A 55793-nucleotide genomic window follows, 5' to 3' on the forward strand; every position below is an offset into this window, starting at 1 on the left:
CGGCGGACACCCCGGCCGGTGAGTACGAGGTGCCGTTCAGCTTCGGTGGTGAGCGGAGCACGCTGACGGTACGGGCCTTCCCACGTACGGCGGGCGCGCGGGGTCGACGGGATTCCGGATCGCCTCCACGGGCGAGGACTTCACCGGAGTGCGGATCGCGCCGGATGGTCAGGACACGTTGGGCAAGGGCCAAGAAGAGAATGCTTTCTGCAAGGGAGAGGCGGGTCAGCGGCCCCGGGGGGAACGGGGCGCCGGGAAGCCGGCGGGGAGACGCGGGGAAGGGCTTGCGAGCGGGGCGCCGAGATGCTGACCTGCCCTCTCCATGAGGCGGCGCGCCACGGCCAGATGCCGGTGCGCCTCGTCGGACAGGTGCGCCGCGATGCTGGGGTCGAGCCGCTCGGTGGTGGGCCGCGTAGCGGTCAGCATGTTGGCTTTGAAGGGGCTGACGTGGTGCTCTCGGGGGGAGAGCAGTCCGAGGTCTGCTTCGATACGCCGGCATTCCGCGGCCAGGACGTGATGCACTTGCCTGGGCACGACTGCCGGGTTGCCGTCCTCGCGGATCAGGTTGGCGAGCAGGTCGAGGCGGTGGGGCTCGTCTCGAACGGCGATCCACCGGCCGGATTCCCGGTCGCCGGGCGGCGCGATTCCGGCGACGCGCGCGAGCCGGTAGCCGACCTCGGACCATTCGGCGGGAGTGAGCTCCCGGTCCTTGGGGTGCAGGCGGACGCTCACATGGAAGATGACGCGGGGGTCGCCCCGGTAGGTGGCTGGGAACGGATGCTGCCTGTGCGGGTCGTCGATGTGCTGGGCCCACTCGGCCGAGGTCCAGATCCGGTCCTCGTCGGTGAAGTAGTCGAGGTAGTGCCAGTGGGCGACGATCGTGCCCTCGGTGGTCAGCCCCTCCTGGCCGCTGACGGGCCGGCCCAGCGCTTCGGCGAGCCCGTCCACGCAGGACGTGCTCGGCTCGTGCACCGTGGGGATCATCGGATGCCGGCCCGGCCGTCGGCGACGTGGACGAGCTGGTTCAGCTCGGTGATCGAGTACCAGCCCACATCGACGGGCTCGCTGCCGGGGAACTTCGGTACCAGGTAGTCCTGCAGGGCCCGCTGGTAGATCAGGCAGTCGGGGCAGTGCGCGGAGAGGTGGACGAGGTAGCGGGGGTGTCCGGTGATGAAGCTGCGGGCGCCTCCCTCCGGGTTCCGCAGGCGCCACCCGTCCTCGTTCGTCGGGGTGTGCCAGGACGGGGTGACCACCGTCATCGCGTCGCCCCACAGAATGCCGTCGTCCACACCCTTGATGACCACGATCCGGTCGCCGGGGGCGAAGTGTTCGTGGGTGCTGTCCCGCTCGGGGGTGATGGCATCGGCGGGTATAAACGCGGCGCGGCTGGTGTCGGGCACGGCAGAAGTCCTTCCACGAAGGTGCCGCAGGAGCGGCTGGTGAACTTCTTCAATGGTCTGGAGAATCCCCGGTTTGGCTGACCGGGGATCGTCGGCTATATATGGCCCCGCCCCGGCTACCGGAACGGGTTTTCCGTCCCTCGGTCATCGGCCGTGGCCGCGTCCAGCAGCTCTGGAAGGTCCGTTCCCTCGGCATCGCGCTGGTCGATCCACCAGCCGGCCCGGGTGACCGTACGGATCCTCTCCTCCAGAGCGGACCAGTCCGCCTCGTCCCAGGAGCCTTCGGCGACGAGGGCGGTGTATGCGGTGGTCACCAGCTGATAGCGGGAACGCTCGCCCCAGGCCAGAGCCCGCTCCGGGCCCTCCAGCGACGGCATGTCGAACTGCTCCGCCCAGGCGAGCGCAGCCTGCTGCTCCTCGGCGCGCTTGGCGGCGAGCCATTCCTCCTTGGCGGCGGTGTCGGAGTCGCGGGCGGCCTTCCAGCAGTCGGTGCAGTCCCGCTCGCCGAGCCAGCGGGCGAATCCGGCCCGCTTGTCGGCGGGACGGTCCGACAGGTCCCGGGTGATTTCGTGTCCACAGCTGTGGACGATCTTCCATTCGGTTCGTACGGCCATGCGTGAATCTCCTTCGAGGGCTGCTGAGTTGGGGTTGTGTGTCTGGCGGGGGCGCCGGTGGCGGCCGAGGCGACGGCCGGGGCCGAGCTTTCGGCGGGCGAGGGTGAGGATGGTCAGCGAGGTGGCGGCTCCGGCGGCGGGGAGCCCGGCCAGTACGTAGGGGTGCTCGGCGAGCGCTCCGGCGAGAGCGGTCCCGGCGGCCTGGCCGGTGCCGACGGACAGGATCAGCCAGGCGTACGCCTCGGTGGTGCGGGAGGCGGGGGCTAGGGAGTCCACGGTGTGGAAGCCGTTGGTGATGATCAGGGTGAGGAACAGTCCCGGGACGACCGCGAGGGCGATGGCGGCCCGGGGTTCGGGTTGGGCCAGGAGTGGAACCCATCCGAAGAGGAACAGGGCGCTGGTGGTGATGAGTTGGGTGGTGGTTGTGCCGGGCCATGTCCTGCGGGCGTAAATCAGGCCGCCGAGGAAGCTGCCGGTGGAGAATGCGGCGGGCAGTACGCCGGAGAGCATGGCCAGTCCGTGGGCGGTGGCCATGCCGGCGGCCCAGACGGTCATCGCGCCGAGTGCGAAGCCCGTTCCCGCCAGGGCGGTGCACAGCAGGACTAGGCCGGCCCCGATCAAGCGGCCGCTTCCCGCCGCCCCGTCTGCGGTGGCGGGACGCCATGTCCGTGACGGGGCGGCGGTCAGGACGATCACCGTGCCCAGGAGCCCGAGTGCGGCGGTCGCGGTCAAGGCGGTGTCGGGACCGTGCTTGGTGGAAAGCCAGGAGGCGAGCAACGGGCCCGCGATATAGAGGAGTCCCTGCGATCCGGTGTCCAGGGCCTGGACGACTCGGCGCTGCCCGAGATCGGGCACGACGGTCGGCCACAGGGCCCTCAAGCCGGATTCCAGCGGCGCCGTGACCAGGCCCGCGAACCCCACCACCGCGGTCACCACCGCTGGATGCCCGCCTGCGCCGATCCAGGGGAGCGCGGCCAGGCAGCCGGAGTTCAGCAGCACCGCCGGGGCGGAGACGCGGGTCTGGCCGTAGCGGTCCATCAGCCTGCCTTTGACCGGCTGGGACAGCCCGGACGCCAGCCCGTACAGCGCGGCGAGCAGGCCGGCGAAGGCCAGCGACCCACCACCTCCGGTGATCCACAAAACCAGCGAGACGGGGACCATGCCGTTGGGCAGGCGTCCGGTCAGGGTGCCGCCGAGCAGGCGGACAACGTGCCGGCTGCCTAGGACGGCGCCGTACGTGGCGGGCGGTGGGGTGGTGGTCGGGTGATCGGCCAGGGTCAACAGGGCAGGGCTTTCCGTCAGAAGGCGGGCGAGGGGTGGGCGCCGGGCTGGCCGCTAGCGGCGGTGCGCGGAGGTAGTGCTCGCCGCAGGTGCTGTCGCCACGGGCGTGGTGGTGATGGCTGGTGGGCGGGGTGTGGGCAGATGCCGGGGAGCGGGGGTGCGGTGCGGTGGCAGGACGGCCACGGCTTCCTCCAGCTGCTCTCCGACGTGCGTGAGGTCCTGGAGCAGGTGGCCGGTCTGTGTCGAGAGCACCCGCAGGCGGACGGCGATCTCGTGACCGGCCCGGGTGTCCAGCGCGGCGGCCCAGGTGGCGCAGGTGTCGAGGAACTCCGTGAGCTGGGCGATGTGTCCGGCAGGGGCGTGGGGCGGCCGGTCGGTGACGTAGGAGATCGCCTCGGCGACGGAGGCGCTGTGCTGCGCGTCGATGACGTCACGCGTCAGCTGGGCGAGAGGGAGCCCGGGGAGCGCCAGCGGTGCCGGCGCGTGCCCTTCGGGGAAGAGCACCCCGGGCGGGACCGCCGGCGGAAGATCCCGGATGGCCGCGTCGTCGGTGTCGTAGCAGCCCAGTACCTGCATGTGCGGGCTGTCGATGTCCCCGGCGAGGATCAGGACGACCTCTTCGTCCTCGTCCGGGTACGGGAGCAGGGCGAGGGTGAGCTGGCGGCCTGTGGCGTCATACCGCGATTCCTGGGGCTGGAGCAGATCACGGCTGCGGGCCGCACGGGCCCGGGCGGTCCACCACTCCTGCTCCTCTCTCGTGAGCCGGGGGCCGGGGCGCGGGGGATGGGCCGGCTGGAGGGCCAGGTCCCGCAGGAGTACGTCGTGCTCGCCCCAGGTCCGCAGGTAGGGCCACAGCCGTGCGTCGCGGGCTGCGGAGTCGTGGCCCGTGGGGTGGTCTTCCAGGATGCGTACGGCTACGTCCGCGGCGTGGGCGAGGTCGGAGACCAGAAGATGCCAGCCGGCGTGGTGGCGAGCGGGAGGCATGGCCTCGATGCCGGCACTCGCGTGGGCGAGCAACGTGGGCACGTGGGGCAGGAGATTGCCGAAGAGTTCGGCGAGCTCCCGGTTGCGGTCCGCCTCGACGGCCTGGGCAGCCTGCTCGTCGAGCATGTCGCCGTGGCGGTTGTGGAGGCGCTCCAGGGCAAGCTCGCAGCTGAGCGTGGTGACCGAGAACCGGGTGCCCCAGCCGGTCAGAGCGTTGATCGCTTCTTGCAGTGGTGGGGTTGGGGAGTGAGGGATGAAGGCTCCAGGGTGGCGGCTACCTGCGGTTGCGTGAGGCGGCGATCTGCAGGGGCGGGGAGGGGAGAGCGGCTGCCGTGCGGACCGGGGGGAGGGCTGTCCGGGGCCAAGAGGCTCGGCTGACGGAGCGGGCGAGGTCGACCAGGTCCTGGCCTTCGAGCAGCCACACCGCCAGCGGATCGGGATCCGAGGTCTTCTGCGGCTCCGTGGCGGCTTCCTGCGGCGGGGCTGGCTGGCCGAATACGGCATCCATGTCTTCCAGGAACGCCTGCTCATGTGGGTTGAGTTGGGCGTTGCTGGCGCGCACGGTGCTGATGATGTGCGGCGCGGCGTCGGCGAAGCGGGCGAAGGCGTCGGCCAGGTCATGCTGGGGCGGATCTGTGACCGTGCCGGGCTCGTACGCCTCGTGGGCCCAATCCAGATCGTCCCTGAGGGTGATCAACTGCAGCCGCCAGAAGGCATGGTGGTATTCGACGAGGAGGGAGGAGCTGACCTGGTGGGCGGCGTGAGCGTCCCTCACGGTGATGCTGGATGGCCCGGCAACCTCCGGGGTCAGGTTCATGTCCTCCGGGATGAGCGCGCCGACGCGGTACTGATCGCGGCCGGGGACCGGTACGACGGCCAGCTCGACGCCGCTCTCGCCGCGAAGGATCGCCGCGGCCAGCAGCCGCTCGGTCTTGACCGTGTGCGCGAGGGGGTCGGCGCGGGGTGTCCACAGGTCGTACAAGAGGTCCTCTTGCACTATCGGGACCGGGTAGTTCTCGACCCGCACGCTCCACTGGCCGGGCAGGTTCTCACCAAGCTCGCGGGCGAAGTCTCCGATGTAGCGGCTGCCGTTGGTGGCGACCAGGGTCTCGTGCGCCAGAGCGGTGCCGCCGAGGGCGGCGAGCGACTGGCGGGCGCGGGCTATGTCGGTCAGGGGCGTTACGTAGTTGCCGTCGCTGTTCTTCTCGAATCCTGCGAGTTGGAGCGCGGTCCGGGCCCAGCGCCAGTTCTCGCCGGACACGAGGCCGACGATGCCGTCGTGGCGGCTGGTGAACAGGGTGATCTCGGACGAGGTCAGCGGGGACCTCCCTCGGCGCCGGCGGTGAGCGCCGGAGCGGGCCCGGACCGGTCGCGCAGGGTGTCGTGCGCGGCGGCCAGCAGGTCGACGCCGAGCTGGAAGAGCGTGCGGTCGGCGATGTCGAGGAGGTCGCTCGTGCGGTCGTAACGGGTGGCGAGCTGGGCGTGGCCCTGTTCCCGGCAGCGGCTGCCGGCGGCGCGAAGCAGGTTCCGCAGCGCGATCAGTCCGGCGTCCTCGCCACCGGCGGCCAGTTCGGTCAGAGCGTGGACCTCGGCGGGTGTGGTGGCCTGGGACATGGCCTCGGTGCAGGCGTGCAGCGGGGCGGCGGGATCGCGCGAGACGGGCAGGCCGCGTAGGAAGGCGGCGGCCTCCTGGCCGGCCCGGCGGCGCAGTTCGCTGCTGCCGGGCCCGTCGTAGGTGGTGGTGAGCATGGGCGGGTTGGATCCTTCTCGCGTTAGCGGGTGCGGCTCGGCTGTGCGGATGCTGCCGGTGTGGAGGTGACAGGCGTGGTCTGCGGCGGCTTGGAGCCCCAGGCCCGTGTGGTGGCGTACTGGGGCGAAGGGGTGGCGGCGGCCTGCGGGACTCCGATGCGGTACCACTCGCGCGGGTCCCGGACCGGCCCGGTCTGTGCCGTCTTGGTGTTCGCGGGATCGAGGGAGTAGTCGGCGTGGACGTGGTATCCGCTGCTGCGCAGGCTCTCGACGGCCTGGCGGGTGCGGCGAGGCCCGTCGTGGGTGGGGGCCGTCAGCAGGTAGACGCTGTGCAGGCCGTGAAGGGGCTGGAAGCCGAGGCGGGTCAGGTACCACTGGCTGATGTGGTGGGGGATTCCTTGGGCGGAGGCGACGTACCCGTACTTGGGGTGCGTGCCGACGACGAACTGGTCGGGCAGAAAGACTCCTTGTGGATCAGCGGCGCGTTGTGCGCGATGGGGAGGCGGGGGTGGAGACGCTCGTGGTGGCCGGGGTGGTGGACAGCTTCGGCGCGGTTCGGGGCACCCGGCCCGGGCCAGGGCCTGTCGGCGCCCACATCGCAGGGTTGTCGCTGAAGGGGTAGAGGGGGTCGGTCGCCCACCCGACAACAGGACCGCGGTGCTGTTCGCTCAGGCTGATGACCTCGATGCCGTGCGGGTGCAGCACGTACCCCCACTCCAGATCGTCTGTGGCTTCGGGGTTGACGGTCATCCGCTGCGGGGGCGAGCCGTCCAGGGTCCAGAGGTTCTCGGGCTGAGTGCTCGGCCAGGTCTCGCCGCCGGTGAGCGCGAGGAACAGCTCCGGGGGAGCGTGGTCGAGGAGGTCGGTACCCAGCTCGTCCCAGCCGATGGCCACGTCGTCGACCAGGTGCCGGGACATGGCTTCCAGGTCACGGTTGAACCTGTACTGGTAGGCGGTGAGCAGGAAGGGGAGATGGTGGCTGGGCAGCCCGTCCAGATGGACATAGATGCCGTCGTACCCGCCGGCCGCGGTGGGTCGGGCGATGAAGGAGCGGGTGGTCATGCGGAAGCCGCAGGGTGGTGGAGATGGGCCACGGGAAGCCCGAGCGCCTGCAGTGCATGCACGGCCTGGTGCACGAGGTGCTCCTGCTGTTCGACGGGCAGGGCGGTCGGCGCGGTGTACGCATCCAGTCGGGAGCAATACGTGAACCCCCTTGACCACAGGACGCGTTGCACCGGGTCGGTGAGGGGCAGGGACATCGGTCCGGCGGCATGCAGTCCTACGTGGATGCTGACGGGGTGGTACACGGGGAACCTTCCTGAAAGACGGGGGCGGGGTGGTCAGCGGCTGCGGGTGCCGCGCCCGGCCGCCGGAGGGGCGGGGACTTCGGCCACGTGCACGCCGTGGGCTGCCGGTGGTGACTGTGCGCGGGCGAGCCGTGCGAGGAGTGCGTCGACCGCGGAGAGCAGTGGCTCGACGTCGGCGAAGTCGTCGGGGCCAGGGGACACCGTGGTGTCGTAGAGGACCGACATCGAGGTCGGGCTCTCGGCCGGAGTTTGGTGGGTGGCCAGCCAGCCGTTCTGCCTTCCGACGAGGACGACGGAGTCGTGTCCGGGCAGCCAGGCGTAGACGATCCAGTCGTCCAGCCCGTACTGGACATCGCAGCTCAGGCCGCGTTCGCGCAGCGGCGTGGTCACGTGGCCGAACCGGGCCCAGGCTCGCTGCCAGCTGGGGTCGAAGACGTTGCGGTGATCTGGCAGGGGCGCCAGTGCACGCTCCTTTGGTCGACCTGCCGAAGGCTCCTGACGCGCGATCATCGGGTCCGGCCGGGCGGGAGCGCGGTGGTCGGGGGTGTCACGGTGTGTGTATTGGCCGCGAGGGCGCCGCGGGTGGTGATCATCCGGTTGATCTCGGTTGCCTTGCCGCGCAGTTGCTGGACGGCCATGCCCAGGTCGGTGCCGACGAGATCGAGGTACGCCTGGATGACAACCCGGACGTCGTCGGGCGGTGGGGTCCGCTCAGTGGAGGAGTGCCGGATGCTCGCGTGGAGGAAGCCGAGACGGTCCACTACGTGGCTCAGGTGGGCCAGGGCTGTACCGATAGGTATTGCGCACTGGGCGAGGGACGCGGTGCCGAAACGCTCGTACTCGGTGTAGTGGGTGAGCTTCTGGGTCTCGTAGCGGCTGCTGGTGGCAAGCTCCTCGCAGACTTCGGTCAGGATCACGCCGAGGTCGCCGACCATGGTGTGGATGTCCGGGGTGATGTCGGCGCCGCGGCGCAGCTCTTCAGCCTTCGGAAGGTCGTTGGAGATCTTGTCCACAGTTCGTGCGAGCTGGAGGAAGTAGTCGGGATTCGTGATGTCAGGAATAGACTGTTCACGGCCTTTCAATGCATTCGGGCGTCGGTATCGAACAAGGCCTGCTCGGCGGGGTGGAGCAGATGCTGGACGATGAAGGACCGGCCTGCGACCTTCCACAGGCCGCGCCCGCGGCTGAGGTGGGAGATGGCTTCGGTCTCCACGGAGGTCAGGCCGAGCAGGGTGGCGGCTGCGTGGACCTGGTCGGTTTCCTGCCGGTAGATGATGCGGGTGGAGCAGTCCGCGAGGAGGCCTTCGGCCAGGGCGCGGCCCTGGGATCCGGCGTCACCGGCGGTCAGGAGGTCGGAGAGCCGGTGGATGACCATGAGGTTCGCGATGCCGAGTCCGCGGGAGAGCTTCCACTGGGACTGCATGCGCTGCAGTAGCGCGGGGTGGCGCATCAGGCGCCACGCCTCGTCGTAGACGATCCACCGTCGGCCGCCGCGCGGGTCGGTGAGGGCGGACTCCATCCACGCGGAGGCGCAGGTCATGGCGAGGACGAGTGCGGTGTCGTCTCCGGATCCGCCGAGGCGGGACAGATCGATGGACAGCATCGGGGTGGCCGGGTCGAAGGCGACTGTGGAGGGGGCGTCGAACATGCCGGCCAGGTCACCGTGGACCAGGCGGCGCATGGCGTGGGCGAGGTCGCGGGCCGCGTCTCCGAGGTGGCCGGAGACGGTGCCGGCTGCTTGGTCGAGGAGGGCGGGCTGGGCCAGGGTGTGGGCGATGTCGCCCAGGAGCGGGGTGCGGCCAGCTGCGGCGGCGGCCTTGACGACGCCGTCGAGGGTGATGTCGAGCGCGGTGTGCTCCATCGGCATGAGGTCGCGGCCCAGGACGGTGCGGGCGAGAGAGCCGAGCAGGAGCAGGCGGCGCTTTCGGACTTCACCCGCCCAGTCGGCCTCCGTCACGGACGGGGGGCGCGGGGCGGCGTCCATGGGGTTGAGGCGGCCGGGCAGGCCGGGGCCGAGCGCGATCGAGGTGCCGCCGAGGGCCTGCGCGACGGGCGTCCACTCACCCTTGGGGTCGCAGGGGACGTACACGCGGTATCCGAAGGCGACCGACCGCAGCGCGAAGCTCTTCGCGAGGGCGCTCTTGCCCTGGCCGATCACGCCGGCAAGCAGGATGTTCGGGTTGGTGAACCCGTCGACCTTGCCGTACAGGGTGAACGGGTCGAAGACGAAGGCGGCTTCGGCGTGGACGTCCCGCCCGATGTAGATGCCGTCGGCTCCGAGACCGCCTTCGGCGAGGAACGGGTAGGCGCCGGCGGCGACGGCGGTGGTCATGCGGTGGGCGGGCAGCCGGAGCTTGTTGCCCCGGGCGCTGGCGGCGCCGGGCCGTCCGGCGGCGGAGTAGAGGGGGAGGGGCATCTCCGTCTCGGCGGGCTCGTGTTCGCCGGAGGGGGAGGTGGATTCGGCGCGGGCTTTGGCCTGGGCTTCGGCGAGCTGGCGGCGGGCTGCCTTGCGGGCATGGCGGTCGGTGCCGTGGGGGGTGAACAGGGGGCTGGCGGAGGCGCGGCGGGCGCGGCGTCCGGGGCGGTGCTGGGACATGGGGGCGGATCGTTTCTGCGGGGGCTGCCCTCAGGCGGTGCGTGCCGGGCGGGGGCCGTGGTCGGCGGGGGTGGTCTTGCGGCGGATGGCGTGGCCGGAGGCGAGCTGGCGCTGGCAGATGGTGAGGACCGGTGGTCCCTCGGGCAGCCGGTCGGGGCGGCAGCCCGCATCGGTGCTGGACTCGGTGGCCGGGAGGGTGTGGAAGGCCTCGTGGAGGCTGGTCGCGGCCTGCCACAGCCGCAGGTGGGCGGCGGCTATGTGCCTTCCGGCTGCCGGATACGGGGGCCGGGTGGTCTCGGCAAGCTGGTCCATCAGGAGGTGGAGGCCGGTCAGGTGGCTGTGCAGGACGTCCAGGTGCACGCGGTCGGCGTGGCCAAGGGTTCGTGCTGACTGGCGGGTGTGGTGGCGGATGCCGGCGGTCGCGGCCCGCAGGTAGGGGTGGGCGTCGCCGGGCGGGATCGTGGTGTTGGTCAAGTGGTGGGTCCTTGCTGCCGCGGCGGTGCGGCGGGTGGTCGGCTACAGGGCGGTGCGGGCCAGGGGGAGCGCGGCGAGGGTGAGGGCTTCGGGCTGCTGGTAGATCAGGCGGCGAAGGTCGACCTGGGCGGAGACGGCGGCGGTTTCGATCTGCGCGCACGCGGCGTCGAGTTGGGCGTCGGTCTCGGCGGAGACGGTCAGGAGTCCGGTGAGGGCGACGTCGGCATGCCCGGCGATCAGCTGGCGCTCGCGTTCCTTGACGTCTCCGTACTCGACGGAGTCGGCCTCGGAGTCGACCTGTCCGCGGCGCTGGCGCTCGGCGGCGTCGGCGATGATCGTGGCCTTGGTGCGCTGCACGTCGCGCAGCGCGGACTCGAGTCCCTGGGGCACGTAGATAAGGGAGAAGGAGCGACGCACGCCGGCGGTGAACATCAGCCCGTGCAGGAAGCCCGACGTGGTCTCGGTACGCGGCCAGTTCTCCACCCAGTAGGTGGCGTGACGGGCGCTGTCGGTGATGACGCGGTCGTACTCCTCGACCTGGACAACGGGACCTGCGGCGGCCGGTTCGGCCTCGGCCCTGCCGTGCTCGGACCACTGCTGCAGCCCGGCCAGGGCCTTGGGGTCGTACGCGGTGCGGACCACGGCAGCTATCTCGCGGGCGGTGAGCCAGCCGGTGACCATCAGGCCGGCGCCGCGCGCGGCCTGGGCGACGGACGCGGTGGTCTGCCCCAGCACGATGAAGGCACCGGGCAGTCCACCGCCGGCCTGGGAGATGAGCCGCTTCGCGGCCTTCAGGTCCAGGGAGATCGCCAGGTAGCTCTCGTGCGGGGCGGCGGCGGGCCCTGCGGAGGAGACGAGTTCGGAGTACACCTGCCCGGCGACCGGGGCCTGGGGGTGGCCGTGGGTGGTCCAGTGCCGGGTCAGGGTGTCGCCGCTGTCGGGGACGGTGCGTTCCAGGACCTGCACGGTGGCGATGTGGCCGCTGCGGGCGATGCCGGCCAGTGCCCGGCCCCACGAGGTGACGTTGCTGTTCTGGGTGGCGGGGTCGAGGAGGGCGAAGGCCCGGCTGGAGACGCGGGCGATGGCGGTCAGGGTCTGGGCGTGGGGGTCGTGGACGGCGGCGGCCTGCGATCCGGAGGGGGTGACCACGCGCAGCGAGGCGACGGTGCCGGGCAGGTGGAGCACACCGTCGGTGCGGGGCCTGGATACTACTCGGGCCAGCCACAGGCTCTGGCCGGTGCGCCGGCGCTGGGCGTAGCGCAGGACGATCGGCGCCCAGTCGATCAGGGAGCGACCGTGGCGCCGGATGACGACGAGAGCTGCGACCGCGGCCCACACGGGGGTCAGGGCCAGGGCGCCGACGAGGCCAGTGGAGACCACGGTGGCCAGGAGCAGGGCGAGGGCCGTGGAGGTGAGGACGAGCTGGGGCAGGGACAGGCCGAGCAGGATGCCGCGCCGCGACCTGTGGGGGAATTTGATCGTGAGGGGGAGGACAAGGTCAGACAAGGCGGAGTCCGCTTTCGGGGCACGGGGTTGGGACCCGGGCGGGACACGGCATGGTGGTGCGGCGTGTCCCGCCCGGGTGGCGGGGACGGGTCAGCTCAGGAGCCGGTGGGCGAGGGACCGCTCGCGAAGGGACTGTTCGCGGCGGCAGGGCCCTGCGCGGGCGCGCCCTGTGGCGGGCCTTCCTGGGTGCTGCGGGGAACGGGACCCGTACCGCCCGAACCGGAGGGGCCGGACGGACCGGACGGGGAGGATCCGTTGCTTCCGCCGAGCTGGCCGCTGGTGTCCTGGCTCACGCTGGTCGGCGGGGGCTGAACCGCCTTGGTCAGCGCGTCGGTTGCCGCACCGCCGCCGGAGGACGGCATCGGGGCGCTGTTCTGCTCACCTCCGGATCCGCCGCTGGGGTTGGCGGCGATGTCACCGGGGAACCCGGCGGGGCCCTGCGGTGCTGCACCGGCTCCGGCCGCGGCACCGGCTCCGCCCGTGGCGGCCATCGCGGCGGCCTTGCGGGCTGCCTGCTCGGTGTGCTGCTTGGCCATCTGCGCACCGGTGCCACCGGCCCGGTGGATCGACTCGCCGTCGGTGCCCTCCGCCGCCCAGTGAACGAACTTGAACGTGGCGTACGGGCAGAGCAGGACCATCATCATGATCACGACTCCGGCGAGGCAGTCGGCGAGGGCGCCCAGTCCGTCCTTGGCCTGGGTCTGGCCCAGGGCGGAGATGCCCAGGAGGAACACGATCGTCATCAGCAGCTTCGAGACGACCAGAGTGGCCGTGGCTTCGATCCAGCCCCGACGCCAGCGCCGCGCGGCTTCCCAACCGCCGCCGGCCCCGGCGAAGACCGCGAGGGTGACGAGGACGAGGATGCCGACCTTGCGGACCATCATCACGCACCAGTAGAGGATGGCCCCGATGCCGGCTCCGAGGCCGACTATGCCGGGGATCATCCAGCCCAGCGGCACCATGGAGGCGACGGAGCTGGCCTTGACCATGCGGCGCACCGACTCTTCGATCGAGGTGCCCGCTGCCGCGAACAATCCGTCACTCAAGGCATCGACGACTTCGATGGCGACGGTGGTGCCGGCGATGGCGACGAAGCAGAAGATCACGCCGCCGGCGGTGCCGGTGAAGGCCTGGGTCAGGGCCTGGCCGTCGCGCCGGATCGCGGCCCGGATGAGCTGGGCGCAGAAGGTGGCGACCAGGATGGTCAGGCCGATGGGCAGCAGCAGCTCGTAGTTGGCGACGAACCAGCCGGCGCGCAGGTCAACCTTGGTGGTCGTGTTGACGGCTTCGGCGGCGAGGTCGGCGGATGCGGCGGCGAATTGGCCAGCCGACTTGGCGATCCAGTTGCCGATGCCCTCGGTGATGGCCTTGCCCGGGTCGTTGACGAAGTCGATGGCGTCGGCGGCCGAGCACAGCTTGCTGGCGATGGGGATGGAACAGAAGTCCACTGGAGGGGTACCTCCTTGTCTTCAGTGGCGTGTTACGGGGCGACGCTCGGGGCGAGGGAGACCAGGGCGCAGTCGGAGCTGGGGCGGCACTGGACGGCGAGGGTGACGGCGCGGTCCTCGGCGCCGCCCCCGCCGCCCTTCCAAGCGATGGTCTGCTTGCCGGTGACGGTGACCGCGTAGATGTACGCCTCGGTGATCGCGGAGGGATTCTCGGCGAGGGCCTGCTTGAACGCCGAGGGGAAGTGGGTTTCTCCCACGGCGGCGGTGGCGTACTGGGCGTTGTCTGCCATGCGCGACCACAGCACCGGGTCCGGGACCTGCCCGGAGATCGCCGTCCAGTCGGTGTACTTCGTCTCGCGGGTCATCCACGCGTTCATGCCGGCGAGGTGCTGGTCATGGCTGGTGGTGCGGGTGTCGTACGACCAGAGCATCACCGCCGCCGCCTTGGCGTAGGCGAGCGGGTCGGTGAGCTTGGGCGGCGCCGGGACCGAGCCCGTACCGACCGAAGGCTTCGGGGCCGTCGGGGCTGGCGAGCTCGCTCCCGGGGCTGCGGGGGATGCGTCGGTCTTGGTCTGGCCGCCGCGGGAGGTGAACCAGGCGGTCAGTCCGGCGGCTCCGAGGAGCGCGGTGATGACCATGGCGGCGACGAGGATCCGTCGCCCGGTCGTCCAGTGCGTGGTGGCCCGGTGCAGGGGCGAGAGGGAACGTTTCGGCACTACTTGACCTGCGTTCCGAGTGCGGAGAAGAACGCGACGATGCCGTTGGCGGCGCCCAGGCCCAGGGCGGCGCCCGCGGCTACGACGGCGCCCTTCTTGCCGTTGGCCTCGGCCTGGTGGCCGCCGCTGTGGTGGCCCCAGGCCCACACGCCGAGGGAGACGGCGAGGGCGCCGACGACGGCGATGATGCCGAACATGTTGATCGAGTTGACGACCTTCTTCAGGACGTCGAGCCCGGGGAGGCCGCCATCCGTTGGAGTGATTCCGGGGTCGTAGGCGAGGTAGAGGACGCGGTCTGCGAGTGAAATGGGTATGGCGAAGCTCCTTGCGGGCGCAGGCCTAAGAGGCCCTGCGGCTGTGCGGGGATGGGAGAGGGGCGCTCGGGGCGCGAAGAGGGCCCGATGCGGGCCCGCATCGGCGGGCGGCGGCCTAGCTGTTGAGCGCGGGGATGCGGCGGACGGCGAGGATCTGCCAGTCGCCGACCTTCTCGATCCGCACCGGTTTCGTTGTGCGCGGTGCGTTGATCACCAGGCCGGCGCCGATGTACATGCCGACGTGCTCGGGGACGGCGGCGGTGCCGCGGGTGAAGAGCAGGTCACCGGGCTTCAGGGTGTTCGCCGGCACGGCGTCACCCTCCTTGACCTGCGTGTACGTGGTGCGGGTGAGCTGGATTCCGGCTTTGGCGTAGGCCTGCTGCATGAGGCTGGAGCAGTCGCAGCGGCCCATGGGGTCGGGGCCGCGCGGAGCGGTGCAGGTGCCGCCCCACTGGTAGAGGGTGCCGAGCTGGTGCATCGCCCAGTCGATCGCGGTACGGGCCTTCGGCGAGGCATCAGCGGGGATCTTGTATCCGGCGGGGACGGTCCCTTCGGGGATGGACCCCCAGCCGGCTCCGTCCTCGCCCGGCTTGCAGCCGCCGGCGCCGCCCGGAGCGGTTCCGGGTTCCTGGCCGGGCTGGCCCGCACCGCCGTTCGGCAGCGTCTTGACGATGGCCTGCTGAAGGGCCCGGGCAAGCGGCTCCCACTGCGCGTACGCGTCCGGGAATCCGGAGAGCTGCACGGCCTGGGCGGCCTGGGTGATGGTCATCTGCTGCCACCCCTTGACCTCCAGCAGCCCCTTGTAGAACTTCGTGGAGGCGTAGACCGGGTCGCGGATTTGCTCGGGGGTGCCCCAGCCCTGGCTGGGCCGCTGCTGGAACAGCCCGAGGCTGTCGCGGTCGCCGGAGTTGAGGTTGCGGAGCCGGGATTCCTGGATGGCGGTGGCGAGCGCGACGACCTGCCCGCGCTCGGGCACCTTCAGGGCGATGCCGCTGGCCACGATCGTTCTCGCGTGGGGGATCTGCTCGGCGGGCAGTTCCAGGCCCTCGACGCGGATCGAGCTGTCGCCGCCCTGGCCGCCGAGGATCGCCGCGACCTGCTTGGCGACCGCGGAGGCATCGACGCTGCTGCCGCCGGGAGTGCAGGCGGCGCTTCTGGAGGCGGCGCCGCTTCCGGCCGCGGCCATGGCGGCGGTGGTGGCGAGGACGAGGGGGGAGAGGCAGAGGACGCCGATGGCGGCGGCTACGGCCTTCAACCCGGAGTACCTCCGCGCTCGCCGGTCAGGGCCGGCGGCCGGGTTTCAGGCAGGGGAGGGCGCAGGAATGGCATAGCGGTGTCCTTGAAGTGTGTGAAGCCCCGGCCGCGCGGTGCCGTGGAGATGTGAGAAGGAGCGCGGTAGGCCGGGGTGATGGGTGAGCTGTGCCTCGGGGCGTCGCTGCGAGTTGCCGCTCGCGTTGACGTCCGGGCGGTCAGGTGTGCCGGGACAAGGGGGTGCCTCCGTGTGGGCGTGACGGGGGAATACGGCCATCGGCGGTGTGTGCACCGGGCAGTTCCAAAACAGTAAGTGCGGATCCCCGGTTGACCAAGAAAAAGATGATCATGGCTCTATTTCAAGGGTTTTCGCGGCGACCGTGGTCAACCGGGGATCGTGCCCTACAGTTTTGGAACTCCCCCCCGCACGACCGCCCTATGGCCCTATGGCACACCTGTGTCCACATCCGGGCTGGCGGTTTTGTTGCGGCGAGCCGGAGTTCACCCTCGCCTTCCCGAACCGATATTGGGGTACCTCTTTGCCTTTCTCCCTGCACCAGGGCGACGCCCTCAGCGTCCTGTCCACCCTCCCGGACAACTGCGTCGACTCCGTCATCACCGACCCGCCGTACAACTCAGGCGGGCGGACGGCGAAGGAGCGCACGAGCCGCACGGCCCGGCAGAAGTACACCTCTGCGGACGCCGGCCATGCCCTGCCGGACTTCACCGGCGAGAACATGGACCAGAGGTCCTATGGCTTCTGGCTGACGCAGATCATGACCGAAGCCCAGCGGGCAACCCGCCCCGGCGGCACGGCCCTGCTGTTCACCGACTGGCGCCAGCTGCCCATCACCACTGACGCGATCCAGGCCGCCGGCTGGACGTGGCGCGGGGTACTGGCCTGGCATAAGCCCGCCGCCCGCCCGCAAAAGGGACGATTTACCCAAAATTGTGAGTTTATCGTCTGGGGGTCCAACGGCGACATGGACGGCTCCCGCAACGAGGTCTACCTCCCGGGCTTGTACTCCGGCTCGCAGCCGACGGGCCGGAAGCGGCAGCACATCACGCAGAAGCCCGTCTCGGTGATGCGCGAGCTCGTCAAGATCAGCCCGCCGGGCGGCACCGTCCTGGACTTCTGCGCCGGATCCGGCTCGACCGGTGTCGCAGCCCTGCTGGAGGGCCGGGAGTTCATCGGCGTCGAGAAGACCAAGCACTACGCCGAGATCGCCTCCGACCGGCTCACCGAAGCCCTCCAGCAGACCTATTCCCAGGACGACTTCGTCCTTTCCGCCTGACCCTCACGGGCTCGCTGCGGGGGCAGGAGGCGATATCTCGTCTTTCTGTCCCCGCAGCGCGGGGGCTTTGTAGCACGTGATCCCCGGTCAGCCAAACCGGGGAATGTGTGGATGGTTGAACTCCAGCCCCTCTTTCGAATTCCGACGTGCCGCATGCGGCTGCGAGGAGAGACCTTTCGTGCTCGAACCCATAGACGGCCCCGACGGCCAGCCGATGGATCCGATCCGCGTTCCCGAAGCCGACCTGGAGAGCATCGAGGCCAGCGTCCGCAAGCTCCTGGACCAGTCGGCCCAGCAGGCCAGGCAGCTCGACAGCCTGGCCGCCGCACCCGACCCGATGCCCTTCGCCGGCTTCTCCATGCCGGGCCTTCCCGGCATGCCCGCCCCCGCGCTGCCGCCCGACCCGAAGCCGATCCTGGAACTGGACGGCGAGGAACGGGAGAACGAACTCGACTCGCTGACCGACTGGGTGGAGGACTTCCTCATGCCGGTCTACGGCGCGGAGATCACCACCGCCGCGCCGTGGTGCGAACAATGGCAGGAACACCTCGACGTCGTGGCCTGGCTGCACGCCCTGTGGATGGCCTACCAGCAGCACAAGGACCCCGAGGCCGGGCCCAGCGGCATGTTCGTGTGGCACCGGGACTTCCTCACCCACGCGATGGCGGCCATCCGCTCGGCCGGTGGACCGCTCTCGGCCTGCCAGACCGACCCCGACCGCCCCGCGCACCGCCTGCTGCGAGGCCCCGGCCGATCCACCCGCCCGGCTTCCTCCGCAGCCGAGGTGGAAGCGGGCCACGCCTTCGAGGCGGCTTCGTGAGAGGCAACGACCAACCCGCATTCGGACTGACCTTCGACCCCCGTGCCTTGACCGACCTCCTCCAGGCACCCAGCGACATCCGCGACCTCGCGCTCGTCAAGCTCCAGGACGTCGTCAACGCCAACCTGTTCGGCGGGAAACTCACCCACGAACTCGACGGGCTCCGCAAGGTCTACGTCGACTCCCGCTCGGCCTGGCGCATCGTCTACACCACACGCCGAGCCCCCGAAGGATCCGCGTTCCACAACGAGATCCACGTCGTCGCGGTCAGGCCCCGTGAACAGAGCGACGTCTACCGCACCGCCGCCGCCCGCCTGGGGATCAAACGCAGGCCGGTCGACGCCCTCACCCATGCGGCCAGGGGCCGGTCTCCCCAGCTCGGCACCACTCGCACCATCCCCAAGCCCGGACCCCAGCCCTACGTGGTCCCCGGACTTCCCCAGCCCGCCCTTCCCCTCAGCCCGAAAGGCCCCTCCCGTTGATGCCCTTCCCCAATTTCATCGATAGCTTCGCCACCAACATCACCGGTGCCACACCGCCTGAGACAAACCCCCAGCACCGGGCCCTTTTGGACGCCTTCATCGATGTCCAGAACTGCGACCGGCGTCTGCTGACCGACATTGCCACCGCGATCGAGGCCGGCAAGGGAACCGCCCAGCAGCTGGAGGCATGTGCCGATGCCCTGATCGAGCGCTTCGTCGCCGGGTACGAGCTGTCCCTGCTCCTGTCCACCGACTGCTGCTGCGCGCAGGACGCCGAGCCCTGCGCGCCGTGCGGTCTGGAACAGGGCGAGGAGTGCTGCCAGGACCCGGAACTGCCGGACAGCCTGCTCGAAGCCTGCCTCGGAGTGTTCGCCCAGCTCGGCGACCCGTACGCTGTGGCCTCCGCCGACCTCGTCGATGCCCTTCGAGACCTGCCCGGCGTCGCCGGGAAGGACTGGCGATACAACGATCTCACCCAGGCCCGCCTCGCCCAGCTTCTGGCCCCGTACGGCATGCGGACCCGCGACATCACCCTGCCGGACGGTCGGCGCCGCAAGTCCTACAGCCGCGAAGCCCTCCTGACCGCCACGGGCGGGTGCACCAGCTGCTGAACTCCACCGGCGCCACCTTGGTCCGGACCGCGACCCTGGCGGACTGGCCGCTCCTCGAGACATTCCACCGCACCTGCTCCGAGCAGGCCCTGCACCGCCGATGGGGTAGAACGCGGATCACCCGCCGCCACATCGAGCGCCTGCTGGACCACTCCCGCTGCTGGATCGCCCTCCATGCACCCAACGAGGTCGTCGCCCTCGCTTCGGCGGGACCGGTTAGCCGAGAGCCGGGCGTCTTCGACCTCGGCCTGCAGGTCGCCGACGCCCACCAGCGCCGAGGCATCGGCCTGGCCCTCGCCCGGCACGCCGCCGCCCACGCCCACTCCCGCGGTGCGCACACCCTGGCCGTGTACACGCAGGCGTCGAACCAGCCCATTCTCGGTCTGCTCCGACGGCTCGGCCACGTCACCGCATCCCGGGACGCCCCCCACCTCGACGTCCGCCTGTCGCTGTCCGCGGCAGGCGCGATCCCTCCCCGCACCGCACGCCCAGGAGGCTCTCCTGCCGTCCACCACACCCCCGATGAAGGCCCTGACCAGCCTTGACCACCGCGTCGAGGTAGCCATCGGATATAGCGTCGACCTCCTGTGGGCGCACCACGACCGCGGGCTGCTCGACGGGCCGCTCACCCGCCTCGCCGAAGCCCACCGCGCCCTCTCGAACGCGGAGCGCGATGTGACCTTCTACCGGGTCCTCCTCCAACGTCTGGCCTCGGGCGAACTGCAAGTCGACCAGCATCTGTTCGCGCGCATCGACCGGACCGTGACCCAGCTCAAGGACGCCGTCGCCATACGCGATACCCGGCAAGCCGAGGCACTCGCCGGACTCGAATCGCTGGAGGCCGCGGCACCGGTGCGCATCACGGCGGAGGGCAAAGACCTGCTCGCACACGAATTTGCTGCACTCCTGGCCATCAGCCAGGGCGCGCGGCTCCACCAGCACCTACAAACCGGGCGGATGTCCGTCGTCACGGCCTCCGGCGTACGGGTCGCCCATCCGCTCTACCAGCGCCTGGAGGAAGCCCACTTGGTGGCCCGTGACACCTCACACCCCTTCCACGCCGGACAGCCCATCTCCCTCACGGACACCGGGCGCACGACGCTCACCGGCACCAGCCGCCCTTCCGCCGCGACGCCAACGCCCGCACCCCGGGTCGGTTCCTGGCCAGCGACCTCCGGGCGGTCGCGCTGACCGAACGAACCACTCCACCCCACCCCACTCGGCACCGAAATGAGTTGAATGCCGCAAAGCTACCGGCCTGATTTCCGGCTCGACGGCTTCGAGCCCGTCAACGAAGCCGTCGAGGAGGCGTTCTGGCACCACCTCGACTCGGACCACGACTCGATGACCGCGCTGGCCACCCACCACAGCCCCGATGGCCGTCACAGCTTCTACGTCATCCACAACGGCGCCGTCACCTGGGGCATCCCCGGCGAACCCCAGCTCATCGCCCTGCGCATCGAACGAGACCACGCGGCGCAGGTGTTCAGCTTCGAACACGCCGAGCTGCCGCTCGCGGCGATGGCCCAGTCCTGGCTCATCAAGCGCGGCTGCCCCGCCGAGGCCATCGCCCTGCCGCCGAACATGGGCACGACAGCCGCCGACACCACCACCGTGGCCCTGCAACAGCGGCTCATGGGCGACGGAGACCACTACGCGCTGCTCCACAGCTACACCGACGACACCTCGCGCAAGCCAGAGACCACCGTGCTCCTGCGCGCCCTGGATGAAAGAGCGGTGAAGCCGTTCCGAGTCCTGGTGGAGCAAGCCGACCTCGAAACCTTCACCCACACCCTGCGCGAAGGCGCGTTCGAGAGCCTTGAAGCCGCCGTCGGCTGGATGGACGACCGCTCCACTCCGCTGCCGCCACCCGCACCGTCCACGGTGCGTACCGCCGTGCCGACCGCCCTCCCGAGCACCTCGCCGAAGGCCCCCGGTCGAACCCGCTGATGCCGCTGGCCCGGGAAGTTAGCAGCACATCCCCGGTCAGCCAAACCGGGGATTCTCCGGACCCTTGTAACAAGCCCACCACGCACGACCGGGCCACCCTGACACCCTTCCGGCCTTGGCCGCCCCATGTCCTTTGGAGAGGAGTTCGCCATGCCCGAAGAACTCGACGACGTGCTCGGCGCCTTCGCCCAGCAGATCGAATCCCGCTTCCAGATGCCTCTGCAGCAGCTGCGCCACGCGGTGACGGCGGCCCCGCAGGCGAGCCCCGAGGCGACGACCACGATCCGGTGGTACGGGCTCCTCGAAGAAGCCCAAGGAGCCCTGTCCGCCGCCGAGGACCACCTCCTCGCCGCCTTGGACCGCGCTCCCGCCGGCGAGCTCGAAGACCCGGTGATGGCGCTCGCCGACCGCGTGAACACCCTGGTCGCCGTACGCGACGGCCGAGCCATGGTCGTCCGCCACCTCCTCGACGACAACGCCCCGGGCAACCGCACACCAGGGCCTTGGCGCGGCGCAGCCCGCACCGGGCCCGCCATCGCGACCACCCCCGTACCCCGGCCTGCCGTAGTGCCCGCCGTACCTGTCAGGGGAGGTGTGCGATGAGCACCCCCACGAAGCCGTCCAGCCAGGACGCGCACCTCGAAGAGGTCTTCGCTACTCCGGTAGCGCAGCTCTACGCCGCCGCGGCTGCCGGTACTGCCACGCCCGCCGCGCAACGCGCCCTGGAGCTGCGCTCATTCTTGGCCTTGGCCGAAGAGCAGGTTGCCCGCGTCCGGGACCGCGTCCACCGGTACACCGCCCCGGACGCCGACATGGGCACGCTGTCCGCCTCCGAGCTCCGCTTCGATTCGCAGTGGATGGACGCAGCCCTCTCCGCTCGCGCCCAGTACGTCACAGCCCTGCGTGAACTTCTTCGCGCCATGCCACCGCCGGGTACCGCGCGCCACGGACCGCCGAAGTTGGACCAGCTATGGGCCACCACCCGACCCGCCGCCGGAGTCTCACCTGTCGGGGCGCGCCCGGCGGCGCAGAGCGCGAGAGGCCGCTGATTGACCCACACCACCTCCCGGCAGATCGCCGAGCACATCGAGGCCCTGTACGGCCGCCCGCGTGCCGAACTTGAAGCGCACGCTGGCTCCACGACCCACCCGAACATGCTGTCCGCGCTCTTGGCCGCCAACAGTGCCATCGAGTTCGCCGAAACCGACATCGGCTTCCAGCTCCAGCGGCTGCGGAAGCTGGTCGACCCCGAGCGCGAGGTCGGACGCCACGACGCCGGCCACATCTTCGACTGCGCCCGCCGCATCGGTGAAGCCGTCGCTGTCCGCGACACCCAGGCCAGGCACATCTCCGCAGTCCTGCAGAGCCTGCACCGCACCCCCGCGCTGGAGACCACACCCGCCGCCCCGGTCCCGGCCGCCGCCCCGCCCTCCCGCGCCCGCTGAACCTCATACCCACATTCCAGGAGCACCCGCTTTGGCTACCACCGGCCTGCCCGAATCCATATCGTCCGACCTGTCCCGTGTCACCCAGAGCCTGCAGATGCTCGCCCCGCGGTGGAACGTCTGGGTGCTGCTGACCCTGTCCCAGAAGCCGCTGCGCTACCGGGAGATCAAGAGCGCACTGCCCTGGCTCCCCGACGGCCAGCTCCACCCCAGGCTCGGCAAGCTCACCGAATCCGGACTCCTTGAACGCACCGAGTTCGAGCCCCAGGACGTGCTGTACGGCCTGTCCGTCCGAGGCCGCGAGCTGCTGCCGGTCCTCGGCGTGATCGCTGCCTGGGGTGGCAAGCACCTGGAGAAGGAGACGCTGCTGGATCCGGCGACCGGCCACCGCGTACCCAAGGCGGTGCCCCGCGCCCAGGACATCGAGGACACCATCGCTCTGATCGCCCCGCGACAGGCCACCCCGATCCTGTGGGCACTGCGCGTCCGCGGAACATCCAACGCCAAGGCCCTGGCCGCCACCGCCATGCCCGACAGGCACCTGACCAACGTCTACGCCCCGCTCAACCGCCTGGCCGAGGACTTCCTCGTCACCAAGGACCGCGAGGGCCGCGTCGAACTCACGGCCGCCGGCCGGGACCTGGCCCCCGTCTACCAGGCACTGTCCGCCTGGGCCGCCGGCGCCCCCCTGACCGAGGCCGCGAACCACCCGGTGTGGGCACCACCGCCCGTGCAGCCCCAGGACCGCCCGGCCCTGTGGGTCACCACCCAGCCGCGTATCCCAGCAGCTCCGACGCCCCAGGCCCGTCCGGCATGGAAGCCGGGCGATCTCTTCTTCTCCCACACCACCACCGTGGTCCGCCCTGCGGGTGCGCCGACGACTGGAGGCCGCACCCGATGAACACCGACACCCACGCGAAGGCGCTGGTACCGACTACGGCCGCTCTCTCCCACCCGGGCCTCATCCGGATCGTCAGCGATATCGACGACAACGGGACCCTGGAACGGCACCTCCTGAGCCGGACTCTCACAGGCCTCTCCCGCTGGCAACTGCGCCAGGCCTCCGCGGTCGGGCGTGCACTGGGCCTGCTGAAGGCCTACACCGACGGAGGAATCCCGAGCCTGGTCCTGACCCCGGCCGGAGAGGCTCTGGCCGAGGTCTACGACACGGCAGCCCGCTGGGCCCGAACCCACCACCACCCCAGCGACGTCAGCGACTTCGTCACGCGAGTCCAGGCCACCCTCACCCTCCTCGGGTCCACCACGGCCGGTTCGAACGGGCACGCACTCGAGTTGGACTACGAATCCCTCCACGGGCCCCGGACCGTGCTCGCGTCCTGGGTCCGCGACCACGGGGCAACCCTGATCGCCCAGCTGACCGGCGTCTCCCAGGACGAGATGGAACTTGCCGCGTGAGCGGCGCACGGTACGAGGGCGCCGTGACCGCGCTGGGGACCAGCGAGGTGGCCCGTGCGGTCGGCATGGACCCCAATGCCTGGGCCTTCACGGTGATGCAGGACGCACGCGGCCACATGAAGGAGACGGTTGCGGCCGTGATGAACACGGCATTTGAAGTTGATGCCGTGCAGCGGCAGCTCCTCCACGAAGCGGACCGTGCCATCAAGGAATTGTCCAAGACCCTGACCGGCAAAGACACCGTCGGCCACCGCTGGACCGAGGGCCTCCTCGGCGACCGCGTCGACAACCTGACGATCAAGCGGGGCTACCTGCTCCGCCAGCTCGACACGCACCTGGCCGTCTACCGCCACGCCGCAGCCGAGCCGAGCCCCTCGGTCAGGCCGTCGACGGCCCTCGGCCCGACGCATCCGGCGCACGCCGCGCCGCAGGCGCGCACGCCGCGCCGCTGACCTCTTCCTGTTCTGCTCGCCGCGGCGGGCGTCTTCTTGCGTGAAAGCGACGATGACCGATCTTGTGATCGCCGGCCCACGGCATGCCCTCCTCCCGCAGCTCTCCCTGCTGCGCCGCATCTACCTCCCTCGTACTGCCGATGCTGGCGCGTTTGCGATGACCACGTACGGCATCCCGCTGATCGTGCTCGCCACCACCCGGTCTGCCACCCTCACCGGGCTGGCGTTCGCGTTGGAGTGGATTCCCCGCCTTGCTGCGTTCTCTTTGGCCGGGACGATGGTCGACCGGCACGGCACGAAGCGGGTTTTCCGGATCGCTTCCGTGCTGCGCGCTCTGGTGGTCTTGGCCGCGGCGGTCATCCTGCCCACCCAGGCCGGTGGCCTCGGAGCGACGATCACGGTGATGGCGCTCGCGGCCATCACCGGGGTGGCCACCGAGTTCTCCTACATCGCGGCCGAGACGGCCGGGGCGGCGGCCAGCAAGGACGCGGGGGAGCGGGCCCACCGGGTGCAGTCGGCCCTCCTGGGCATCGACCAGACCGCCACCCTCGCCGGGCCCGCAGCCGCCGGATTCCTCCTGGCCTGGGCTGGCGTCACCGGCACCCTGATCACCATCGCCGCCTGTTCCCTCCTGGGCGCCGCCCTCGCCCCCTGGCACCGCGAGACCCGTCTGGTCCCCGCTGCCGCATCCGCGCTCACCGGACTGAGCACCGGATGGTCAACCCTCGCCTCGCTGCCGGCCCTCGCATGGCTGATCGCCGGACTCACCGTCTCCAACCTGGCCACCGGCATGCTCCAGGCCGCCGCCCCGATCATCGTCGTGCAGCACCTGGGCTACTCCAGCGCCGCCGTCGGCGTGATCTGGTCGGCCGCCGCCGCAGTCTCCCTCGTCGTGGTCGCCTGCTGCCGCTTCGTCATCGACCGCGTCGGCCTGTGGCCCACCGGGGCCGCCAGCGCGGTGGTCGCAGCCTTGGCCGGCCTCGCCGTCTCCCAGGCCGGCACGTACAACCAGCTCCTCGTCCTGACCGCCGTACTGATGGCAGGCGAAGGCGGCATGACCGTCGTGCTGCGCACTCTTCGCTCCCACCTCATCCCCGAAGCGGTTTTCGGCGCCACCCTCAGCATCACCATCCTGATCATGCTCGCCCCGTTCCCGCTCGCCGGAATCCTCGTCGCCGTCACGCCCGCAGCGGCACTCGGACACGTCCTGACCGGCTGCGCCGCCCTCCAGGCCATCGGCCTCCTGTCCGCGTTCTGGCGCCTGCGCCGCGAACCCGCCATGCGCCACGGCCGCTCTCCCGCACACAAGCGGACCTGAACGCCCCACTCCGCTCACCCGACCAGAGAGACCCATGCCCCCGAGCTCTTCGGCCATCTCCTCGCTCCACGCGGACCAAGCAGCCGCAGCAGGAAGCCTCGTACGCCTGCTCACCGACCGCTTCGACACCCTGCCCACCGCCGAGACCACCGTCCTGGCCCAGAACCTGCTGGCCCAGGACGGCCTCGTCGCCGACGTCCACCACCTGCTCCGCGCCGTATCCCACTGGGCGGGCACCACCGGCCCCACCCTCTACGAGGGACCGCTCCCCTTCGAAGTCCAGGACGCACTGGGCCAGGCAGCAGACCAGCTGGAACCGCTCGCGCTCCTGGCCAAGGAGACGGCCTTCCCCCAGCCCCTGCCCCGCAGGCAACCCCCACCCGCAGCGATAGCACCTGCGCCCCGCACTGCGGCCTCCGCCCAGAGCCCCGGCATGCGCCGCTGAACTTCCCCGCCCCGATCGCTCCCCGCTCCCGTCCGTTCCGAAAGGCCCCCTGACCCTTGACCCCGCCCGAGAACCTCCGTACTGTCCCGGCCCGCCCCGTTGTCCTGGTCGTCGCGCCCAACGACGAGCTTTACCGCGGCTACTGCCTCGAATCCGTCGCCGCCGCCTACGACACCGTCGTCATCACCCCGGCCGCCCTCACCTGGGAGAAGTCTCTCGTCGTCGACCATGAGGTCACCGACCCGTATGACATCGAGTCGCTGCTGGCCGCGGGGGAGGCGCTGGCCGCCCGGCAGCCCATCTCCGCCGTGCTCACCTGGAACGAGATGCTCCTGGTCAACACCGCGGCCCTCGCCCAGCATCTGCAGGTGACCACCGACGGCCCGGACGTTCTCCACGGATGCCGCGACAAGTCCCTCAGCCGCGAGCTCTTTGACCTCCACCGGGTTCCGTCCGCCCGGTCGATGAAGGCCGCCAACCTCCTGGAGGCAGCCCTCGCTGCCGAGTTCATTGGCTACCCCGTCGTCGTCAAGCCGTCCGGGCAGGCCGGCAGCGTCGGCGTCATCCGCGTCGACCGCGCCGAAGAACTCCCCGCCGGCTTCGAGTTCGCGACCGAAGGAGCGAGCCTGTGGGGCGGCGAGTCCACCGACGTCCTGGTCGAGGAGTACCTCGACGGCGAAGAGATATCCGTCGAATGCGTCACCCACCACGGAGTCACCACCCCGGTCGCCGTCACCCGCAAGCAGCTCGCGTTCGCTCCGTACTTCGAGGAAGTCGGCCACACCGTGGACGGGGCCGACCCCCTGCTCCGCCGCGTCGGACCCATCGCCCAGGCAGCCATCGCCGCCCTCGGGATCACCACAGGCATCCAGCACGTGGAGATGCGCCTCACGGCCACGGGCCCGCGGATCATCGAAGTGAACGGCCGGATCGGCGGCGACCTGATCGGCAAGCTCGTCCTGCTCGCCACCGGCATCGACCTGCCGCGCGCCGCCGCCGACCTCGCCCTCGGCCTCCGGCCCGACCTCACCCCCACCCGGCAGCAGGCTGCGGCCGTCGCCCTCCTTTACCCCGAGGTCTCCGGCACCATCGTCGAGCGCGGCATCGACCCGGAGTTCACGAAGGCCACCGACTGGCTGGAGCAGACCAGCTGGATCCTCTCCCCAGGCGAACAGGTGACCCTGCCGCCGGAGGGCGACGTCGATGTCGCCCGCCTCGGCCTCCTCGTCGTCACCGCCCCCGACGCCGACCAGGCCGAAGCCCGCATCCAGGCCGCCCGCGACCACATCACAATCACCGTCACGCCGACCGCATAGCCGCCGCCCACCCCTGCCCCTGGACTGCTCTTTGACCGACACCGCACCTGACCCGATCGAGGGCGACGTCTACGTCACCCCCCGCTACCTGGCCGGCAGCGCCTGGACCGGAGACCCAGCCCTCCAACCCCTGTTCGAACTCGGCTGGGACCGTCACCACGACGACGTCGGCAACCTGTACGTCGCCTCCCCGGACCGCAAGGTCCGACTCGGCTTCCTCCCCGAAGGCGACGATGACGGCCTGTGGCGCATCACGGCCTACCGCGACCCCTTCGCCGCTCCCGCCTGGGGCGTCTGCTTCAACGACATGACTCCCACGGAGCTGGTCACCGCCTTCACCACCGCCCTCGCCGCCGCGTACACCCAGGGCCCCGACGCCTACCTCGACAAGGAGCCGCGCGACCGGTTCGACGCCGTTGCCCCGCTCCTGAAGGGAGGTTGGGAACTCCAGCACCCCCGTTGGGGCGTGATGGAACTCCAGAGCGCCGACGGCCTGGCCGGTCTGGAGTACGTCACCGGTCGGCTCGACGAGACCAAGGAGCTCACCACCCTGGAGGCACGCTGGTACATGTGGGGCGGCCCCAAGGGACCCCGCTGGTACGCCACCGCCTCCACCGGCACCCCGGTCCACCTGGTCACCGCGATCACCACCGCCCTGGCCGACCCCGCACCCGTTCCTCGCTGGCAGGAAGGGATCCTCTCCTCCCTGCTCCCGCACATCCAGCTCACGCCGATCGTCGCGCCCCCGCCGCCGGCGCCCACTCCGCTCGATGTGCACCGCCGCACGGCAGCCCGGCCCCGGCCGGTGCTCACCACGACCAGCGTGCCGCGCTGGAGCACCAGCACCACCCCGGCTCCCGCCCGCCGCTGACCACGACCTGGAGGTTCACCTGTCCCTGCACGCAGCGGAGTTTTTCGCCGAACTCCAGCCACCCTTCCCCGTCGGCGCAGTCGTGGGGAACACCTACTACGGCAGCCCCGTAGCCGATTCCCCTGTGCGGATCCGCATCGACTTTCAGAGCACGATCCGCCACCGGGAATACGACGGCCTGCGCCTGGCGGTCATCCATCCCGACCGAGGAGCCCTGGACACGGCCTCCCTCTCCTTCGCCGACCACCAGACCTTCGCCCGGCGTGACGCGGCAACGGGCATCGGCCCCGGATGGGACGGCTACGCCCGCATCCGCGACTGGCACGAGAACGGGCCCCCGCCCTGGAAGGGCGCCGACCTGACCGGTCTTCGCCGCGCCATCACGCACTACACCCAGATCTGGGCCCCCTCCCCGGCAGCCGATCACTCCCGCCCGAGTCTGCCCACTCTGCCTACCGTGCGCCCCGCTTCCGGCCGCTCCCACTGACCTCCGGCCCCGACGCCGCACCGGCACACCGCCCTCCACAGTCAAGGACATCACTCCCTCCATGCACTCCAGCGCCACCAACCGCTTCCCGACCGTAGTCACCGCAACCGTGGCGGCCCTCGTGGCGAGCACACTGCTCAGCGCCCCGACCGCCTGGGCGGAAGCCCACGAACCGCAGCCCGGCACCGTCGAGATCACCAAGAAGGACCCCGACGGAGCCCTCCTCGCGGGCGCCGAGTTCAACCTGCTCGACACCCTTAACGGGACCAAGGCCCTGACCGGCAAGACCAACGCGGACGGTGTCCTTCGCTTCGAAGGCGTCGCCCCCGGCGTCTGGCGACTGAAGGAGACCGCGTCCGGCAGCCCGATCCACGACCTCGCACCGGACCAGGACGTCATCGTCACCCCCGGACAGACCGTGAAGCTCGCCGTCGTCGATCCGTTCAAGCCCGCTGACCTCACGGTTACCAAGACCGACAAGGCCAGCGGCAAGCCGCTCGTCGGCGCGGTCATCAACATCACCCCCACCTCCGGCGACGGCAAGCCCGTCACCCTGACCACGGGCAAGGACGGCACCGCCACCGCCAAGCTCCCGGTCGCCGCCCGCGCCGGCACCAGCTACACCGCCACCGAGGCCAAGGCCCCCGACGGCTACCAGCTGGACTCCTCCCCGGCGAAGATCACCGCCAAGCCCGGCGCCGCGGTCACCGCCGCCTTCACCAACACGAAGAAGGAGCAGCCGACCCAGCCGCCCACCACCCCGGCGCCTACCCCGACGACCCCCACCACCCCGCCGATCACACCGTCCACCAAGCCGACCCCGAGCACGCCGGCCACCTCGCAGCCGCCCACCAGCTCGGCGGCCCCGACCCCGGAACAGACCATCTCCAGCACCTCCTCGCCCGCCCCCACGGGCTCCCTCGCCCAGACAGGCGCCGACGCCACCGGATGGCTGCTCGCCGGAGCGGGAGTGCTGATCGCCGCAGGCGGCGGCGCAGTGCTCGCCGTACGACGGCGCCGCAACACGACCGAGGACGACCAGCCCACCAGCTGACCGGAACCCGATAGCCGAATACCCACACCAGCAGGCCCCAGGAACCCGAGCAACAGGGGTTTCTGGGGCCCTTGTGCGCCTACGTAGCCGCGGCGATGAAGCGGCAGGATCCGCGTCTTCATGACCGAAGTACCCCTGGACATCTGCGGTGAGCCGTATGTCCGTGAGTTGCCTTCGCTCGTGCGGTGAGTACCCCAGGAGGCTGACGATGCCCTGGCTGATGAACTTCAGGAGCCTGTGGCCAGGCCGGTTAGAGTTCTGCGATGACGACTGCTCCAAACGGGCGAACCAAGATGAGGAAGCCCGCTGATGCCGCCTTCTGGCTGGCGTATGAGATGCGGGTGGCCGCGCTCGTTCAGGCCCTGGACGCAAATGCGTCCATCACGCACAACGAGTCGCGAACCGGCGAGCTGAGCGGCGTCGCCCGCCAGATCGACGCGCTGGCAGTGGGCTCGATCGCCGGCCAGACACTCCAAGTGGTCTTCGAAGCTAAGTGCTACGGACGTCGCGTCTCGATCGGAACGGTCGACGAGTTCATCGGCAAACTGCTTGATCTGGGCGCAGAGCGAGGCATCCTCTACGCGGCTGGCGGCTTCACCGAAGGAGCGGTAAGGCGGGCGGAACGTGCTCTGAACCCGCGGGTCGGACTGGAGCACCTTGCCGTGCCGACTCCTGACGGCGCATTGCACGAGGTGCCCCTCGGCGGGGTCGACCCCCGCTTCGACCGCCGCCCTCCGACCGTCCACGAGTACACGCGACTTGAGCCACGCCGGTACGAGGACTCGCTGGACCGACTGGGCAGGGTTGAATCCACGACGATCCGGCGGGAAGAGCCGTACGAGCCGTCGGTACCCACCACCACGAGCTACCGGACGTTCCTGCTCGGTCAGGCCTTCCTCTACAAGCCGTAGCACAAGAGCAGTCCCCACGACCGCCCCCTCCTTCCATCCTGGGAGAAGGGGGCGGAGTGCTGTCCGGCTTCGGTAGGGTGCTGCCCCTCACGGAGGTGCGACCATGACCGACGAACCCCTCGAACGCTGGGCTGCCCGCCGGCAAGGGCGCCTACGTAAGCCCGGCGAACTCAAGGCCATCACCCTCGGCGTCGGCCCGCAGCGCGCCGCCCACATCGACCCCGATGCCCCGCGCATGATCTTGGAGTGGGATGGCTTCGCCTGGCAGCCGCTCATGACCGTGGAAAACTACGCAGCGGCCCGGCTCGCCCTCTACCCGCTGCCGGAAAGAACGCCCGTCGACCAGGCCGAGGCGACCGGCCCGGTCATGGGGCGTAATCCCTTGGCTCCGGGTACCGGACGCCACCGCAAGCCGAGGGCCTGACGAGCCCTTACGCGAGCCGCTCACAGGGCCAGCGGAATCAGGCCGTCCAGGGCTGGAGCATTAACCACCCATCTCTTCGAGCCTCCGCTGATCTTGGTAGAGCTTGGCAACAAGTAGCTCGCGCGGGTCGGCAATCGGGTAGCGCATTTTCCGATCACGCTTGCTGAATGCGCGGCTCACGGGGTATTCGAGCCAGTGGTCGATACGAGTTGCCTCGATGGGCGCCTTCGGCCCACTGGTCAAGAAGATGAGGAACGGTGGGAACGAGACGGCCCAGAACTCGGTGCTGCTTGTGCCCTGGCCGGTGAGGCCGACGGACACGGATAGCACACCGTTTCGAAAGTAGCACAGGCCAGAGTTGGCGAGTGCCAGCTGCAACGCGAACGGCTCGATCGACGTCGGCTCGTCGGAGTGGTATGCAGCGGCCAACTGCGGCTGTGTGTCTAGTAGATAGCGCGTGTCCTGTACGGCCAGCATCATGCCGAGCACCTGGCGAACGATCTTGCCGGGATTCAAGTTCGTGATGTGCTCTGACCCGAGCTTCGTCCCGTGCTCCATCGGCAGCGTGAAGGCACCGCCTTCTCGGCCGGCGATGAAGAACAGGTCGTTGTGCGGCTGACCACTGACCTGGTGGAACGCCGCAGCAGCTTCCCGGAGGTGGCCGATGGTGTCATCGCGCCAGAGCGCGTACGCCTCCGGCAGACCCCGGTGGCTGGCCTTGTTGTTGTCAGCCCTGCAGAGCGACGGAATCGTGTGGCCCGCCTCAAAGCTCCGAAGTACCGTCAGCGCTCCGTCTTGCTCGCTGTACACGGTGATGGGTGACTTGTTGCCCGCGACTTTTGGCGGAAGGTGCTCCTCGGTCATCGGCCCGTGGCCGCCGCACTGTCGGCACCAGTCGAAGATTGTCACTAGATGAGGCTACTAGTGCTCCGACTGCAGATCGTGTTTTTGCTGGTAGAGACTGGTCCGAGCACGGGGCGCAGCCACCGGTGATCATCTGTGTGCGAGATCCTGCCCGCTGGCAGGACATGTTCGAGGCCCTGATGGGCCACATCGCGGGACGATTCGCCAGGGTGGAACCATGGCGTCGGGCACTGGACCTGGTGCTGGGGTTGCTGTCGGACCTGCCGCGCTGATCAGGTGACATTCGAGCGGGTGGCGCCGCCGACTGGGATTCCGTGGCGTGGCCAGCTGGCCAACGGTGGCCATCGAATCCGAGATGGCCACGAAGCCTGAGACCCTGCAGTGGTGCTGACGGATGCCAGTTCGCCCGGGGCAGACAGGAAAGAACCCCAAAGGACTGGTGCAACGCGGCAACGGATGCCAACGTAGACACCTTCCCAAGAAACCCCAGGTCAGAGAGGTGTCTGCCGTTGACCGTGGACACAGCGAAACCCGGATTCTCTACGACGATCGAGGCCCTTCGGCTCCGCACTTGGCGCCTCGGCCCTGGACAGCCGGCCAGCGTGATCGACCAGTTCACCGACGAGGACTTCAAACTCGTCGTGGACGACCGGGCCGATATGCATATCAACTCCCGCGACGGCCGCTTCTACCTCGGCTGGTTCCCTACGGGGCGGCCCGGCACGGACGGCGATGGCTGGGTGATAGCCATCACGGGAACGGCCACGGTTCCCGGGTATCGCGTCATTTTCGACACCGAGACCCCTGCCCAGGTCGTAGCAGCGGTGGTGGCTGAGGTCATTGCCACCTCTGCACCCATACGCTCGCACTGACCTCTATCCCGCGTGCGCTGCGGCACGATCCCTGCGCACGCGTCCTGTTGATGATGAAGGAGAACACCTTGGACCCGGAGTACACCGTCGGCGAGATCATCGACCGACTCTCCGCCTTCGACCGCGATGCCACCTTCCGGATGGCCATCAACCCGCTCTTCCCGATGGAGCACACGGCAGGATCCATCGTCAGCACCCTCGACCCCCAGGGCCGGACCATCGTCTACGTCGCCGACGGCGGCGAGCAGCTCGGCCCCCTGCCCAAGTCTGTGGCCGTTGACCTGACCTGGCACAAGCCGTTCGAAGCCCCGCCCCGCCGGCGCCGAAGCGCCACCGGCAACCAGTAGTCCGCTCCCCGTTCCGTACCGCCTTGGAGGCGCCCCTGAACCCCCGCTCTTCCCGCTACCCGTCCACCCCCAACCCCGGCCCTTCGTACTGGGTCACTCCCCGCCACCTCGCCGGCGACGACGGTGTCCTCGCCGACCGGATCTGCGACACCCTCGCCGAGTCCGGCTGGACGAGCTGGACGACGGCTCGCAGCACCCTGCTCCTCCTGAGCCCGAACGGGTTGTGTGGCGCCGAGTGGATCCGCACCGACCACGCCTTCCTGCTGGGCGGACTGCCCGTGGCCTGGCAAATTTCCGCCCGCACGCACCGGGGCGATGCCCTGGCTGAGTGGAACGCGTACTTCACGCCCGATACTCCGCACGAGGCCATCGCGGACTTCCTCCTCGCCGTCGAGGCCCGGACCGATCCCGTCATCAACTATTCCGGCCCGGAGGCCGTCATGTCGGCGCTGACGGCCCTGGGCTGGCTCCGGGACTTCGACCACCCGGAGACCACTGCCTGGGACACGGGAATGTCTGCCGGCTTCACCTGGGGGGAGCTGCCGGCGGGGATCCAGGACGGGGACCCGCGCCCGGATCTTGTGGGCTGGCAGGCGTGGGCCGAACCGGTCCTCGGCGCCCCCTACCTCTGGTGCGCGACCTTCAGCGCCAGCACCCCGCACGACCTGGTCGCGGCCTTCGCCGCATCGATCGCCTCGCCCGCCCCGGTACGACGCCGCATCCTGCCGGAACTCGCCACAGGACGTCTTACCTTCAGCCTCCCTGGCTGACACTGCCGGCCTGCACCGCAACGGGCTGCCGTCCGTCCTTCCCCACCGACGGCAGCCCCCTTCGGCATGCCCACCTTCTCCGGCCACCAGGAGGCCCGTTGCCCTACCCCCTGATCCGACTGTCCATCAGCCGCACCAACGGCGTCGCCCACTACGGCGTGATGTTCGGAAGCGGCGAGCCCCTGACGGCGTGCGCCACACACTCACCCGACCTCGCCCCGATCGGTGACCGCACAGCCCACCAGACCTGCCAGAGCTGTACGCGGGCTCTCCTGGTGCTGACGACCCCGCCTCACCCTGGGGAGGTTGAAGCCCGTCCCGCAGTCGGTGCGGGACGCAGCGCAGCTGCCCACCGCCCGATCCCCGGACACCTTCTCGGTTACTGCGGCAAGCCCCTCGACTATTGCCGCGCCACCGGCAAACGGGCCTGTGCCAATTGCGCCCACCTCACCCGGACCCTGGACGCACTGCGCGGACGGGCGGGTGAACTTGCCCTGCCCGCAGCCGAGCCGTGCCACAGCGACGAGAGCCCGCTGTGGGCCCTTCCCGACGTCGGACGCCTCACCTTCGGCCACCGCCGCAACGGTGCCACCGGTCAGACGTACTGCGGCGAACGGCAGCCCGCCCGTCGGGACTCCAGGGCTCCCGAATGCCCTGCCTGCCTGCGCCTGTGGGCGGAAGAAGAGATCTTCCGCCAGATGTACATCCTGCCGGAGATGCGTGCGCATACGGCTGCATGGGATGTGGACGTGCACGGAGCCTTCGAGGACCGTGCGTGGATGCTGGACCCGGGCGACCGGTACACGCTCTCCGGCTGCGGTGAAGCCCACCACGTCGTCGCCGCATCCCGGCACCGCTACGAAAGCCACGTCGACCTCGTCGTCTTTCTCCCCGGCGAGGATCGCGTCACCGATGCCCGCGTCCACCGCGACCGGTTCCTGAGCATCCAGCGCCCCTTCACCGCCGACAGCGCTACCGCACTGCCCGCCCCGCGAAGCGAGATGTAACGAGCGGCGCGGCGGCGGGGAGAGATCCACAGAGCAGGTCGAGGCCTCCTGAGCACGGGGTGGGCCCGCTTACGGATCGTGTCAGAATGATCGGCTGGCGCCTTGGCTATCTCAGGGGGTCCACAGCGGGGAAACCCGCCGCGTCGTCGAGGGGCCGGCCAGCAGCGATGCCACGCCCCCGGGAACGCCGAGCTTCCTCAGGGCCCAGTCGAGCGCATCGGCTTCGGCATCGCACATTCTGGCTATGAGGGCGGTCTGTTCGGGCAGAAGGATCCGCCGGGGAATCACGATCGTCTCGCGGACACGGTCGAGAGGCAGTCCCCGCCGGAATCCTTGCCCGGCGGGGCGGAGCGCATCCTCGTCCGGCGGAAGCGGCAGCCGTCGGCGCGCTGCGTTCGAGACGACGATTCCGGCGACGTGAATGTGCTCCTCCAAAAGCGGAGCCAGCAGGTCTGCAAGGGCATCGGTCTTGGCGGCGAGCGACATCGCAGCGAAAGGCATCGGAAGGCTGAAGAGACCGCTATGGTCCTCCACCCAGATCCATGCCGTGCCGGCTCCCACCGTCTTGAGGCATTTGCCGCGCACCTTGCCCAAGAGCCGTCTCCCCTGGTCGCTCTCCACAGCGGCTCCGGTCAGGGTGGTTCCTTCGGGGGCCGAGCCGGGGTGCACGGTGAGGCGTCTGCCGGCTTTGCTCAGGACATCGACCGCGGCTCCCAAGTCCGCGCACTGTTGGGCGGCTTCCTCGGTACGCCGCTTCCAGGCTTCGAAGTCGTCATCGTCGAGCAGCTCGGGGAAGTCGCCTGCCCAGTAGATGGTGCCGTCCCGGTCCAAGGCGAAGAGGTGCATCCGGCAGGCCTGACGGAACTGCTCATAGTCCTTGAGTTTTTGGTCTTCGGCGAAGGTAACGACCTCGATGAAGACCGGACCGATACGGACGTCGCCGGGGCCGCCCCGGGCCTTCGCCGGTTCCAGCTCGACCCGGTATCCACGGGCCGCCCCCAGGAGCGCGAGCCGTGCTTGCGTCTGGGTGTGCAAGAACCGGGACAGGGTGACGTCACGGCGAGCGTCCCGCCTGACTGAGGCCAAGCCTGGCACGCCGGCTTCTTCCAAGTAGCCGTACGCGGCCCACCACCGCACCGCGTCCACCCACGCCCCTGGCTCGCCTCCGTTCAGGATCTGGAGTGCCGGGGCGGCACGGCCCAATCCGACGAAGGCATCGCTGTCCCTGCCCGAAGCGTAGGAAGGGTCCACGGCCTTGGGCAGCCAGCGGCTGTCGAAGAAGGTTGTGAGCCCGGCCACCGCGCGTGCGGTCACGGCATGGCCAGCGGGGGTGAGGTAATCGGCACCGTCAGGGCTGCCGAACCATGCCTCCCAGTCGATGGCCCGGCTGCCCTGGCTGATAGCCCGCCATGTCTCTTCGTCGCGAGGGTGCATGCCCGTCATCATGAAGGACTTGCAGGCGGCGGTGCGGAGATTTTCCCCAAGCCCGGCGGCTCTTCCCAGTCGCCTCTGGGTGAGCAGACGCGGTAGTCAGAAGTTGAAGACCCGCTTGGATGTCGACGGCAGGTCATCCCGTGTGCCCTCGTACATCCCAAGGCCATCGCAGCCAGGGCACTCCTGTTGGGATCCGATGTTCTCGTCTTCGCCGTCCGGGACGAACACTTCCTTCGTCCCTTCGCAGTCGTCGCACTCGAACCAGATCTCTTCGGCGTCGTCAGAATCCATGTCGAGCATCACGCAGTCGTAGCAGACCTCAGCTCGGTATTTTCCGTCATAGATGTTCTTCCCGTACTCGGGGTCGAAGATCTCTCGTGCCTGTGCCTCGTCGAACGCCTTGCCACACCTGCCGCATTTCTTCATGCGCGGCAGGCTACCGGCTGCGCTCGGGCGTGCAGACCTTCGAGGTCATCCGCCCCACGCGTACCCAGCCGCTCCATGCCCTCCACATGAACCTCCGGGACGGTGGCACGCCGCCTGAGCTGTGGACCTGCGGGACTGGGTCCGTGTTCCTGAGCGACTGGAGCGCCGCCGCTCTACTTGCAGTCCGACCCCGCCGGTCACGGGAGAGCGGCGGGGTCGGTCAGGCGCTGGGGTCAGTTTGCGGGGTGGGCCTTGGTGAGGGCCTTCTCCACATGGGAGTCGACCAGGGCCGGTGATCCGGAGACGACCAGCAGGATGGTCCCGGTGCGGACGGCGGTCTGCTTCACGATGCTTTCCTGCCCACCGGCGGTGAAGGTGAGGAGCTGGCTCCAGGCCTCGTCGCCCAGAGCGGGGGCGGCCAGCTTCTGCGTGGCGATCTTCACGGGCTTGCTGCCGATCACCAGCTGGTAGACGGGGCAGCCGGTCATCGCCTCGAAGATGCGCTTCGTGCCGTCGGTCAGCTTCGGCGCGGTATCGCTGTAGAGCTCCTCGGAGATCTCGGAGCCGGTGCTGCCGCTGTAGAGGAATGTGGCCGTCGCCTTGTTCGGGAAGTCCAGGCTTCCGCCGGCGGCGGCGTCACCGCCGAGCTGTTCCAGTGCGGGGCAGCCGATCACCGTCGTGTCGTCGTGACGGGCGGTTTTCTCGGGCTTGCGCGTGTAGTCCTGGCCGAGATCCGCCTCGACGAGGAGGCGCCCGGCGAGCGCGGAAGCGGACAGGGGGGTGCTGGACGCTGGGGCGCCGGACTTGGTCTGCCCCGACGGCTTCCCGAGGGGGGAGGCGGAGCCTGCGGGCGTACTGCCGGAGCACCCGGATATGGCGAGGGAGACGGCAACGGTCAAGCCGGTGGCGATGGTGCGGATGCGCATGTGAACCCCTGGTGTGGTCGTGCGGGTCTGACGGCCGGACCCCCATGGGGTTCTCCTCCGGCGTTACGGGTGGCAGGGGTTGGGGTCAGTGGCCGAGGAAGCGCAGGCATTCCTCGTAGGTGGCGTGCTGCCCGGTGGTGGGCCCGCTCATGCGGTTGTACCAGGCCGCGTCGAGCCGGGGCTCGACCTCCTCGTGGCCGGCCGGGCACCGCAGCCACACCCCATCAGGGGTGCTAGCGACGATCCACTTCCGGTACGCGCCGCACTCGGAGCAGGCGCGGACCTCGCCGTCGAGGACGAGCGGAAAGTCGTGGGCCATCAGCATCCCGGCCAGCTCCTCGCGCGTCGGCAGGCGCAGGTCGGGCGGCAGGAAGTCGTCCACGACCGGCACGGCCGCCGGCTCCTGAGAGTCCGGGCCCGGCGGCGGCTCGACGTGCCCCGCGGTCCACGCTTCCCACCGCTGCTGGGCTTCGAGCCGTTCTCGTCGTTCGCGATTGCGTCCGAACATAAGGTTCCCCCTCGTCCTTGTCCTGCCGGGCACCATAGATCGTGCACCACACCCCTGTCGTCGTTCCACTCTAGAAACTCTCAATGTCCACGGCCCCGGTCACGGCTGTCCTGGCGGACGTCTGCGGGGCCGTCCGTGTGCGAAAGCGACGGCTGGCTGGCGGGATTGCTGTGGAGCGGCATGGCGGACGCGTCGGCGGGGAGCCCAGCCAGACGGCGCAGCCGCCACACCAGGACGTCACTGACCGACGATGCGGTGTCCAACTCCCGTCGTCCAGTGGCCTGCACGAGGAGTTCAGCGGGATCGTGCCCAGCCGCTTCGGCGTCGGCAAGGGTGGAGGCGAGCGCCAGCCAGCCCGCCTCGGCCAGGACCTGCTCGGCGAGATGCGGCACCGCTGCGCGCAGGACGGCGGCATGCCGCCGCTGGAGTACGGGGGGCAACAGGCGGCCCCGCTGGTGCAGTGCGGCCATGGGGTGGCTGGCCGCGGCCTGGTAGGCGGCGCGCAGGTGTTCGGCGGCCTGGAGGGCAGCAGCGGCCTGCTGGGCGTGCTCCTTCTTTCCGTGCCAGGCTGCGGCGGCGGTGACGAGGAAGAACGCCATGTCGATAAGCATCGCGGTGGTCGCCCCGTCCTCCCCTCGGCCGAGCGCCGGCCCGCCGTGCACGAGGTCGCGGGCGGCCTGGCGCAGGGTGCGGTCGTGACCGCGGGCGGCCCGGACGTGGGAGCGTGAGGCCCGCTCGAACGCGAAGGCGGCCTCGCCCAGTTGCTTGCGGGTGTGGGCGGCGGAGGTCTTGGCGAGCGCGTCCAGCACTTCGCCGGCCGCCGCGATGTGCGCGGAGATCGCGCCGTCGTCACCGTCGTCGAAGACCAGCACCGCCTGCCAGGCGGCGGTCGTCGCGGCCCGCCGTGCGGAAGCGGGCCCGGGCACCGAGCGCAACGGAGCATCTGCTGTGACTCCCTCGGTGTCCCGGTCGGGGGCCACCGTGGTGCTCCAGCGCTCGCGGATTCGGGGCAGGGACAGGTCCGGGGCGAGCCGTGCGCCGGGGTAGAACACCGGCTCGCCCTTCCTGTTGCGGTCGTCGGGGAGCGCGACCTTGTACCCGAGAAGATCGCCGGACGGGGCGACCCTCTTGTGGACGAGCAGACCTGCCGAGGCAAGGCGTTCGAAGAACTCCCCTTCGCTCTGGGTGCCGGCGACCGCACGGCGGACGGTCTCGCGCAGTTCTTCCCGGGCGGTCCGCTCGCGACCTTGGCGCTCGGCCTTGTGGCGCTCGGCGCTGGTGGGGCGCTGGGCTGCCGTGCCGTCACCGGTATGGAGGCGCCGCAAGCCGTAGTCGATCTCGATCTGGCGTGCTTCGGCCTGGGATCGGGCCGCATCGTTGTGCAGGCGGGGCTTGCGGCCGTCCTCGCGAACCAAGGTGGCGACGATGTGGATGTGGTCGTCCGCATGACGGACAGCGGCCCACCGACACCCGGGCCGACCATCCTCGGGAGCGATGCCCGTAGCGGAAACCATGCGCCGGGCGATGTCCGCCCACTGGTCGTCGGAGAGGACAGGATCCTCGGGGGCCGCTCGTACGGACAGGTGCCACACGTGCCTAGCCGGTCGCCGGCTCGGGGCGACGGAGTCGACGGGAAGATCCAGAAGCTGCTGCAGGGCCTGGTGGGTGGCTTCGGGATCGCGTCCGGGATCCGGCGCGAGGCTGTCCCAGGCGGCGACCAAGTGCGGGTCGATGTGCTCTTCGTGGGTGCCCGGACCGTACAGGTAGTACAGCAGCCCGATGGTCCGGGTCCCCCGCTTGTGAACTCGGGGTATCACCGTACGGAGCCCGCCGATTCGACGTGGCGGCGGGTGAAGTCGTCGACGCGCTCTGCCGCCCTGCGTACGGCCGCGAGCACGGCCTCCGCATGGGGTGCGTCCGCGCCGGAGTTCAAGGCCTTGGCCACCTGGTTGACGTTGTTGCCGATCTGGCCGAGGTGCCGGCGCAGGGCGAACAGCTCGTTCAGCATTTCGCGTTCTCCGGCGACCGCAGCAGCCGTACGGGAGAGATCGCGCGCGGCGGCGAGAGAGGCATGCGCGAGGAAGCCGGACACCGTCATCGCGCTGGCACTGGCGGCATCGAGGAGGCTCTGCTTCTCGGAGTCGTTGAATCGGCTAGCGATCATGTGGACGCGTTTGTCGGCGGCGGGCTTACGTAGACGGTTACGGACGGACGGTTTCTCGGGTGCGCGATGCACGCAGAGTGGGTTGTGGCACGAGTGCGTCTCCTCCTGGGTATGCGGTCCGCCCTCGGCCGCATCCTCCCTGGCCGGCGCCCCCTGGTGCCTGCCTGGGCCCACCTCCCCTGGGGCGGGGACACCATGAGTAGCACTCCCGACGGGAGTGCTACTCATGGGATAACTTGCTCGCCACGAGAGCGAGTTGTGGTCCGGCTGATCTGTGTCAGTGGTTGCGCTGTTCGACGGGTTTGTCATCGGGTCCGGGTCCTCGTGGAGCTGGTTCGGTCGGGGGTGCGGCAGGGGCGTTCGGGAGTTTGCTGCCCGGACGGCAGGGTGGCCCGGCAGAAGTCCGAGCCACCCTGTGGAGCGCCTCAGGCAGCGATCCGTCTACCGTTATGGGTTGGCTATCCGCATTCGGGGCAGTGCGCGTAGTGCCGTGTGAGGGCTTCGGCCATGCGCTGCTTGGTGCCGAGGGCGGTTCGGGCGCTGGTCTTCGCCGGAGCGGTGCCCGGGTGGCGGGCAGCGTGGTTGCCGAGGTAGTGGATGTCCCGCTCGAAGTCGGCACGGATGCGGGTGAAGCGGGGGCACGTCTTCATCGGGGGCTCCTCGTCTTGGTGTTGTCGTCGCGCAGTCGGGCGAGGACTGGGGTGAGGCGGTCGTTGCGGATGGGGATCTGCTGGGCCCGCATGATCGCCCGCAGCTGCACGCGGGTGACCGACTCGTTGCCGTCCCGTTCAAGTGCGCTCCGCACGTGGGGACGCAGCCGGTCGACGATCTCGTCCTCGGTGAGGCGGGACCGGGACCGCGGTCCCGGTCCCTTGCGGGACCGCTCCGGTACGCGGTTCCCCGTCCCCCGCTTTGCTTTGGGGACCGGTCCCCGGCGCGGCTTCGCCGGCGGGTCCTCAGGGTCGGCGTTACCCCGGTCCCCATCACGGTCCCCGGCGTCTTCCTGGTCCCCATCCGGCGTGGGGTGGGGACGGGGACCGTCCGTCTCGGTCCCGGGGACCGTCCCCTGGTGGTCCCCGGTCCCCGGGACCGAGGACGTGCGGTCGTGTCGGGGACGGTCCCTGCTGACGCCGTTGTTCCGCACCGTTGCGGGCGTGTGGCCCATCCGGTCCCCGCTGGTGGCCTTGATGTTGGGGACCGCGCGGGGCTCGTTGCCGGTCCCCGCCGGGGCGCCGGTCCCGCCACGGTCCCCATGTCCGGGACCGTCGGTCCCCTTGGGACGGTCCCCTTGTGGGACGGGGACCGCGTGGGGACCGGGGTTCTGCGAGGGGACCGTGTGTGGCCGGTCCCCGTTGTGGCGGTCCCCGGTCCCCAGGCTGGAGACGGTCCCCGATGCCTCCGCCGTATCGAGGCCGGTGGGGACCGGCGGGTCGGGGACCGTGTGGGGACCGTTCCTCTGCTCGGGGACCGTGCGCGTCCGGTCCCCACCAGAACGTTCCTCCGCACGATGGTGCCCACCGGCGGGGACTGCCGTCCCGTTGCCATCCCCTGACTGCGCGGAAGGCTGGTCCCCAATGGTCGTCCGGAAGGTCATGGCGCCTTCGGGGACGGTCTCCGTGGGGAGTGGAGCCCGGTCGTCGGCTGTGGCGACGTGCTGGTGAATCTGGCGCATCAGCACCCCGAAGGCCAACAAGGCTGCGGTGGGCGGGACGGCGGCGACGACGTAGTCCAGCACGGGGACCGGGTCGGGGCCGGTCCCGCTGACGCCGGCGACGTTGAGTGCGATGGAGCCGATCGATCCGATGGCGGTGAGGGACACGGCCCACCAGTCGGTGACCTTCCGCAGTCCCGCTCGCAGCATCAGCAGTTCTCCGATGACGATGAAGGCGTCCAAGGTGCCTGGCCAGGCCCACTGCCGCTCGGGCGACTTGGCCAGGCCGTGCTGCCCGGCGACCTCGGCCAGGTGTGCGTAGGACAGCCAGAACGCGGCGGCGGTCAGGGCCGCGATGACGGCGCCGGCGGCGGCGAGGGTGAACCGCTCCGCGGACTCGGTGCTCCTCGTGGACCTGGGGCCCGTGCCGGGGGTGGTCATACGGCTTCCCGGAGGTTGTTGATCAGAGCCTGTGTCTGCACGTGACGAGCCACCGGCCTCGACTTTCGCGCTACGACCTTGCCCCGCCTGTCCTTACGGGGAATGCTCCGGTCGCGCTCGGGACCGTCACCGTCGTGGGCCTGGCCGGAGGGCGGGGGCTGCTGTCCGGCCAGGGCGGCCTGCCGGGCGGTCTCGACCGGATTCGGGTCCGAGGCGAGGTTGTGGTTGTCGCGGTTCTCGATGGCGCGAGCCTCCACCCGGAGCAGGTCACGGGCCCACTCGCCCCCGATCTGGAGGGTGTGAGCCAGGCGGTTCGGGCTCCAGCCCTGGGCGCTCGCGTAGCGGGTGAGGGTCTTGCGTTCGAGTCGGCTCAGCTGGACGTCCCGGCCTTCGATTACCGCCTTCACCCGGCTGTAGTCCAGTCGGTTCTCCACCTGGTCATGCCAGGTCCCCCGCTCAGCCTCGGTCAGGCCACCCCAGACGCCCTCCTTGATCTCGTTGTCCAGGGCGTAGTTGAAGCATTCGCGGCGGACCGGGCACCAGCTGCAGATCTCCTTCGCCTCCGCGATGGCGTAGTCGTCGTTGGGTGTGTGGAAGAACAACTCGTCCGCGGTGGCGGGGTCGACTCCGTTGCAGGCGGCTCGGGCGTGCCAGCTGATATCGGCGACCCCGTGGAGGTCGGTGGGAGGGGTGTTGGTGGTGATGTAGCGCATGGGGATGTTCTCCGGGTACGCCTCATGGGCCGGCGGGCGGGCAGCGCGGCACACCAGCGGCGAAGCGGTGTGGGTGCGGCTCGGCGGCGAGGCAGGACAGGGGGAGCGGCTACGGGGCCGCACCGAAGGGGAGAGGGAGGAGAAGGGGCCGGTCAGGCGCGCTGGAAGCGGCGGTCCGGGCCGTCGAACTCGACCGGGGTGCACATCCCGGACAGTCGGGAGAGGATCCGGTCGCCCACCTTGTCGCGCAGCACCGGCTGGCGTGAGTCCATGTGCTCGGTGCGGATCGGTGCCAGGTTGGTGGTGACCAGCGTCGGGAGGTGGTGCTCACCGCGCCAGGCGAGCAGCCGGAAGGTGATCTCCTCGTTCCACTCGCTGGACTTGCCGGCGCCGAGGTCGTCCAGGAGCAGCAGCGGCACCCGGGCGATATCGCGCAGCAGCCACTCGACGTCTACCCCGGTGCGCTGGCGCATCTGTCCGAAGAGGTCGACGGCCTTGATGGCGTGCCAGCGGACCGCGCACCCGGCGGCGGTGAGCGAGCGGATCGCCCCGTACGCCTGGCGGGTCTTGCCTGCTCCGGTGTTGCCCCACAGCAGGAGCGAGGGTCCGCGGGCGATCACCCGGCGCCCGCCACTGCCCCAGTGGGGGTTGTGGTCATCGGTGTGCGGCGCGGTAGCCGCGTCGGCGATGGTCCGCACCCAGGTCATGACCGCCGGGTGGTCGGCGAACGCGTCCCGGTAGTCGTACGGGATGCGCCGCTGGGCTGCCTCCAGGGCCGGGATTGGCTCCGGAGTGTCCGCGAGGACCGGGGCGGCCGGGTTGATGCCGCGGGCGGCGAGGCGGGCGGCGAGGCGGGCTTGCAGGCGGTCGGAGACGGCGGGCTGCGGGTCGGCGAGACGGGCGCGGGTCACAGGCTTCCTCCGAACGTGGTGGGCGCGGGCGCCGGGTTGAAGTAGGGCGTGTAGGCGGATCCAGTGCTGGCCCATGGCCCCGCGCCGGAGGCGGAGGACGGCGTCGAGCCCGCGTGCTGAGGTGAGGCGTTGACGACCTGGTTCACCAGGCTGGGCAGGACGCTCGGATGCAGGCCCTTGTTCCGCAGCAGGTCCATGGCGGCGCGGATGTCGCTGGGCGCGAAGTCCTCGTCGAGGAGCATCTTGATCTTCCGGCCCAGCAGCCCGCGCGTGTCGCTCGGCGGCTTCTGCCTGCAGCCCTTCACGTACTCGGCCACCAGGTCCTTCGCGGACACCTTCTCCGAGACGCCGCCAGACGCTGGCGCCTGGCGCCCCGTAGGTACTGATCCAGGATCCAAGATCCTAGATCCAGACGACGAGCCCTCGCGTATTCGTGTCGAGCCCTCATCGAGTGCCTTCTGACCTGCGGTTTCTCCCGGCAGGTCGGAAAGTGGTTCCTGGGGGGCCTTCGGAGCGGATCGCGGGGCGGTACCGAAGCCGACGGGTGCGGGGTCCGGCTGCGCCGCAGGCGCAGAATCGGGCGAAACCGGCTGATCGAGTACTCGACGAGTATTCGTCGAATCCTGCGAGGCGCTGCCGGCAAGCCCGGCTGCCGTGGTCGGCGCCGACGCCTTGGCGGGGGAGGCGGGGCAGGCCGCGCTACCGCACTCGCTGCACGGGCGCTCGGCCTGGTGCGCGGGGCACCGAGGCATGCGCGACGCGGAGGGTCGGTCGATCTTCTGGTGCTTGTCCCACTTCACGACGTGCAAGTAGTCCTTGTCGTCGCACCCGGTGTATCGGCAGATGATGCCGACGGCGGCCAGCTGGTCGAGGTCCCTGGCCACATGGGCGGGGGTGTGCTCGATACGCAGCGGCCACACCTGTCCGGCGATGATCGCCGGGTGTGCAAGGAACCGCCCGCTGTCATCGGCCTGCGTGAGCAGTCCCTGGAAGGTCACCATCGCGGTGACGTCGCACGCAGCGAGGTCCTCCGACCAGAACATCTCCGGCTTGATCGTGCGGATGCGGGCCATCAGGCGACACCCCCCTGATCGCGGGTTGCGGGGTCGGCCGTATGCTCCGGTCTTTTGCGCGGGGCGGTCGCCATGCGACACTCTCCTCTGGTGTGACCCGCCGTACCGGTGTGCCCGTGAGAAGGTCCGGTTCGGCGATGTTGGGTGGCTGTCCGCTCATTCGTGGGCGGTTGTGCTGCCAGAAGCGTCCGGCGTCTGAGAGTTCCCGCTCTCGGGCGCCGTCGCTGTTTCCTGGCTCAGCCAGTCCGTAAGGTCCATCCGCTGCGCACCCAGCCCCCCTCCGAGTCCTCCGCCGGGCCTGGTGACCGGCGGGCGACGACGAACATACGTAGAACCTGCCGGAATACCTAGACTTCGCTCTAGAACTCCTCACAGGTCACGACATGCATCCTGACCAGCGCCGATCCCTCGGGTGACAAGACAGTCACGAGGGCTAGGCGGCCTGGTCGGCGGCCGGTACCGTTCGTCGAGTCGAAGTTATCTGCGTTCGGCGAACCGCACAAGTGGCTAAAACTAGGTTTCCTGAATACAGTGAACCTAGGACAGGACGGAAGGGAGGAGGGGCATGCCGGCACGTATCTTCGATGGACAGCGTGTACGCGCGCTCCGTCGCTCCGCCGAGCTGACGCAGGAGGCCGTGGCTACCGCCGTGGGAGTCCACGCGACCAGCGTGACCGCGTGGGAGAGGGGCACGAGCCACCCGGATCCGGAGAGGCTTCCAGCTCTCGCCCGGGCGCTGGGGCAGCCGCTCGATGCCATGTTCCCGCGTGATGGTCTGCCCACTCTGGCAGACCTGCGGGCCGATGCCGGGTTCTTCCAGAACGAGGTCCCGGGGCTCCTGGGTACCAAGTCTGCCGGGCCGGTGGCTAACGCGGAGCGGGCCAAGCGGCGGCTCTCGGGCGTCTACGTCGAGCCGTTGGCCAAGGCGTATGACGTGAGCGTCGAGCAGCTGATGGCAGCACAGGAACGGTCCTTCGGAGTGGAGGTTCCCGAGCCCCACCCCGAGATGCCCACGAGCCTCGCCGACAAGATGCGGTATCTCCTGGAGAACCCGGACGACGACAGCGTGCCACCCTCGGATGCGGAGATCGCCCGTGCGGTGAACGCCTACGTCGGTGCCCAGGTGATCTCCGCTGCCGGTGTCGCGGACCTGCGGAACGGCGAGGTGACCGAGGCGTCCCCACCGGTGCTGGAGGGGCTGTCGGCTGCCTTCGGCGTCAGCGCCCTCTTCTTCCGAAGCCGCGACGTGGTCAAAAGGCAGGTCGCCGAGGGACTGACTCTGCTCGCGAACGTGCAGGCCGGCAAGATCCGCGGGCTGAAGGGCAGGCAGATGGGACCCGAGGGCCTGCCGACCGAGGTCATGGCCCTGATCAACAACATCGTCGCGGAAATCGAAGAGCGGGGCCTGCCCAGCGCCTAACGGCGCCGGGCGAAGCCCCGCTTGGTCGTTGCGATGTCTACGCGGCTTGGTGCTGGCGGCCGTTGGTGAAGACGGCGCGCACCGCGCTCAGAGCGGACAGGTCTTCGAGCGGGTTGCCGTCGACCAGGAGCAGGTCGGCGCTGTAGCCGGGAGCGATACGGCCGGTCTGGTCACCTACACCGAGGGCTGCCGCCGCTTCGGTGGTGGCCATGGCCAGGATCCGGTCTCGGGAGACCCCCAGGTGCTCGTAGAAGCCGAGGGCGCCGACGATCCCGTCGAACCCGGCGCGCTGGACACCGGCGTCGGTGCCCGCGATCAGGCGGGCTCCGGACTCGGCCATCCGCTGCACGAGCGCGAACATGGCGGCGGCCTTCTCCTCGCCGAAGAAGCGGGGGAGCATCTGCCAGTGCGGGCTCACGGCCGGGCAGACGTAGATCCCCTTCTCGACGATCTGTGCCAGGACGTCCTCGCGGAGGTCGAAGCCGTCCTCGGTCATCCAGGTGCAGTGCTCGATGGTGTCGACACCGGCGGCCACCGCGTCGGTGATGGCATCGGTGCCGTGGGCGTGTGCGGCCACCTTCAGGCCAGCCTGGTGGGCCTCTTCGACTACGACGGCGAGCTCGTCTGCGCCGAACTGGCTCTTCCAGCTGGGGGCTCCGCCCTTGGTGAGGCCGCCGCCGCCGGCCATGACCTTGACGACCTTGGCGCCGGCGGCGACGTTGCGGCGCACGAGGGCGCGGGCCTCGTCGGCGTTGGAGACCTCGCCTCCAAGGAACCAGCAGTGTCCTCCGGGCGGAGTGACGGGTGCCCCGGCTCCGATGATGCGGGGGCCCGTCGCGGTGCCGGCGGCGATTTCCTGGGCGAGGCGCAGCGCGAGGCCTCCTCGGTCGCCGAGGTCGCGGGCCGTGGTGACACCGGTAGCCAGCAGCTGGTCGGCCCGCTTGCGCATCCCCTCCAGCAGATCCTCGTCACTGGCTTCCTGCATGGTGGCCACAGGGTCAGCGCCGGCATCGAAGACGAGGTGGACGTGGGCGTCGATCAGGCCGGGCAGCAGGGTGGAATCCGGGAAGTCCTGGCGCGGTTCGCCACTGCCTGCCTGGGCTTCGATGTCGGCGCGCAGGCCGACGGCCGTGACGATGCCGTCCCGTACTAGTACGGCGCCGTCGGCTACGTCGGCGTCTCCGGTGAGGATGCGGCCAGCTGTGATCAGCATCAGGGTTCTCTTTCCGTGAAAGTTGGTCAGGCGGCGCGGAGGGCGTCGGAAAGGGCAAACAGGTGGGCGGCGTCAGCGCCCGCGCTATCGATCTTGGGTACAGCCAGGGGAATGACCGGCTGTGCCTCCTCGGACGCGTGGACGTCTGCGGCGGCTGCTGAGCGCAGGCGGTTGGCCAGGACGGCCGTGTCCATAGACAGCAGTTCCTCCGTGGTCAGGTCGCCCATGAGCGGGCTGATGCGGACCAGCCCGTCCCGACACTCGACCACGCGGCGGTGGTAGAGACGGTGCACGCCACGCACACCCCATGCTTCGAGCACCGTCGGCCGAGAGGCCAGAACGGTCTCGGGGAACCGGTCGGACAGCAGACCCCAGAGCGGTTCGAGGCGGCGGTATCCGCGGCGGTGCTGCCGCCACACCCGCATCGCCGACAGGCGGCTGCGGGCGCCGGAGTAGGAGACGCCGACGACGAAGAGGAGGATGGAGAGGACCAGCAGCATCGCGACGGAGGCCATCAGGCCCTTCGGAACGGTGCCGCCCTGCCAACGCGTGGCCACGAAGACTGCCCGGACCGCACAGGCAGCGGCCATGGCCAGCAGCCCGACCGCCGTGATCCAAAGACCGGTGGAGTGCGGGCGCGGCGAAAGCCGGGCGTAGCGGACCGTCCAGATGCCAGCGGCACCCAGGGTGTAGGTCAGATACAGGCCGGCGACGCCGTAGAACGCGGCGAGCTGCGTGATCGTCATGTCCGCCGACGAGAAGGATCCGGCGAACACCTCGTGCGGCACCGTCGTGGCCGAGACGACGAGAACGGCTGCTACGACGAGAACGAGGATGGCCTCGCGACGTGCTCGCCGCCTACTCGTTGCCCGGTCGGCAGATGAATAGAGGTAGAAGCACATCAGGAAGTACACCGTGCCGAGCAGCAGGATGTTCTGTATGAGCTTGGCCGCGCCGTGGCCGGCAACCGTGTCCACGCCGCTGGCGCCGCCCGGCATGGCTACCGGATAGGACAGGGCCGCACACACGAGGCACAGAGTGACGGAGCGCAGGGCGCCGTCCCTGGGCGCCTTCGTGAGCTGGTAGACCTTCCACGCTACGGCGGCAGCCAGGATGAGGAGGAACAGGATCGTCATCACAGCCACCCCTGCCGGTCACCCAGGGCCAGATTCACACTGCGAACGGCCGGATCGGAGGCCGGCGGAGGGCCGACCTGCTCCAGGACGGACGCCCACTCCATGATGATCGTGGCGGCCTTCTCCACCTGACACTCCTCCTTGTCGAGGTACGAGCACCGCTGCCCGCCCTCCGTTCCAACTCCCGACGCGAGGTCTTCCCAGCGGTGGCCCTGCGGCCCGTCGGCCTTCAGATGGCATAGCTCGTGCAGGATGATGTGGTCCTGATGGAGCTGGGTCGTGCGCTCCTGGACGACGATGACGTCGGCGTCCGGGAGGTCGAGCCAGAGCCCCACCGGTCCCGGCATGGGTAGCGGCGCCCGTCGAATCAGAATGGGCCGACCGCGCTGGGCCGCCAACGCGAGCCGAAGCTCGTCGATGCGCAGCGGCGGCTGGACGCCCAGCTCCTGGAGCTCCAGGCGTATACGCCTACGTAGCTGCCGGTCCGCCACTCGGTCCGCCCGCCCTGCAGGGGTGAAGGCTCCCGGTCGGCGGAGAGGCCAGGGACGTACCCGGCGCTCGGTGTTGCTGTGGGGACGCGTGTCCCCGGTTCGCCACCACATAGGTCCCTCGTCAGCCTGTAGTCCTCCGTCACACCCTGCGGGAGACGACGAAAGACACTGGCGCCATCGTTCGTATGTTCGAAATCCGAGGCGGATGCCACAACAGTGGGGATGCGGCTCGGCTTTGCTCCTACTGCTTGACGGGTGGGGTTCGCGGTCGGTCAACCGCGCCCCTGCACCGTGCGAGCGCTTTCCGCCCGGCGGCTCCGCAGGGCTAACGCTCGGGGCCCTGCGAGGGACGCATCCCCCACATGGCCTGGCGGTGGAAGGTTCGCGAAGGCGAGCCCTGCGGAACCAGCGATTCCGCCCGCTTGATCGAACCGTACGTCATTCCCGGAGCGGGTTGATCAGCAGTCTCGGGCGGGCCAATAGGGCTCGAAAGCCATTCAAGATCGAAAGTGTCTACTCGATCAACCGCGTCCATGGCATGCATTGCCATGAACGCCATCTGACCTGCCGTTATTCACTTGCGAGGTTGACAGGTTCGCGGAAAGTACCAGCCGGTAGATTCGTTATGGATCCGAAACGAAGCACCCGTGGGGCGTCCTGTTGGGGTGGCGCGATTCGGGCAAATCGGAACCCTTCTCGATGATCTTGATTTGCGTGACATAGGTCGCACCCGCGTGAATGCAGAAGTGAATTAACCTGGCGCCATGGCTACCGCGATCACCGAAACTGAAGCCTTTGCGAGCTTCTGGTCTGAATACCACTTGGCCACGCTGACCACGTTGCGTTCCGATGGAACTCCGCATGTGGTGCCTGTTGGGGTGACCTACGACCACGAGGCGGGCGTCGCGCGTGTCATCACGCGAAAGAGCAGCGTGAAAGTCGCCAACATCCTTGCTGCCCTCCCAGGTGAGGCGCGAGTCGCGGTATCGCAGGTAGCGGGCCCTAGGTGGCTGACCATCGAGGGCGTGGCAGAGGTTCGAACCGCAGGCGATGAAGTCTCGAACGCTGTCGACCGATATGCGGATCGCTATGGTCGCCGCCCCGCCCCAGACTCTGAGCGCGTGCTGGTGGAGATAACCCCTGTGCGCGCCATGGGTATGTTGGAGATCCCATCACGTCCGTGAAGTGAAGTTGCCCGGACTCTCGCTTTAGGTGACAGCGGCATACCCCTATTCCCTAGCGGGATTTCGGAGTTTCTTCCGTCGCGTGACGGCGCTCCAGACTCTGTGGCGGGGCGTGATCCGTGAGGGTAATCTGTGGAACCCCGGGTTTCTAGGGCTACTTGGACAGGCAATCGGCTTCATCGCTGATGTGGTCCACGAAACCGCGGCGCCGCAGGCGATCTCGCCATCGCCGTAGGCGGTGCGTACTCCCAGCAAGGACATACCCGCGGCTTCTCCCAGTTCTCGCGTCAGCGACAGTGCCGGATCGCGCGAGCAATAGCGCCCCCGGCGCCGGCCAGCGCGCCGAGGACAGCCGCACCCACTCCCAGCGGCCCGGCCATCGAGGGGTGGACCAGGGAGAGGTAGACGGCGGCTCCGGTGGCCAGCAGCCCCATCCCCATAGCCAGCAGGAGAACGACCAGGCGCAGCTCCCGGTGGTCGCGGTCCTGGCCGGGAACGTTCGGATTCGTGGTCATGAGGTGTTGGTTCCTTCACGCATCGGGACGGGGTGGGCAGCGGCCGGGCGTGGCTGCACGGTGCTGGCCTTCAAATCTGGCCGACCCGCAACGGCGTTGGTACGCCACGGGGTTGCCACTCGACTGCCATTTGAAGGGGTCGACTGCTCGGCGACCCGACGGAGCTGGGGGGTCTCTAATCGCCCTTCGATGCGACCGGAAGGCATGGGTACGCCATGGGCATGCCGTTGGCCAGCGATTCGAAGAGGGGCCACCAGATGAGGTGACGGTCTTTCTCGGCCCGCCCGCCGGCTCGAACGCCGCCGGTACCGTCGCGTCATGTCGCCTGGACGTGTGGAGGCATGCTCGGCTGCTGCCCGGCAACATCCCCGGCGGAGGCCTTGGGCGCGGCAAGGGCAGCACCTCCAGCCCGGCGCCCGAGAGCTTCGACCTGGTCCTTGGCCTTGCTCGTCATGCCGGTCGTGGCAAACGCCCGAAGGACCTTGCACTGCTGCTGTTCGCGGAAGGACTCCCGGTTCCCGAAACCACCGTGCGGGCCGCCTTCAGCGCCGCGGTGGAAACCCTCTTCATCCACGGCGATGACGACGAGCAGCCCGCTGACCCCGAGGAGAGGCTGGATGATCTCGCCGACCACATCGACGAGGAAGACCTGACGGTGACCCTTGTCCCTGCCCGGGCCCGGCGGATCGACGAGCGGATCGACCGTCTCGCCCGCGCCGGCGCCGCAGCGTGGCCTCCGGCCGAGCTTGTCGCCATGGATGAGAATCCCGGCCCCTCTTCCTTCACGCCGAAGGACGCCGCGCTGGCCGCCGCCACGGCTGTGATCTCGGGGTCGATGTCCATGGACGACGTCGGCGACATGCTGCGGGCGATGAACCCCAAGGCCGCGGCCAACCCCATCGCTTCTCTTGTCGAGACCACCCAGCGAGACGCCCCGGATGTCGCTGGCAAGGTCTTGACCGAGGACGGCACCCTGACTCTCGGCCCTGCGGGAGATGCCCGCGACCACCTGCGCGACCTGGCAGGCCGGGCGCCTCTGGAGGATCTCGCGACGGCCTGGGTGACCGTCGGGCGCGTACGGGAGTGGGCCCTGGGCCTGTGCTCGCGCGTCGAAGGGGAGCTGGATGCTGGACACCTCGGCGAGGCGGTAGGGGAGTGGCAGAACTGCCGTTTCCTCGCGGCACGCCTGGTGATCCTCAGCACGCTGAAGGACCGCCTCTGGCCCCCGGCGCAACGCGCGCTCGACACCCTGCTCTTGCTGTGCCAGTTCGAGGAGTACCGGCGGCTCGATGCCCGGATGCCCGGATGCCAGTGGCACCTCCTGGGCGCGGAGGGAATGATGCCGCCGCCAACACGCGAGCTGCTGCAGGACCTCATTGGCCGGGACACCGCCACGGCGCGGGCAGCGACGGACTGAGGGCCCGGGATTCCGGGGCTGTCAGACCACAGTCTCAGCTTGTGCTGGCCACCAGGCCGAGGGGATACGCCGAGGAGGGTGTGGTACTCGGTTGAGATGATCGACGACCGTACGTCTGCGGGGAGGCGGGCGAGGATCCCGGGCAGGGGCCGCTCGCGGGCGGCCTCGCTGCGGTGGGAGGGAATTGCCTCCCACGCGGGGGACTGGCAGGGACAGGGAGTATCCGGCTAGGCAGTCCCGGGACCGGCGGGGTGGAAGGCCGCCGCGGCTGGATGGTCGAGCGGGAGGCTCGGATCCCACGTGCTCAGGCACTGAGCGCTCGGTACGAACAGCGGCTGGGGCAGCGCGTCCCGGGGCCAGAACCTCCAGGCCCCGATGGTCTCTTCGCGCTGCAGCGGTACACCGGACCACCGGGTCACCAGGACGGGAACCGTCACCCGCACGATGTCACCCACCCGGGCCAGGAGGGTGCCCAGCACGACGGTGTCGGCGACGTCGGCCACGAGACCGGCCTCCTCGTGGAGCTCGCGTACTGCGGCCTCGGCGAATGTCTCGCCGGGCTCAACCGATCCACCCGGCAATTCGAAAGTTCCACGACGGTGCTGGCCCAGAAGGACACCATCCGGTCCCTGGACGATCACGCCGACCCCCACGAACGCGTTCGGAGGCGGTGGAGTGCTGGTGCGCTGGCGGCTCGGCACCCTCTGCGGACGCCGGGCTTCGTACAGCCGGTAGGAGGCCTGGTTGTCCGGCTTCGGCTCGTCGATCGCCGTGGCCTGCTCCAGGGTGAGGCCGTGCTCGACCAGGAGGTCCTCCCACAGCTGGGTGGTCAGGACCCACATGTGGACGGGGTGGGTCTGGTCGGTGCCGGGCAGTCGCAGGACCTCCAGGCGTGGGGTGGCGGCCGTGGAGGGTCCGGCGCCGGCGGAGGTGGTGTGCAGTGCCGAGTACAGGAGGCGTCCACCGGGCTTGAGGCCGTTGGCCAGCGCGGGCAGGAGCCGGTTGGGGTCCAGGAATGGCAGCCCGTTGACGGAGTAGATGAGGTCGTAGGGGGCTGAGTCCTGCAGGTGGGCGACGGCGTCGGCGCACACGAAGCGGAGCCCGGGAGTGTTCGGGTATCGGGTGACGGCGCGCTCGTGCTGGGTGGGGGAGGCGTCCACGCCGGTGACGTCGGCGCCCAGGGAGGCCAGGCGGGCGGCGTGCCGGCCCACTCCGCTGCCGAGGTCAAGGATGCGGAGCCCTGCCAGGTCCCCGAGGCTCTCGATGCCGGGTCCGGTGTCGGCGACGCCCCAGTCCCACCGCTCGATCTCCGGCAGGTCCGGGCGGACGGTGAGCTGGTGCGCCCCGTAGATCGTCCAGGTTTTGGCGGTCTGCTTCTCGATGTCCGTCAACGTGTCCTCCTTGTCGGGCCGGCCGCGCCGGCGGTGGGTTGGGCGGCGTGGAGCCGGTCAGCGGTCCTGGGAAAGTGCGAGGAGCTCGGCGAAGGTCCCGCCACCGTGGACAAGATCGTCGTAGCGGCCCTGCTCGGAGATCCGGCCGTCTTCCAGCACGATGATGTGGTCCGCGATCCGTGTGTTCTCCAGGCGGTGGGTGACCATGATGGTGATCCGCTCGGCGGCGATGGCCTTGATCCGCTCGAAGATCAGGTGCTCACCGCGTGGGTCCATCTGAGAAGTCGGCTCGTCCAAGATCAACAGGTCGGGCTTGCGGTACAGGGCCCGGGCGCACGCCTCGCGCTGCCACTCCCCGCCGGAGAAAGTGATGCCTCCCCAGATGTCGCGGGCCTGGAGGCTGTTCAGCCCGTTGGGGAGGTCTTCGACGGCTTTGCGCAGGCCGACCGCATCGATGGCCTCCCATACGGGTCCGTCGTCGTGGGTGTGCGGCTGGCCGAGGGTGATGTTCTCGCGAACCGGCCACGGCCACTTGGCGAACTCCTGCGGCACCAGGCCGGAACGGGCCCAGACGCTGGCCGGGTCGGTGTCGGCGAGGTCGTTTCCGTTCCAGGTGACCCGGCCTTTGTCGCAGAGGTAGATACCGGTGATCAGGCGCGTCAGGGTCGACTTCCCGGAGCCGTTCGCTCCCACGATTGCGAGGATCTGGCCGCGCTCCAGGGTGAGGGAGACGCCGTCGACCGCGGGCTTGTCCTTCCCCGGGTACTGGTAGGAGACCTCGTCGAGCCGGATCTGCTGGACCGGGCCGGTGATCTCGCCCGGTCCGCGCTGGGGAGTAAGGGGGGCGGCCTCGTCGAGGAAGGACTGCATGTCGGTGAGATAGAGGCTGGTGTGGAAGATGGCGGCGCCGTTGATGACGACCTGGGAGAGGGCGGCGAGCGCGGTCTGGACGGCGATGACGGCCGTGGCGGCGATGGCGGGTTCGATCCGGCCGGTCACGGCTAGCCAGGCGAGTGCTCCCCAGGTAGCGAGCAGGAAGACGCCGCCGGCCAGCGCGGAGAGCAGGGAGATCCGCAAGGTCCGCGGTGCGGCGGCCAGGTTCCGCCGGTCACACCGGTCGGACAGGGCCCGGTACCAGTAGACGAGGTAGTCGGTCATGGAGTTGGCACGGACCTCGTCCCCATACTGGGACGCGGTGGCCCACCAGCGCATCATCCCCCGCACATTCCTGTCGGAGATGTTCGAGTAGTGGATCTCGTAGTCGACACGGGCAGTCAGCACAGCTCCGATGCCGGCGGGGAGTACGGCGAGGAGCAGCAGGGGCAACATCATGACGTTGAGCAGGGACAGGACGCTGCCGGCGGTGACCAGGCGGATCAGCGAGGACATGAAGCGTTGGGCGTCGGTGACCATCACGTGGGTGCGGACCACCCCCATCTCGGCTGCCTCCTGCCGGTCGGAGAAGCCGTCTCCGGCGTAGGCCGAGGCCTCGACCCGGCAGACCGCCTCGACCAGGGCGCTGTCGGTCTCCGAGGTCAGCAGCGGGGTGATCCGCCGCCCGGCGTACGTGGCCACGGCCCCCGCGACGCGGTTCATCGTGGCGGCGAGCGCGACCACGAGCAGCGCGGGCAACGCTCCGTGAAGACGGTCACCGGCACTTCCTGCACCGAGTACGGGCCCTATCGCGCGGGCCGTGGCGGCCAGCAGCACTGCGGCCGATACGCCCGTGATGACCTGGCACCCGATCAGGAGCCGGACGGCCTGCCGGTCGGTCTGCCACGACAGGCGGCCGATCCGGGCCAGGACCGACGGAAGCGTGGCGCACATCTTCCGGAAGGACACCTCGGCGAGCGGATTGACGGAGTACTGCCCGCTGTAGGTGATCTCCGCCGGAGGCGGCGGAGGCGGAGCGCTGGCCGGTTTGCTGTGTGCTTGGGATGTGGTCATCGAATCCCCCTGGATCACCGTTCGGATGCTGTCGG

Annotated in this window: 62 protein-coding genes and 2 pseudogenes; 29 read left to right on the top strand and 35 right to left on the bottom strand. The window is 69.8% G+C overall.

Annotated elements, in window-relative coordinates; translation table 11 throughout:
- The 17 genes and pseudogenes from AB0C82_RS25525 to AB0C82_RS25605 all read right to left on the bottom strand — a co-directional run.
- Positions 1 to 193 (bottom strand): annotated as a pseudogene (locus AB0C82_RS25525) (hypothetical protein); the annotation flags it as partial.
- Positions 194 to 225: 32 nt separating this feature from the next.
- Positions 226 to 972 carry a relaxase/mobilization nuclease gene (locus AB0C82_RS25530; RefSeq protein ID WP_362846090.1) on the bottom strand — a complete coding sequence of 249 codons (747 nt, stop codon included), beginning with the start codon at positions 970 to 972 and terminating at the stop codon, positions 226 to 228.
- A gap of 8 nt (positions 973 to 980) precedes the next feature.
- Positions 981 to 1400, bottom strand: a complete 420-nt coding sequence (locus tag AB0C82_RS25535; RefSeq protein WP_362846092.1) for a hypothetical protein — start codon at positions 1398 to 1400, stop codon at positions 981 to 983.
- 116 nt (positions 1401 to 1516) lie between these two features.
- Positions 1517 to 3295 (bottom strand): MFS transporter, encoded by a 1779-nt coding sequence (locus AB0C82_RS25540; RefSeq protein ID WP_362846094.1) that lies wholly within the window; start codon positions 3293 to 3295, stop codon positions 1517 to 1519.
- Between the two features lie 54 nt (positions 3296 to 3349).
- Positions 3350 to 4405, bottom strand: coding sequence for a hypothetical protein (locus tag AB0C82_RS25545; protein ID WP_362846096.1), 1056 nt, complete (start codon positions 4403 to 4405; stop codon positions 3350 to 3352).
- Between the two features lie 148 nt (positions 4406 to 4553).
- Positions 4554 to 5540 carry a hypothetical protein gene (locus tag AB0C82_RS25550; protein ID WP_362846098.1) on the bottom strand — a complete coding sequence of 329 codons (987 nt, stop codon included), beginning with the start codon at positions 5538 to 5540 and terminating at the stop codon, positions 4554 to 4556.
- A 53-nt stretch (positions 5541 to 5593) separates the two neighbouring features.
- Positions 5594 to 6028, bottom strand: a complete 435-nt coding sequence (locus tag AB0C82_RS25555; protein WP_362846100.1) for a hypothetical protein — start codon at positions 6026 to 6028, stop codon at positions 5594 to 5596.
- Between the two features lie 474 nt (positions 6029 to 6502).
- Entirely contained in the window at positions 6503 to 7090 is a 588-nt protein-coding gene (locus tag AB0C82_RS25560; RefSeq protein WP_362846102.1) for a hypothetical protein, read from the bottom strand.
- 278 nt (positions 7091 to 7368) lie between these two features.
- A complete protein-coding gene (locus AB0C82_RS25565) occupies positions 7369 to 7725 on the bottom strand; it encodes a hypothetical protein (protein ID WP_362846104.1) in 357 nt (118 codons plus the stop codon).
- A gap of 116 nt (positions 7726 to 7841) precedes the next feature.
- The gene (locus tag AB0C82_RS25570; protein ID WP_362846106.1) at positions 7842 to 8348 is read right to left on the bottom strand and encodes a hypothetical protein; all 507 of its coding nucleotides are present in this window, start codon (positions 8346 to 8348) and stop codon (positions 7842 to 7844) included.
- A gap of 65 nt (positions 8349 to 8413) precedes the next feature.
- Positions 8414 to 9931: an ATP-binding protein gene (locus tag AB0C82_RS25575; protein WP_362846108.1), complete on the bottom strand. Its 1518-nt coding sequence runs from the start codon at positions 9929 to 9931 to the stop codon at positions 8414 to 8416.
- Positions 9932 to 9961: 30 nt separating this feature from the next.
- Positions 9962 to 10405, bottom strand: coding sequence for a DUF6238 family protein (locus AB0C82_RS25580; RefSeq protein WP_362846110.1), 444 nt, complete (start codon positions 10403 to 10405; stop codon positions 9962 to 9964).
- A 42-nt stretch (positions 10406 to 10447) separates the two neighbouring features.
- Entirely contained in the window at positions 10448 to 11911 is a 1464-nt protein-coding gene (locus tag AB0C82_RS25585) for an SCO6880 family protein (protein ID WP_362846112.1), read from the bottom strand.
- Between the two features lie 95 nt (positions 11912 to 12006).
- On the bottom strand, positions 12007 to 13359 hold the full coding sequence (locus AB0C82_RS25590; protein WP_362846114.1) for an ATP-binding protein: 1353 nt from the start codon (positions 13357 to 13359) through the stop codon (positions 12007 to 12009).
- Between the two features lie 32 nt (positions 13360 to 13391).
- Positions 13392 to 13997, bottom strand: coding sequence for a hypothetical protein (locus AB0C82_RS25595; protein WP_362846651.1), 606 nt, complete (start codon positions 13995 to 13997; stop codon positions 13392 to 13394).
- Between the two features lie 77 nt (positions 13998 to 14074).
- Positions 14075 to 14389: a DUF6112 family protein gene (locus AB0C82_RS25600; protein ID WP_266449619.1), complete on the bottom strand. Its 315-nt coding sequence runs from the start codon at positions 14387 to 14389 to the stop codon at positions 14075 to 14077.
- A 115-nt stretch (positions 14390 to 14504) separates the two neighbouring features.
- Positions 14505 to 15644: a C40 family peptidase gene (locus AB0C82_RS25605; protein ID WP_362846116.1), complete on the bottom strand. Its 1140-nt coding sequence runs from the start codon at positions 15642 to 15644 to the stop codon at positions 14505 to 14507.
- Between the two features lie 535 nt (positions 15645 to 16179).
- On the opposite strand from AB0C82_RS25605, the gene AB0C82_RS25610 reads away from it, so the two are divergent.
- From AB0C82_RS25610 to AB0C82_RS25710, 21 genes are all read left to right on the top strand, one after another.
- The gene (locus AB0C82_RS25610; RefSeq protein ID WP_362846118.1) at positions 16180 to 16935 is read left to right on the top strand and encodes a site-specific DNA-methyltransferase; all 756 of its coding nucleotides are present in this window, start codon (positions 16180 to 16182) and stop codon (positions 16933 to 16935) included.
- A 214-nt stretch (positions 16936 to 17149) separates the two neighbouring features.
- The gene (locus tag AB0C82_RS25615; RefSeq protein ID WP_328973227.1) at positions 17150 to 17755 is read left to right on the top strand and encodes a DUF4913 domain-containing protein; all 606 of its coding nucleotides are present in this window, start codon (positions 17150 to 17152) and stop codon (positions 17753 to 17755) included.
- Positions 17752 to 18237 carry a hypothetical protein gene (locus tag AB0C82_RS25620; protein ID WP_362846120.1) on the top strand — a complete coding sequence of 162 codons (486 nt, stop codon included), beginning with the start codon at positions 17752 to 17754 and terminating at the stop codon, positions 18235 to 18237. Before AB0C82_RS25615 ends, AB0C82_RS25620 begins: the two co-directional genes overlap by 4 nt.
- Complete coding sequence (locus AB0C82_RS25625; RefSeq protein ID WP_362846122.1) at positions 18237 to 18848, top strand: DUF3631 domain-containing protein; 612 nt, start codon at positions 18237 to 18239, stop codon at positions 18846 to 18848. The genes AB0C82_RS25620 and AB0C82_RS25625 overlap by 1 nt, the downstream gene beginning before the upstream one ends.
- Entirely contained in the window at positions 18833 to 19393 is a 561-nt protein-coding gene (locus AB0C82_RS25630) for a GNAT family N-acetyltransferase (protein ID WP_362846124.1), read from the top strand. Before AB0C82_RS25625 ends, AB0C82_RS25630 begins: the two co-directional genes overlap by 16 nt.
- Entirely contained in the window at positions 19371 to 20039 is a 669-nt protein-coding gene (locus AB0C82_RS25635; protein WP_362846126.1) for a hypothetical protein, read from the top strand. Before AB0C82_RS25630 ends, AB0C82_RS25635 begins: the two co-directional genes overlap by 23 nt.
- Before the next feature lie 48 nt (positions 20040 to 20087).
- Complete coding sequence (locus AB0C82_RS25640) at positions 20088 to 20798, top strand: hypothetical protein (protein ID WP_362846128.1); 711 nt, start codon at positions 20088 to 20090, stop codon at positions 20796 to 20798.
- Positions 20799 to 20948: 150 nt separating this feature from the next.
- Positions 20949 to 21401, top strand: coding sequence for a hypothetical protein (locus AB0C82_RS25645; RefSeq protein WP_341622089.1), 453 nt, complete (start codon positions 20949 to 20951; stop codon positions 21399 to 21401).
- On the top strand, positions 21398 to 21847 hold the full coding sequence (locus tag AB0C82_RS25650; protein WP_328971539.1) for a hypothetical protein: 450 nt from the start codon (positions 21398 to 21400) through the stop codon (positions 21845 to 21847). Before AB0C82_RS25645 ends, AB0C82_RS25650 begins: the two co-directional genes overlap by 4 nt.
- The gene (locus AB0C82_RS25655; protein WP_328971540.1) at positions 21848 to 22243 is read left to right on the top strand and encodes a hypothetical protein; all 396 of its coding nucleotides are present in this window, start codon (positions 21848 to 21850) and stop codon (positions 22241 to 22243) included.
- 31 nt (positions 22244 to 22274) lie between these two features.
- The gene (locus tag AB0C82_RS25660; protein WP_362846131.1) at positions 22275 to 23144 is read left to right on the top strand and encodes a winged helix-turn-helix transcriptional regulator; all 870 of its coding nucleotides are present in this window, start codon (positions 22275 to 22277) and stop codon (positions 23142 to 23144) included.
- Positions 23141 to 23659 carry a hypothetical protein gene (locus AB0C82_RS25665; protein ID WP_362846133.1) on the top strand — a complete coding sequence of 173 codons (519 nt, stop codon included), beginning with the start codon at positions 23141 to 23143 and terminating at the stop codon, positions 23657 to 23659. The genes AB0C82_RS25660 and AB0C82_RS25665 overlap by 4 nt, the downstream gene beginning before the upstream one ends.
- A 23-nt stretch (positions 23660 to 23682) precedes the next feature.
- Entirely contained in the window at positions 23683 to 24111 is a 429-nt protein-coding gene (locus tag AB0C82_RS25670) for a hypothetical protein (RefSeq protein ID WP_362846135.1), read from the top strand.
- A gap of 52 nt (positions 24112 to 24163) precedes the next feature.
- Positions 24164 to 25429: an MFS transporter gene (locus AB0C82_RS25675; RefSeq protein ID WP_362846137.1), complete on the top strand. Its 1266-nt coding sequence runs from the start codon at positions 24164 to 24166 to the stop codon at positions 25427 to 25429.
- Between the two features lie 34 nt (positions 25430 to 25463).
- Positions 25464 to 25874 (top strand): hypothetical protein, encoded by a 411-nt coding sequence (locus AB0C82_RS25680; protein ID WP_362846139.1) that lies wholly within the window; start codon positions 25464 to 25466, stop codon positions 25872 to 25874.
- A 56-nt stretch (positions 25875 to 25930) separates the two neighbouring features.
- On the top strand, positions 25931 to 27190 hold the full coding sequence (locus AB0C82_RS25685; protein ID WP_362846141.1) for an ATP-grasp domain-containing protein: 1260 nt from the start codon (positions 25931 to 25933) through the stop codon (positions 27188 to 27190).
- 31 nt (positions 27191 to 27221) lie between these two features.
- Entirely contained in the window at positions 27222 to 28061 is an 840-nt protein-coding gene (locus tag AB0C82_RS25690) for a DUF317 domain-containing protein (protein ID WP_362846143.1), read from the top strand.
- Positions 28062 to 28143: 82 nt separating this feature from the next.
- On the top strand, positions 28144 to 28548 hold the full coding sequence (locus AB0C82_RS25695) for a hypothetical protein (protein WP_362846145.1): 405 nt from the start codon (positions 28144 to 28146) through the stop codon (positions 28546 to 28548).
- A gap of 61 nt (positions 28549 to 28609) precedes the next feature.
- Positions 28610 to 29602, top strand: coding sequence for a SpaA isopeptide-forming pilin-related protein (locus tag AB0C82_RS25700; protein WP_362846147.1), 993 nt, complete (start codon positions 28610 to 28612; stop codon positions 29600 to 29602).
- A gap of 263 nt (positions 29603 to 29865) precedes the next feature.
- Positions 29866 to 30513: a restriction endonuclease gene (locus tag AB0C82_RS25705; RefSeq protein ID WP_362846149.1), complete on the top strand. Its 648-nt coding sequence runs from the start codon at positions 29866 to 29868 to the stop codon at positions 30511 to 30513.
- 103 nt (positions 30514 to 30616) lie between these two features.
- Positions 30617 to 30937, top strand: coding sequence for a DUF6087 family protein (locus AB0C82_RS25710; protein WP_362846151.1), 321 nt, complete (start codon positions 30617 to 30619; stop codon positions 30935 to 30937).
- A gap of 60 nt (positions 30938 to 30997) precedes the next feature.
- Here AB0C82_RS25710 and AB0C82_RS25715 read toward each other — a convergent pair whose 3' ends face one another.
- On the bottom strand, positions 30998 to 31846 hold the full coding sequence (locus tag AB0C82_RS25715) for a hypothetical protein (protein ID WP_362846153.1): 849 nt from the start codon (positions 31844 to 31846) through the stop codon (positions 30998 to 31000).
- A gap of 92 nt (positions 31847 to 31938) precedes the next feature.
- Between AB0C82_RS25715 and AB0C82_RS25720 the strand changes: the two genes are divergently transcribed.
- From AB0C82_RS25720 to AB0C82_RS25740, 5 genes are all read left to right on the top strand, one after another.
- The gene (locus AB0C82_RS25720; RefSeq protein ID WP_362846674.1) at positions 31939 to 32073 is read left to right on the top strand and encodes a hypothetical protein; all 135 of its coding nucleotides are present in this window, start codon (positions 31939 to 31941) and stop codon (positions 32071 to 32073) included.
- 237 nt (positions 32074 to 32310) lie between these two features.
- Entirely contained in the window at positions 32311 to 32673 is a 363-nt protein-coding gene (locus AB0C82_RS25725; protein WP_341622072.1) for a DUF317 domain-containing protein, read from the top strand.
- A gap of 50 nt (positions 32674 to 32723) precedes the next feature.
- Positions 32724 to 33020, top strand: coding sequence for a hypothetical protein (locus AB0C82_RS25730; RefSeq protein ID WP_362846155.1), 297 nt, complete (start codon positions 32724 to 32726; stop codon positions 33018 to 33020).
- A 23-nt stretch (positions 33021 to 33043) separates the two neighbouring features.
- Positions 33044 to 33790: a DUF317 domain-containing protein gene (locus tag AB0C82_RS25735; protein ID WP_362846157.1), complete on the top strand. Its 747-nt coding sequence runs from the start codon at positions 33044 to 33046 to the stop codon at positions 33788 to 33790.
- Positions 33791 to 33888: 98 nt separating this feature from the next.
- Positions 33889 to 34797: a hypothetical protein gene (locus AB0C82_RS25740; RefSeq protein ID WP_362846159.1), complete on the top strand. Its 909-nt coding sequence runs from the start codon at positions 33889 to 33891 to the stop codon at positions 34795 to 34797.
- Positions 34798 to 34908: 111 nt separating this feature from the next.
- Here the strand turns inward: AB0C82_RS25740 and AB0C82_RS25745 are convergent, their stop codons facing one another.
- From AB0C82_RS25745 to AB0C82_RS25795, 11 genes and pseudogenes are all read right to left on the bottom strand, one after another.
- The gene (locus AB0C82_RS25745) at positions 34909 to 36231 is read right to left on the bottom strand and encodes a hypothetical protein (RefSeq protein WP_362846161.1); all 1323 of its coding nucleotides are present in this window, start codon (positions 36229 to 36231) and stop codon (positions 34909 to 34911) included.
- A gap of 96 nt (positions 36232 to 36327) precedes the next feature.
- Positions 36328 to 36657, bottom strand: a complete 330-nt coding sequence (locus tag AB0C82_RS25750) for a hypothetical protein (protein WP_362846163.1) — start codon at positions 36655 to 36657, stop codon at positions 36328 to 36330.
- Positions 36658 to 36890: 233 nt separating this feature from the next.
- Complete coding sequence (locus tag AB0C82_RS25755; protein WP_362846165.1) at positions 36891 to 37583, bottom strand: hypothetical protein; 693 nt, start codon at positions 37581 to 37583, stop codon at positions 36891 to 36893.
- A gap of 85 nt (positions 37584 to 37668) precedes the next feature.
- Positions 37669 to 38091: a hypothetical protein gene (locus AB0C82_RS25760; RefSeq protein WP_362846166.1), complete on the bottom strand. Its 423-nt coding sequence runs from the start codon at positions 38089 to 38091 to the stop codon at positions 37669 to 37671.
- Between the two features lie 80 nt (positions 38092 to 38171).
- Positions 38172 to 39908: a relaxase/mobilization nuclease domain-containing protein gene (locus AB0C82_RS25765; protein WP_362846168.1), complete on the bottom strand. Its 1737-nt coding sequence runs from the start codon at positions 39906 to 39908 to the stop codon at positions 38172 to 38174.
- Entirely contained in the window at positions 39905 to 40255 is a 351-nt protein-coding gene (mobC, locus tag AB0C82_RS25770) for a plasmid mobilization relaxosome protein MobC (protein ID WP_267803809.1), read from the bottom strand. Before mobC ends, AB0C82_RS25765 begins: the two co-directional genes overlap by 4 nt.
- A 458-nt stretch (positions 40256 to 40713) precedes the next feature.
- A complete protein-coding gene (locus AB0C82_RS25775; RefSeq protein WP_266445732.1) occupies positions 40714 to 40905 on the bottom strand; it encodes a hypothetical protein in 192 nt (63 codons plus the stop codon).
- 998 nt (positions 40906 to 41903) lie between these two features.
- Positions 41904 to 42347, bottom strand: a pseudogene (locus AB0C82_RS25780) (DUF2637 domain-containing protein); the annotation flags it as partial.
- Positions 42344 to 43060, bottom strand: a complete 717-nt coding sequence (locus AB0C82_RS25785) for a WhiB family transcriptional regulator (protein ID WP_362846170.1) — start codon at positions 43058 to 43060, stop codon at positions 42344 to 42346. The gene AB0C82_RS25785 and the pseudogene AB0C82_RS25780, both read right to left, overlap by 4 nt.
- A gap of 152 nt (positions 43061 to 43212) precedes the next feature.
- Positions 43213 to 43971, bottom strand: a complete 759-nt coding sequence (locus AB0C82_RS25790; protein ID WP_267803811.1) for an ATP-binding protein — start codon at positions 43969 to 43971, stop codon at positions 43213 to 43215.
- Entirely contained in the window at positions 43968 to 45044 is a 1077-nt protein-coding gene (locus tag AB0C82_RS25795) for a hypothetical protein (protein ID WP_267803812.1), read from the bottom strand. Before AB0C82_RS25795 ends, AB0C82_RS25790 begins: the two co-directional genes overlap by 4 nt.
- Positions 45045 to 45609: 565 nt before the next feature.
- Here AB0C82_RS25795 and AB0C82_RS25800 point away from each other — a divergent pair.
- A complete protein-coding gene (locus tag AB0C82_RS25800; RefSeq protein ID WP_362846172.1) occupies positions 45610 to 46464 on the top strand; it encodes a helix-turn-helix domain-containing protein in 855 nt (284 codons plus the stop codon).
- A gap of 37 nt (positions 46465 to 46501) precedes the next feature.
- Here AB0C82_RS25800 and AB0C82_RS25805 read toward each other — a convergent pair whose 3' ends face one another.
- Genes AB0C82_RS25805 through AB0C82_RS25815 form a run of 3 tightly spaced genes read right to left on the bottom strand, consistent with a single transcriptional unit; the run spans position 46502 to position 49160 of the window.
- Positions 46502 to 47677: an amidohydrolase family protein gene (locus AB0C82_RS25805; RefSeq protein WP_362846174.1), complete on the bottom strand. Its 1176-nt coding sequence runs from the start codon at positions 47675 to 47677 to the stop codon at positions 46502 to 46504.
- 26 nt (positions 47678 to 47703) lie between these two features.
- Positions 47704 to 48813, bottom strand: coding sequence for an MAB_1171c family putative transporter (locus AB0C82_RS25810; protein WP_362846176.1), 1110 nt, complete (start codon positions 48811 to 48813; stop codon positions 47704 to 47706).
- Entirely contained in the window at positions 48813 to 49160 is a 348-nt protein-coding gene (locus tag AB0C82_RS25815; RefSeq protein ID WP_362846178.1) for a hypothetical protein, read from the bottom strand. The genes AB0C82_RS25810 and AB0C82_RS25815 overlap by 1 nt, the downstream gene beginning before the upstream one ends.
- Positions 49161 to 50068: 908 nt before the next feature.
- On the opposite strand from AB0C82_RS25815, the gene AB0C82_RS25820 reads away from it, so the two are divergent.
- Positions 50069 to 50488 (top strand): TIGR03618 family F420-dependent PPOX class oxidoreductase, encoded by a 420-nt coding sequence (locus AB0C82_RS25820; RefSeq protein ID WP_362846180.1) that lies wholly within the window; start codon positions 50069 to 50071, stop codon positions 50486 to 50488.
- A 287-nt stretch (positions 50489 to 50775) separates the two neighbouring features.
- Here the strand turns inward: AB0C82_RS25820 and AB0C82_RS25825 are convergent, their stop codons facing one another.
- The gene (locus AB0C82_RS25825) at positions 50776 to 51003 is read right to left on the bottom strand and encodes a hypothetical protein (RefSeq protein ID WP_362846182.1); all 228 of its coding nucleotides are present in this window, start codon (positions 51001 to 51003) and stop codon (positions 50776 to 50778) included.
- A gap of 262 nt (positions 51004 to 51265) precedes the next feature.
- Between AB0C82_RS25825 and AB0C82_RS25830 the strand changes: the two genes are divergently transcribed.
- A complete protein-coding gene (locus AB0C82_RS25830) occupies positions 51266 to 52420 on the top strand; it encodes a hypothetical protein (RefSeq protein WP_362846184.1) in 1155 nt (384 codons plus the stop codon).
- Between the two features lie 227 nt (positions 52421 to 52647).
- Here the strand turns inward: AB0C82_RS25830 and AB0C82_RS25835 are convergent, their stop codons facing one another.
- On the bottom strand, positions 52648 to 53811 hold the full coding sequence (locus AB0C82_RS25835; RefSeq protein ID WP_362846186.1) for a bifunctional class I SAM-dependent methyltransferase/NUDIX hydrolase: 1164 nt from the start codon (positions 53809 to 53811) through the stop codon (positions 52648 to 52650).
- 57 nt (positions 53812 to 53868) lie between these two features.
- Complete coding sequence (locus AB0C82_RS25840) at positions 53869 to 55758, bottom strand: ABC transporter ATP-binding protein (RefSeq protein WP_362846188.1); 1890 nt, start codon at positions 55756 to 55758, stop codon at positions 53869 to 53871.
- Positions 55759 to 55793 lie beyond the last annotated feature (35 nt).

The sequence above is a fragment of the Streptomyces sp. NPDC048560 genome, from assembly GCF_040650955.1.
Taxonomy (GTDB): Bacteria; Actinomycetota; Actinomycetes; order Streptomycetales; family Streptomycetaceae; genus Streptomyces.

Coding starts and splice junctions, on each gene's coding strand:
- AB0C82_RS25545 (WP_362846096.1), bottom strand. CDS start 4,405: ATGCTCGACGAGCAGGCTGCCCAGGCCGTCGAGGCGGACCGCAACCGG.
- AB0C82_RS25555 (WP_362846100.1), bottom strand. CDS start 6,028: ATGCTCACCACCACCTACGACGGGCCCGGCAGCAGCGAACTGCGCCGC.
- AB0C82_RS25560 (WP_362846102.1), bottom strand. CDS start 7,090: ATGACCACCCGCTCCTTCATCGCCCGACCCACCGCGGCCGGCGGGTAC.
- AB0C82_RS25575 (WP_362846108.1), bottom strand. CDS start 9,931: ATGTCCCAGCACCGCCCCGGACGCCGCGCCCGCCGCGCCTCCGCCAGC.
- AB0C82_RS25595 (WP_362846651.1), bottom strand. CDS start 13,997: ATGGTCATCACCGCGCTCCTCGGAGCCGCCGGACTGACCGCCTGGTTC.
- AB0C82_RS25615 (WP_328973227.1), top strand. CDS start 17,150: ATGGATCCGATCCGCGTTCCCGAAGCCGACCTGGAGAGCATCGAGGCC.
- AB0C82_RS25625 (WP_362846122.1), top strand. CDS start 18,237: ATGCCCTTCCCCAATTTCATCGATAGCTTCGCCACCAACATCACCGGT.
- AB0C82_RS25635 (WP_362846126.1), top strand. CDS start 19,371: ATGAAGGCCCTGACCAGCCTTGACCACCGCGTCGAGGTAGCCATCGGA.
- AB0C82_RS25640 (WP_362846128.1), top strand. CDS start 20,088: ATGCCGCAAAGCTACCGGCCTGATTTCCGGCTCGACGGCTTCGAGCCC.
- AB0C82_RS25645 (WP_341622089.1), top strand. CDS start 20,949: ATGCCCGAAGAACTCGACGACGTGCTCGGCGCCTTCGCCCAGCAGATC.
- AB0C82_RS25650 (WP_328971539.1), top strand. CDS start 21,398: ATGAGCACCCCCACGAAGCCGTCCAGCCAGGACGCGCACCTCGAAGAG.
- AB0C82_RS25665 (WP_362846133.1), top strand. CDS start 23,141: ATGAACACCGACACCCACGCGAAGGCGCTGGTACCGACTACGGCCGCT.
- AB0C82_RS25675 (WP_362846137.1), top strand. CDS start 24,164: ATGACCGATCTTGTGATCGCCGGCCCACGGCATGCCCTCCTCCCGCAG.
- AB0C82_RS25680 (WP_362846139.1), top strand. CDS start 25,464: ATGCCCCCGAGCTCTTCGGCCATCTCCTCGCTCCACGCGGACCAAGCA.
- AB0C82_RS25700 (WP_362846147.1), top strand. CDS start 28,610: ATGCACTCCAGCGCCACCAACCGCTTCCCGACCGTAGTCACCGCAACC.
- AB0C82_RS25705 (WP_362846149.1), top strand. CDS start 29,866: ATGACGACTGCTCCAAACGGGCGAACCAAGATGAGGAAGCCCGCTGAT.
- AB0C82_RS25710 (WP_362846151.1), top strand. CDS start 30,617: ATGACCGACGAACCCCTCGAACGCTGGGCTGCCCGCCGGCAAGGGCGC.
- AB0C82_RS25730 (WP_362846155.1), top strand. CDS start 32,724: ATGATGAAGGAGAACACCTTGGACCCGGAGTACACCGTCGGCGAGATC.
- AB0C82_RS25745 (WP_362846161.1), bottom strand. CDS start 36,231: ATGCACCCTCGCGACGAAGAGACATGGCGGGCTATCAGCCAGGGCAGC.
- AB0C82_RS25750 (WP_362846163.1), bottom strand. CDS start 36,657: ATGAAGAAATGCGGCAGGTGTGGCAAGGCGTTCGACGAGGCACAGGCA.
- AB0C82_RS25755 (WP_362846165.1), bottom strand. CDS start 37,583: ATGCGCATCCGCACCATCGCCACCGGCTTGACCGTTGCCGTCTCCCTC.
- AB0C82_RS25760 (WP_362846166.1), bottom strand. CDS start 38,091: ATGTTCGGACGCAATCGCGAACGACGAGAACGGCTCGAAGCCCAGCAG.
- mobC (WP_267803809.1), bottom strand. CDS start 40,255: ATGATCGCTAGCCGATTCAACGACTCCGAGAAGCAGAGCCTCCTCGAT.
- AB0C82_RS25775 (WP_266445732.1), bottom strand. CDS start 40,905: ATGAAGACGTGCCCCCGCTTCACCCGCATCCGTGCCGACTTCGAGCGG.
- AB0C82_RS25785 (WP_362846170.1), bottom strand. CDS start 43,060: ATGCGCTACATCACCACCAACACCCCTCCCACCGACCTCCACGGGGTC.
- AB0C82_RS25795 (WP_267803812.1), bottom strand. CDS start 45,044: ATGGCCCGCATCCGCACGATCAAGCCGGAGATGTTCTGGTCGGAGGAC.
- AB0C82_RS25800 (WP_362846172.1), top strand. CDS start 45,610: ATGCCGGCACGTATCTTCGATGGACAGCGTGTACGCGCGCTCCGTCGC.
- AB0C82_RS25805 (WP_362846174.1), bottom strand. CDS start 47,677: ATGCTGATCACAGCTGGCCGCATCCTCACCGGAGACGCCGACGTAGCC.
- AB0C82_RS25810 (WP_362846176.1), bottom strand. CDS start 48,813: ATGACGATCCTGTTCCTCCTCATCCTGGCTGCCGCCGTAGCGTGGAAG.
- AB0C82_RS25815 (WP_362846178.1), bottom strand. CDS start 49,160: ATGCCGGGACCGGTGGGGCTCTGGCTCGACCTCCCGGACGCCGACGTC.
- AB0C82_RS25820 (WP_362846180.1), top strand. CDS start 50,069: ATGGCTACCGCGATCACCGAAACTGAAGCCTTTGCGAGCTTCTGGTCT.
- AB0C82_RS25825 (WP_362846182.1), bottom strand. CDS start 51,003: ATGACCACGAATCCGAACGTTCCCGGCCAGGACCGCGACCACCGGGAG.
- AB0C82_RS25840 (WP_362846188.1), bottom strand. CDS start 55,758: ATGACCACATCCCAAGCACACAGCAAACCGGCCAGCGCTCCGCCTCCG.